45 protein-coding genes (1 of these 45 running past the window's edge) are annotated in these 57,671 nt (G+C 73.6%); 25 read left to right on the top strand and 20 right to left on the bottom strand.

All coding sequences use genetic code 11. The annotated features are described in order from the left end of the window. The 7 genes in view from WBN91_RS15265 to WBN91_RS15235 are tightly spaced (at most 14 nt apart) and all read right to left on the bottom strand, a layout consistent with a single transcriptional unit that may run on beyond the window. On the bottom strand, positions 1 to 787 hold the beginning of the coding sequence (locus WBN91_RS15265) for a non-ribosomal peptide synthetase (protein ID WP_337724399.1). 932 nt of this gene lie to the left of the window's left edge; only the first 787 of its 1,719 coding nucleotides appear in the window; it begins with the start codon at positions 785 to 787; its stop codon lies beyond the left edge, outside the window. Beyond that, positions 784 to 2,484, bottom strand: coding sequence for an acyl-CoA dehydrogenase family protein (locus tag WBN91_RS15260; RefSeq protein ID WP_337724398.1), 1,701 nt, complete (start codon positions 2,482 to 2,484; stop codon positions 784 to 786). The genes WBN91_RS15265 and WBN91_RS15260 overlap by 4 nt, the downstream gene beginning before the upstream one ends. Beyond that, the gene (locus WBN91_RS15255; RefSeq protein WP_337724397.1) at positions 2,435 to 3,169 is read right to left on the bottom strand and encodes a thioesterase II family protein; all 735 of its coding nucleotides are present in this window, start codon (positions 3,167 to 3,169) and stop codon (positions 2,435 to 2,437) included. Before WBN91_RS15255 ends, WBN91_RS15260 begins: the two co-directional genes overlap by 50 nt. Then, a complete protein-coding gene (locus WBN91_RS15250; RefSeq protein WP_337724396.1) occupies positions 3,166 to 5,934 on the bottom strand; it encodes a type I polyketide synthase in 2,769 nt (922 codons plus the stop codon). The genes WBN91_RS15255 and WBN91_RS15250 overlap by 4 nt, the downstream gene beginning before the upstream one ends. After that, positions 5,931 to 7,145 carry an MFS transporter gene (locus WBN91_RS15245; protein ID WP_337724413.1) on the bottom strand — a complete coding sequence of 405 codons (1,215 nt, stop codon included), beginning with the start codon at positions 7,143 to 7,145 and terminating at the stop codon, positions 5,931 to 5,933. The genes WBN91_RS15250 and WBN91_RS15245 overlap by 4 nt, the downstream gene beginning before the upstream one ends. Positions 7,146 to 7,150: 5 nt before the next feature. Next, positions 7,151 to 7,348: an MbtH family protein gene (locus WBN91_RS15240; protein ID WP_337724395.1), complete on the bottom strand. Its 198-nt coding sequence runs from the start codon at positions 7,346 to 7,348 to the stop codon at positions 7,151 to 7,153. A gap of 14 nt (positions 7,349 to 7,362) precedes the next feature. Beyond that, the gene (locus tag WBN91_RS15235; protein WP_337724394.1) at positions 7,363 to 10,449 is read right to left on the bottom strand and encodes a non-ribosomal peptide synthetase; all 3,087 of its coding nucleotides are present in this window, start codon (positions 10,447 to 10,449) and stop codon (positions 7,363 to 7,365) included. Positions 10,450 to 10,685: 236 nt separating this feature from the next. On the opposite strand from WBN91_RS15235, the gene WBN91_RS15230 reads away from it, so the two are divergent. The 5 genes from WBN91_RS15230 (at position 10,686) to WBN91_RS15210 (ending at position 16,730) form a co-directional block, all read left to right on the top strand. Then, positions 10,686 to 11,357, top strand: a complete 672-nt coding sequence (locus WBN91_RS15230) for a hypothetical protein (RefSeq protein ID WP_337724393.1) — start codon at positions 10,686 to 10,688, stop codon at positions 11,355 to 11,357. Then, the gene (locus tag WBN91_RS15225; protein WP_337724392.1) at positions 11,354 to 14,173 is read left to right on the top strand and encodes an AMP-binding protein; all 2,820 of its coding nucleotides are present in this window, start codon (positions 11,354 to 11,356) and stop codon (positions 14,171 to 14,173) included. The genes WBN91_RS15230 and WBN91_RS15225 overlap by 4 nt, the downstream gene beginning before the upstream one ends. 325 nt (positions 14,174 to 14,498) lie before the next feature. Beyond that, the gene (locus WBN91_RS15220; protein ID WP_337724391.1) at positions 14,499 to 14,822 is read left to right on the top strand and encodes a hypothetical protein; all 324 of its coding nucleotides are present in this window, start codon (positions 14,499 to 14,501) and stop codon (positions 14,820 to 14,822) included. 48 nt (positions 14,823 to 14,870) lie between these two features. Next, positions 14,871 to 16,118, top strand: coding sequence for a nucleotide sugar dehydrogenase (locus tag WBN91_RS15215; protein ID WP_337724412.1), 1,248 nt, complete (start codon positions 14,871 to 14,873; stop codon positions 16,116 to 16,118). Positions 16,119 to 16,196: 78 nt separating this feature from the next. After that, complete coding sequence (locus WBN91_RS15210) at positions 16,197 to 16,730, top strand: EF-hand domain-containing protein (protein ID WP_337724390.1); 534 nt, start codon at positions 16,197 to 16,199, stop codon at positions 16,728 to 16,730. A 51-nt stretch (positions 16,731 to 16,781) separates the two neighbouring features. On the opposite strand, the gene WBN91_RS15205 is transcribed toward WBN91_RS15210, so the two are convergent. Next, a complete protein-coding gene (locus tag WBN91_RS15205; RefSeq protein ID WP_337724389.1) occupies positions 16,782 to 17,645 on the bottom strand; it encodes an alpha/beta fold hydrolase in 864 nt (287 codons plus the stop codon). 65 nt (positions 17,646 to 17,710) lie between these two features. Here WBN91_RS15205 and WBN91_RS15200 point away from each other — a divergent pair, with 65 nt between their 5' ends. Further along, positions 17,711 to 20,770 (top strand): BTAD domain-containing putative transcriptional regulator, encoded by a 3,060-nt coding sequence (locus WBN91_RS15200; RefSeq protein WP_337724388.1) that lies wholly within the window; start codon positions 17,711 to 17,713, stop codon positions 20,768 to 20,770. Between the two features lie 116 nt (positions 20,771 to 20,886). Here WBN91_RS15200 and WBN91_RS15195 read toward each other — a convergent pair whose 3' ends face one another. From WBN91_RS15195 to WBN91_RS15170, 6 genes are read right to left on the bottom strand one after another with little or no spacing between them, the layout of a single operon-like run. Further along, positions 20,887 to 21,285, bottom strand: a complete 399-nt coding sequence (locus WBN91_RS15195) for a DUF6917 domain-containing protein (protein ID WP_337724411.1) — start codon at positions 21,283 to 21,285, stop codon at positions 20,887 to 20,889. Beyond that, positions 21,285 to 22,172 (bottom strand): Gfo/Idh/MocA family protein, encoded by an 888-nt coding sequence (locus tag WBN91_RS15190; protein ID WP_337724387.1) that lies wholly within the window; start codon positions 22,170 to 22,172, stop codon positions 21,285 to 21,287. Before WBN91_RS15190 ends, WBN91_RS15195 begins: the two co-directional genes overlap by 1 nt. After that, positions 22,169 to 23,218, bottom strand: coding sequence for an Ldh family oxidoreductase (locus WBN91_RS15185; RefSeq protein WP_337724386.1), 1,050 nt, complete (start codon positions 23,216 to 23,218; stop codon positions 22,169 to 22,171). Before WBN91_RS15185 ends, WBN91_RS15190 begins: the two co-directional genes overlap by 4 nt. Next, complete coding sequence (locus WBN91_RS15180; RefSeq protein WP_337724385.1) at positions 23,215 to 24,447, bottom strand: M20/M25/M40 family metallo-hydrolase; 1,233 nt, start codon at positions 24,445 to 24,447, stop codon at positions 23,215 to 23,217. Before WBN91_RS15180 ends, WBN91_RS15185 begins: the two co-directional genes overlap by 4 nt. Continuing rightward, positions 24,444 to 25,265, bottom strand: coding sequence for a sugar phosphate isomerase/epimerase family protein (locus tag WBN91_RS15175; RefSeq protein ID WP_337724384.1), 822 nt, complete (start codon positions 25,263 to 25,265; stop codon positions 24,444 to 24,446). The genes WBN91_RS15180 and WBN91_RS15175 overlap by 4 nt, the downstream gene beginning before the upstream one ends. Further along, a complete protein-coding gene (locus tag WBN91_RS15170) occupies positions 25,255 to 26,286 on the bottom strand; it encodes a Gfo/Idh/MocA family protein (RefSeq protein ID WP_337724383.1) in 1,032 nt (343 codons plus the stop codon). The genes WBN91_RS15175 and WBN91_RS15170 overlap by 11 nt, the downstream gene beginning before the upstream one ends. A gap of 278 nt (positions 26,287 to 26,564) precedes the next feature. Between WBN91_RS15170 and WBN91_RS15165 the strand changes: the two genes are divergently transcribed. From WBN91_RS15165 to WBN91_RS15130, 8 genes are read left to right on the top strand one after another with little or no spacing between them, the layout of a single operon-like run. Then, a complete protein-coding gene (locus WBN91_RS15165) occupies positions 26,565 to 27,632 on the top strand; it encodes a DegT/DnrJ/EryC1/StrS family aminotransferase (RefSeq protein WP_443217733.1) in 1,068 nt (355 codons plus the stop codon). Beyond that, positions 27,629 to 28,741, top strand: a complete 1,113-nt coding sequence (locus tag WBN91_RS15160) for a DegT/DnrJ/EryC1/StrS family aminotransferase (protein ID WP_337724381.1) — start codon at positions 27,629 to 27,631, stop codon at positions 28,739 to 28,741. Before WBN91_RS15165 ends, WBN91_RS15160 begins: the two co-directional genes overlap by 4 nt. Further along, on the top strand, positions 28,738 to 29,652 hold the full coding sequence (locus tag WBN91_RS15155; RefSeq protein WP_337724380.1) for a UbiA family prenyltransferase: 915 nt from the start codon (positions 28,738 to 28,740) through the stop codon (positions 29,650 to 29,652). The genes WBN91_RS15160 and WBN91_RS15155 overlap by 4 nt, the downstream gene beginning before the upstream one ends. Beyond that, a complete protein-coding gene (locus WBN91_RS15150) occupies positions 29,649 to 30,947 on the top strand; it encodes a protoporphyrinogen/coproporphyrinogen oxidase (RefSeq protein WP_337724379.1) in 1,299 nt (432 codons plus the stop codon). Before WBN91_RS15155 ends, WBN91_RS15150 begins: the two co-directional genes overlap by 4 nt. Beyond that, positions 30,944 to 32,482: a class I adenylate-forming enzyme family protein gene (locus WBN91_RS15145; RefSeq protein WP_337724378.1), complete on the top strand. Its 1,539-nt coding sequence runs from the start codon at positions 30,944 to 30,946 to the stop codon at positions 32,480 to 32,482. Before WBN91_RS15150 ends, WBN91_RS15145 begins: the two co-directional genes overlap by 4 nt. Beyond that, positions 32,473 to 33,258 (top strand): class I SAM-dependent methyltransferase, encoded by a 786-nt coding sequence (locus WBN91_RS15140; RefSeq protein ID WP_337724377.1) that lies wholly within the window; start codon positions 32,473 to 32,475, stop codon positions 33,256 to 33,258. The genes WBN91_RS15145 and WBN91_RS15140 overlap by 10 nt, the downstream gene beginning before the upstream one ends. Then, positions 33,255 to 34,631 carry a CoA transferase gene (locus WBN91_RS15135; protein ID WP_337724376.1) on the top strand — a complete coding sequence of 459 codons (1,377 nt, stop codon included), beginning with the start codon at positions 33,255 to 33,257 and terminating at the stop codon, positions 34,629 to 34,631. The genes WBN91_RS15140 and WBN91_RS15135 overlap by 4 nt, the downstream gene beginning before the upstream one ends. Then, complete coding sequence (locus tag WBN91_RS15130) at positions 34,628 to 36,121, top strand: class I adenylate-forming enzyme family protein (protein WP_337724375.1); 1,494 nt, start codon at positions 34,628 to 34,630, stop codon at positions 36,119 to 36,121. Before WBN91_RS15135 ends, WBN91_RS15130 begins: the two co-directional genes overlap by 4 nt. A 9-nt stretch (positions 36,122 to 36,130) precedes the next feature. On the opposite strand, the gene WBN91_RS15125 is transcribed toward WBN91_RS15130, so the two are convergent. Beyond that, positions 36,131 to 37,651, bottom strand: coding sequence for an outer membrane protein assembly factor BamB family protein (locus WBN91_RS15125; protein ID WP_337724374.1), 1,521 nt, complete (start codon positions 37,649 to 37,651; stop codon positions 36,131 to 36,133). Positions 37,652 to 37,756: 105 nt separating this feature from the next. After that, positions 37,757 to 39,235, bottom strand: coding sequence for an FAD-dependent oxidoreductase (locus WBN91_RS15120; protein WP_337724373.1), 1,479 nt, complete (start codon positions 39,233 to 39,235; stop codon positions 37,757 to 37,759). Positions 39,236 to 39,296: 61 nt separating this feature from the next. Between WBN91_RS15120 and WBN91_RS15115 the strand changes: the two genes are divergently transcribed. From WBN91_RS15115 to WBN91_RS15105, 3 genes are read left to right on the top strand one after another with little or no spacing between them, the layout of a single operon-like run. After that, positions 39,297 to 39,458 carry a hypothetical protein gene (locus WBN91_RS15115; protein WP_337724372.1) on the top strand — a complete coding sequence of 54 codons (162 nt, stop codon included), beginning with the start codon at positions 39,297 to 39,299 and terminating at the stop codon, positions 39,456 to 39,458. Beyond that, positions 39,458 to 39,904, top strand: a complete 447-nt coding sequence (locus WBN91_RS15110) for a DUF6098 family protein (RefSeq protein ID WP_337729387.1) — start codon at positions 39,458 to 39,460, stop codon at positions 39,902 to 39,904. Before WBN91_RS15115 ends, WBN91_RS15110 begins: the two co-directional genes overlap by 1 nt. Further along, positions 39,901 to 41,115 carry an FAD-binding protein gene (locus WBN91_RS15105; RefSeq protein WP_337724370.1) on the top strand — a complete coding sequence of 405 codons (1,215 nt, stop codon included), beginning with the start codon at positions 39,901 to 39,903 and terminating at the stop codon, positions 41,113 to 41,115. The genes WBN91_RS15110 and WBN91_RS15105 overlap by 4 nt, the downstream gene beginning before the upstream one ends. Here the strand turns inward: WBN91_RS15105 and WBN91_RS15100 are convergent. Continuing rightward, positions 41,099 to 41,971 (bottom strand): sigma-70 family RNA polymerase sigma factor, encoded by an 873-nt coding sequence (locus tag WBN91_RS15100; protein ID WP_337724369.1) that lies wholly within the window; start codon positions 41,969 to 41,971, stop codon positions 41,099 to 41,101. The two genes, WBN91_RS15105 and WBN91_RS15100, sit on opposite strands and share 17 nt — an antisense overlap. Positions 41,972 to 42,049: 78 nt before the next feature. Continuing rightward, complete coding sequence (locus tag WBN91_RS15095) at positions 42,050 to 44,422, bottom strand: cyclic nucleotide-binding domain-containing protein (RefSeq protein ID WP_337724368.1); 2,373 nt, start codon at positions 44,420 to 44,422, stop codon at positions 42,050 to 42,052. Between the two features lie 370 nt (positions 44,423 to 44,792). On the opposite strand from WBN91_RS15095, the gene WBN91_RS15090 reads away from it, so the two are divergent. Continuing rightward, on the top strand, positions 44,793 to 47,858 hold the full coding sequence (locus WBN91_RS15090; RefSeq protein ID WP_337724367.1) for a BTAD domain-containing putative transcriptional regulator: 3,066 nt from the start codon (positions 44,793 to 44,795) through the stop codon (positions 47,856 to 47,858). Positions 47,859 to 48,045: 187 nt separating this feature from the next. Here the strand turns inward: WBN91_RS15090 and WBN91_RS15085 are convergent, their stop codons facing one another. Continuing rightward, on the bottom strand, positions 48,046 to 48,852 hold the full coding sequence (locus tag WBN91_RS15085; RefSeq protein WP_337724366.1) for an ABC transporter permease: 807 nt from the start codon (positions 48,850 to 48,852) through the stop codon (positions 48,046 to 48,048). Further along, the gene (locus tag WBN91_RS15080) at positions 48,849 to 49,796 is read right to left on the bottom strand and encodes an ATP-binding cassette domain-containing protein (protein ID WP_337724365.1); all 948 of its coding nucleotides are present in this window, start codon (positions 49,794 to 49,796) and stop codon (positions 48,849 to 48,851) included. The genes WBN91_RS15085 and WBN91_RS15080 overlap by 4 nt, the downstream gene beginning before the upstream one ends. A 161-nt stretch (positions 49,797 to 49,957) precedes the next feature. On the opposite strand from WBN91_RS15080, the gene WBN91_RS15075 reads away from it, so the two are divergent. The 7 genes from WBN91_RS15075 to WBN91_RS15045 all read left to right on the top strand — a co-directional run bounded on the left by WBN91_RS15075 (position 49,958) and on the right by WBN91_RS15045 (position 57,563). Next, positions 49,958 to 50,716 (top strand): VOC family protein, encoded by a 759-nt coding sequence (locus tag WBN91_RS15075; RefSeq protein ID WP_337724364.1) that lies wholly within the window; start codon positions 49,958 to 49,960, stop codon positions 50,714 to 50,716. A 198-nt stretch (positions 50,717 to 50,914) separates the two neighbouring features. Next, entirely contained in the window at positions 50,915 to 51,979 is a 1,065-nt protein-coding gene (locus tag WBN91_RS15070; protein ID WP_337724362.1) for a LuxE/PaaK family acyltransferase, read from the top strand. 1 nt (position 51,980) lies between these two features. Further along, positions 51,981 to 53,360, top strand: a complete 1,380-nt coding sequence (locus tag WBN91_RS15065; RefSeq protein WP_337724361.1) for an acyl-CoA reductase — start codon at positions 51,981 to 51,983, stop codon at positions 53,358 to 53,360. 57 nt (positions 53,361 to 53,417) lie between these two features. Next, positions 53,418 to 55,001 (top strand): methyltransferase, encoded by a 1,584-nt coding sequence (locus tag WBN91_RS15060; RefSeq protein WP_337724360.1) that lies wholly within the window; start codon positions 53,418 to 53,420, stop codon positions 54,999 to 55,001. Positions 55,002 to 55,095: 94 nt separating this feature from the next. Beyond that, complete coding sequence (locus tag WBN91_RS15055; RefSeq protein ID WP_337724359.1) at positions 55,096 to 56,283, top strand: sugar efflux transporter; 1,188 nt, start codon at positions 55,096 to 55,098, stop codon at positions 56,281 to 56,283. Positions 56,284 to 56,286: 3 nt separating this feature from the next. Next, on the top strand, positions 56,287 to 56,826 hold the full coding sequence (locus WBN91_RS15050) for a hypothetical protein (protein WP_337724358.1): 540 nt from the start codon (positions 56,287 to 56,289) through the stop codon (positions 56,824 to 56,826). A 77-nt stretch (positions 56,827 to 56,903) separates the two neighbouring features. Further along, positions 56,904 to 57,563 (top strand): hypothetical protein, encoded by a 660-nt coding sequence (locus WBN91_RS15045; RefSeq protein ID WP_337724357.1) that lies wholly within the window; start codon positions 56,904 to 56,906, stop codon positions 57,561 to 57,563. Positions 57,564 to 57,671 lie beyond the last annotated feature (108 nt).

The raw sequence follows: 57,671 nt of genomic DNA, 5'->3' as shown, positions 1-57,671 counted from the left end.
CCTCCAGTGCCGCCACGCCCTCGTCGACGACCAGGTGGAACAGCCCGGTCGGGAAGAACGCCGTGGTCACGCCGTGCGACCGCACCAGGTCGCCGATCTCGGCCACCGACGCCTTGCCGGCGGGCGCGACGACGAGCCGGCCGCCATTGGCCAGCGCGCCCCAGATGTCGAAGGTGGCGGCGTCGAAGGACGGCGAGGACAGGTGCAGCATGGTCTCGGCGTCCAGCGACACGCACCCCGGCTTGCGCACCAGCCGCACGATCCCCTTGTGCGTGACCGCGACCCCCTTGGGCTTGCCGGTCGAGCCCGAGGTGAACATGACGTAGGCGAGGTCGTCCGGATGCACAGGCACATCCACCGGACCGGCGGCCTCGGGCAGCTCATCCAACAACACGACCGGCCCGGACAACCGCCCCGCCAACGCTCCTACCGTGATCACAAGCGGCACATTGTCGGTCCCCCGTGAGATCATGGAACCGGGGGCCGGAGGCCGCACCACCGCCCCCAACATGAACTCCAGCCGAGCAGCCGGGTACTCCGGGTCCAGCGGGACGTAGTGGCCACCGGCCTTCAACACCGCCAGCGCAGCCAGCACGAACTCCGCCGACCGGTGCAGGAACACACCGACCGGGTCGCCCGGCCGCACACCGGACGCGATGAGCCGGGCCGCCAGCCCGTTGGCCAGGGCGTCCAACTCGCCGTAGGTCAGCGACCGCTCGGCGGACACGACGGCGACGCGAGAGGGGTGGGCGGTCGCCGCTGCGGCGACCAGGGTGTGCACGTTCATTTCTGGTCCTCGACGGAAGGGAGGTCGGTGATGACGTCGGTGGTCAGGAAGTCGAACCCGGTGCCGTGCAACAACTCGTCCGCCACACCCGCGAAGTCCGGGTCGGAGGAGTCGAGCTGAGTCCACAGCCCGGCCAGGCGCACGCGGGCGGACGCGCACGCGATGTCGGCCAACAAGGCGGTCTCGGGGGAACCGACACGGGCCAGCACCACGGCCATGCCCAGCAGCTCCCGAGCGATGCCGCCCAGCGTGATCACAGTCCGCTGCCGCGCCATCAGCTCGGACCGCTCACAACCCGCGGTCAACCGCGAGCACACCGCCCCGAGCCGCGCGGCCTCGTCGACCAGCACCCGGAAGTGCTCTCGGCACCGCGGCGGCAGCGCAAGATAGTCCACAGTGGACTCAAAGGCGCCCGGAGCCCCGGAGTACCAGGCCTCCAGACCGGCCTCGGCGGACCAGTAGTCCAGCAGGAAGTCCACCCCGCCCGCCACGCGCAGCCCGCGCGCGTCCCGCACGAACCGCTCCACCGGCAGCGGGGGAGCACCGCGTCGGGCCTTGCTGCGCGCGGTCTCGATGCCCTCGCCGCCGAGCAGCCCCACGGTCCGGTCGATCGCCCGCCAGCACGCCAGCGAGGTCAGGTTCTTGGCCGCGGTCAGGTCGGGTCCGGTGTCGGCGCGGTCCTGCCCCAACAACCCCCACGCGACCATGCTCTCCACCAGGAACACGTCCGCCGCGGTCTCGGCGACCCGCCGCTGGATCTCCTCGTAGGAGGCCAGCGGCCGGTCGTCCATGACCCGCCGGGTGAGGAAGTTCCGCTGCCACCCCAGGCACAGCTTGGCGATGGCCAGCGACGGCGAGGCGATGATCAACGTCCGCGCCAGGGTCGCCAGCCGGGCGATCTCGGGCGCGTAACGGGCCTCGTCGACCGACGCGGGCAGCATGTTCTCCGCCGGCACCCGCACGTCGGTGAACCGCAGCACGCCGATCGGCGCGCCCTTGAGCCCCAGGAACTCCTGCGTGGTCACGACCTCGCAGCCGGGGGAGTCGGTCTCGACGAAGAAGTACCGGATCTGCCGGACCCCGTCGACCTCGACCGTGCAGGCCACGTCGAGCAGCTTGGCGAGCGGACCGTTGCCGATGAACACCTTCTCGCCGTTGACCACGTACTCGTCCCCGACTGGCACGGCGGTGGTGTGCCGGCGGTGGTTGGCCGCGCCGTTGGCCTCGGTGTCGGCGCTGCCGGACACGATCCCCGCCCGCACGTGCCGCTCGATGAGCGAGCGCAGCGGCCCGTCCTCGACGATCGGCAGGTACGAGCCGGAGCCGAACCCGTTGCCGATGGCCAGCGACCACGCCACCGCGGGCGACCAACTGGCCACGGCCTCGACCACCCGCATCGCGTTGAACGGCGACAACGCCAGCCCGCCCAGTTCCGGACCCATCAGCAGCTTGTAGAAACCGCCGTCCTGCAACGCGTCGGTCAGACCGGCCGGCAGGACACCGGTCCGGTCCAGCACCTCGGGGTCGACGTGCGCGCGGACCAGCGCGGTGACGGCGGCGACGGCCTGGTCGCCCACCGCCCGGTCGGCGGCGTCCTGGGTCGGGAAGGGACGCAGGAGGTCCCACCGCACCCGACCCAGGAACAGTTCATCGAAGAAGCCCCGCAAGGTCGGCGGCGAGGCGACGGAGGACGTCATCGTGGTGCTCCCGGAAGTAGAAGTGGCCCCCTGCCAACAGGTGCAGCGCGAACGCGCCGGTGGTGTGCCGGTCCCAGCCGGCCAGGTCGGGTTCGGCGACGGTGTCGTCGGCCCCGCCCAGGGCGGTGATGGCGCAGTCCAGGGGAGTGGTGTGGTGGTGGCGGTAGCCGGCGACGATCGACAGGTCCGCGCGCAGCGGCCCGAGGACCATCTCCTGCCACTCGGGGTCGTCGCGGACCTCGGCGGGCAGCGGCCCGAACTGCTCCTCGACGGCGGCGATCAGCCCGGCCTGGTCGAGCCGGTGGGCGGTGTCGTCGCCGACGTGCCGGTGCGGCGCCTCGTGCGCGGACACCAGCAGCCGCTCCGGCCCCGGCCGCCCGAGGTCGCGCAACGCCACCGCGACCTCGTAGGCGACCAGCGCGCCCAGGCTGTGCCCGAAGAACGCGCACGGTCCGGTGAAGTCGACTTCGGCCACGACCGCGCGCACCAGGTCGTCCATCCGCGTGTGGGACGGCTCGTCCAGACGGGTGCCCCGGCCCGGCAGCTGCACGCCCCACACCTCGACGTCGGGCAGGTCGTCGGCCCACCGCAGGAACTCGCCCGCCGACCCGCCGCTGTGCGGGAAGCAGTACAGGCGCAGCCGCGCGTCGGGGCGCTTGCGGCGGCACAGCAGCCAGGGGTTCACCGCTTGGCCTCGATCAGCTTGGCCAGCCCGGCGACGGTCGGCGCGCGGAACAGGTCCCGCACCCCCAGTTCGACGCCGAGGTCGGCGCGGACCATCCCGAGGACCCGGGTGGCCAGCATCGAGTCGCCGCCCAGCGCGACGAAGTTGTCGTCCGCGTCGACGTGCCGCAGCCCGAGGATCGCGCCGAACGCCGCCGCGAGCACCCGTTCCGTGTCGGTGAGCACCGCCTGGGCGGCTTCGCCCTCGACCTCGGGCTCTTCCTCGGCGTCGAGCCGGAACAACTTGCGCTCGAACGGGTACGTCGGCAGGGCGGTCTTGTACGGCCGCTCGGGGTGCAGCGCCGCCCAGTCCACGTCCACGCCCGCCTGCCACAGGCCGCCCAGCGCGTGCAGCAGCACGGCCGGGCCGGGCACGTCCTCGGCGGGGTGCGGCATGCTCGCCACCACGACCCGCTCCGGCGCGGACTGCTGCCGCGCCAGCCCGGACAGCGTCCGCCCGGGGCCGACCTCGACCAGGGCGAGGTCGGCGGGCAGCGCGGCCAGGGCGTCGGCGAACCGGACGGTCTCCCGGAAGTGCGCGCTCCAGAACGCCGGGTCGGTGGCCTCGTCGGCGGTGACGAACCGGCCGGTCCGGTCCGACATCCAGGGGATGACCGGCGGGTGCAGGGTGACCCCGGCGACCCGCTTCTCGAAGCCCGACAGCACCGGCTCCACCAGCGTGGAGTGCGCGGCGGTGCTGATCCGCAGCAGCCGGCCGTCCACGCCGTCCCGGGCCAGCCGCACCCGCAGCTCGTCCACTTCGGACAGCGGTCCGGCGACCACGCACTGCGCGGGTCCGTTGACCGCCGCCAGCGACAGCCCGTCCAGCAGCGGGACGACGTCGGCCTCGGGCAGCGGCACGGCGAGCATCCCGCCCGCCGGGATCGAGTCCATCAGCCGGCCGCGCTCGACGACCAGGCTCAGCGCGTCCTCCACGGACAGCACGCCCGCGACGGCCGCCGCCGCGTACGCGCCCAGGCTGTGCCCGACCACGGCGGCCGGCCGGATGCCCCACGACACCCACAGCTTGGCCAGCGCGTACTCCACGGCGAACACGGCCGGCTGGCCGACGCTCATCGTGGCCAGGCGCTCGGCGTCGCCCCGGAACACCACGTCCCGCAGGTCGATCCCGGGCAGCACCAGGTCCGCGCACCGGTCGAACTCGGCGCGGAACACCGCCTCCCGTTCGTAGAGCTCCCGCCCCATGCCGACGTGCTGCCCGCCCTGACCGGGGAACAGGAACGCCACTCCGGGCGCGCGGTCCGGCACGGGCTTGCTCGCGAGCCGCTGGAACTGTGCGGCAGCGTCGGCGGTGTCTTCGGCGACCACGAAACCGCGGTGGGAGAACGACTTCCGCCCGGTCTGAAGTGTCCACGCCACCTCGGGCAGTGACTCGCCGGCGCCGGCGGGGTCGCCGAGGTGGGCGGCGAGCCGAGCACCGGCCTGGGCGACCGCGTCGGCACTACGAGCGGACACCGGCAGGAGCTGGTGCCCGGTCTCGGCAACGCGCACCCGCGCGGGAGCTTCCTCCAGCACCACGTGGGCGTTGGTGCCGCCGATGCCCAGCGAGTTCACCCCGGCCCGCCGGGGTTCGTCGCCGCGCGGCCACGCCACGGCCTCCGCGCTCACCCGGAACGGCGTCGAGTCCAGCTCCAGCATCGGGTTGGGGGAGCGGAAGTGCACGGTGCCGGGGACCAGTTCGTGGTCCAGCGCCAGCACGGCCTTGATGAACCCGATCACCCCGGCCGCCGCGTCGGTGTGTCCGATGTTGGTCTTCACCGACCCGAGTAGGCAGAACCCGGTCTCGTCCACCGCGAACGCCTTGGCCAGCGCCCGCACCTCGATGGGGTCGCCCACGGGCGTGCCGGTGCCGTGCGCCTCGACGTACCCGATCGACGCCGGGTCGACGTCGGCCAGCTCCAGCGCGGCGCGCACGGCGGCGGCCTGCCCGTCCACGCTGGGCGCGGTGAAGCCGACCTTGCCCGCGCCGTCGTTGTTCACCGCCGACGCCAGGATGACGGCGTGGACGCGGTCGCGGTCGGCGAGGGCGTCATCGAGACGTTTCAACGCGACCACGCCCGCGCCGTCCGAGGCCACGGTGCCCTGGGCCGACGCGTCGAACGCCCGGCAGTGCCCGTCCGGCGCGATGATCCCGGACTCGGGCTCCTCGACGGGGAACGGCACGTGCAGCGTGATGCCCCCGGCCAGCGCCAGGTCGCACTCGCCGGCCAGCAACGCCTGCGCGGCGGTGTGGATGGCCACCAGCGAGGTCGAGCACGCGGTCTGGACGGTCACCGCCGGCCCGGTCAGGCCGAACTTGTAGGACACCCGGCTGGTCAGGAAGTCCACGCCGCCGGCCATCCGGAACTGGAGCTCGGAGGTGTTGGGGAACCGGTGCCGGTGCTGCCGCAGCACCTCGGAGTACCCGGTGTCGCCGCTGCCCCCGTACACGCCGATGGCGCCGTCGAAGCGGGTCGGGTCGCACCCGGCGTGCTCCAGCGCCTCCCAGGCGACCTCCAGGAACACGCGGTGCTGCGGGTCCAGCAGCAGGGCTTCGCTGGGCGCGTAGCCGAAGAAACCGGCGTCGAACCGGTCACCGCCGGCGGGTGTGCGTTCGGTCGACTCGGCGCCGGCGGCCAGGTTGGCCCAGAACCCGGCGAGGTCGGGCGCACCGGGGAACCGGCCCGCCAGGCCGACGACGGCCAAGTAGGGGCTTTCCTCGTTCATGCGGGCACCTCCTGGAGGTCGTGGTTCTTCAGGGACCGCACCGGCGAGAGCAGGGGCGGCAGGACGGACAGCGCGCACACGCCGGCGGCGAGCCACAGCACGGTGCGGATGCCCAGGGGCGCGACCAGCAGGCCGCCGATCACGGCGCCGAGCGGGAGCGTGCCCCACTCGATGAACCGCAGGGTCGCGTTCATCCGGCCCAACAGCCGCTCCGGCGTGGCCAGCTGGCGCATGGTCACGGAGACGACGTTGTAGACCACGACCCCGAGGTAGACGACGAACAACCCGAGCCCGAACGTCCACGCGTCCCCGGCGAGCGGCAGCAGCGCGGCCCCGACGGTGAACAGGACGATCGACCCGATCAGCAGCGGCCCGGCGGGCAGCCGCGCGCTGAGCTTGCCGCTGAGCACGGCCCCGATCAGCCCGCCGGCGTTGCCCACGGCCAGCACGACGCCGATCGCGGTGGCCCCCAGGTGCAGGTCGTCGGCCGCGAACACCACCTGCAACGCCAGGACGGCGGCGAAGGCGAAGTTGGCGGCGGCGTCGGCCAGCGCCAGGGGCCGCAGCACGGGGTGCCGGAGCACGAACCGGACGCCCTCGCCGATCTCCTTGCCCAGGCCCTGCCGCTCGGCCACCGGGGTCGCGGTGTCGCGGCCCTTGACGAACAGCAGCAGGACGAACGACCCGACGTAGCTCAGGGCGTCCACCAGGATCGCCACCGGCGCGGTGACCAGCGCGACCAGCGCGCCACCGGCGCTCGGCCCGGCGAGCTGGGCGAAGGACCGGGAGCCCTCCAGCTTGGCGTTGCCGTCGGCGAGTTGGTCGTCGGAGAGCAGCACGGGCAGGTAGGACATCTGGGCCACGTCGAAGAACAGCGTCCCCAGGCCGACCACGAACGCCACGACGAACAGCAGCGGCAGGGTCAGCGCGTCCAGCAGGTAGGCCACCGGCACCGCGCCGAGCGCGATGGCGCGGGCGGCGTCGGAGATCAGCAGCACCGGACGCTTCTTCATGCGCTCGACCCAGGCCCCGGCGGGCAGGCCGAACAGCAGGATGGGCGCGTACTCGGCGGCGGCCAGCAGGCTGACCTGCGCGGCGGACGCGTCGAGCAGCAGCAGCGCGGCCAGCGGCAGGGCCAGCAGCGTGATCTGCGTGCCCAGCAGGCTCAGGGTCTGCGCGTAGAACAGGTTGCGGAACCCGAGCAGTCGCATCACGGTCACCGGAACTCCCGCAGGCTCTTGGGGCGCATGTCGGTCCACACGGTCCGGATGTGGTCCAGGCACGCGGTCTTGGTGCCCGTCACGCCGGCGGAGACCCAGCCCGGCGGGAGCGCCCGGTCGGCGGGCCACAGCGAGTACTGCTCTTCGTCGTTGAGCACGACCGTGTAGTGGCGGTCGTCGTTGTCCTCGAACATGTTCCGGGTTTCCTTCAGCGTCGGCGCGGCCGGCGCGGGCGGGGCCGGGTACGCAGGGAGGTGGGTTCCTCGCCGCCGGACAGGTGCCGGGCCAGCGAGGCGATCGTCGGGTACTCGTAGAGGGTCACCATCGGCAGCGCGCGGCCGAGCAGGTCGCGCAGGCGGCGGTGGACCCGGGCGAGCGTGAGCGAACTGCCGCCCAGCTCGAAGAAGTTGTCGTGCACGCCGACCCGGTCCAGCTCCAGCGCGTCCTGCCACACGGCGGCCAGGTCGCGCTCCAGGTCGGTGCTCGCTTGCACCGACGTCGGCGCGGTGAACGTGGGCGCGGGCAGGGCCTTCTCGTCGACCTTGCCGTTGGCGTTCAACGGGATCGACCGCACCGCGACGAACGCGCCGGGCACCAGGTGCACGGGCAGCCGGGTGGAGAGGTGGTCGCGCAGGTCGTCCGGAACTTTTGGCACCACGTAGGCGACCAGCCGCTCGTCACGGGCGACCACGACGGCGTCGGTGATGTCGGGGTGCGCCGACAGCGCCGCCTCGACGTGACCGGGCTCGATCCGGTAGCCGCGCACCTTGAGCTGCTTGTCCAGGCGCCCCAGCACTTCCAGCTGCCCGTCCGCGCGCCACCGGGCGCGGTCGCCGCTGCGGTGCAGGCGCGCGCCGGGCACGAACGGGTGCGGCACGAACCGGTCGGCGGTGAGGTCCGGGCGACCCAGGTAGCCGCGCGCCAGGCAGTCGCCGCCCAGGTAGAGCTGGCCGGGGACACCGACCGGCACGGGTTCCAGGTCGCCGTCGAGCACGTAGGCGGTGACGCCGGGCAGGGGCCGGCCGATGGTGACCGTGCGGTCGTCCAGCGGGGTGGCGGTGGCGTTGACCGTGGTCTCGGTGAGGCCGTAGCAGTTGACCAGCGGCACACCCACCTCGTCCTGCCAGCGCCGGAGCGTGTCCGGGTCCACCGGTTCCGCGCCGATGGAGACCATGCGCAGCGTCGGCGCCGGGTTCCGGCCGTCGGCCCAGGCGCGGTGCGCCCACTGCCGCCAGTTGCTGGAGGTGAGGATCGTGAAGGTGATCCGGTGCTCCCGCATGAGGTCGGTGAGGTTCTCGGGACCGGGCGCGGGGTCGGGCGCGAGGACGACGCACCCGCCGGCGGTCCACGTCGGGTACAGCTCCTCGGCGGTGATGTCGAAACCCGCGTTGGCGAACTGGAGGACGCGCTCGTCGGCGGTGTGGCCGTAGTAGTCGACCATCGACAACGCCATGTTCGCGAGCGCCCGGTGGTTGACCGCGACTCCCTTGGGCTCCCCGGTCGACCCGGACGTGAACAGCACGTACGCCAAGCTGTCCGGGTGTGTCGTACCGGCGTGGGAGAATGACCCCCGGGGGCGCTCCGCCGCGATTGTCGTACCCCCGTGGGACAATGGAGACGGGGGCCGGAGGCCGCCGGGCGGCACCACCGCGACCTCGGCCGGCAGGCGGTGGGCCAGGTCCGGCGCCGAGACCACTGTGGACACCCCGGCCGCCTCGATCACCCGCTCCAGGTAACCCGGCGGATGCGTCGGGCTCAGCGGCAGGTAGGCCGCGCCGGACTTCAAGACCGCCAGCAGCGAAGTGATCAGGTCGATCCCGCGCGGCATCAGCACACCCACGACCTCGTCCGGCCGCACGTCCAGGGAAGCGGCCAAGGCGTCGGAGCGAGCATCCAGCTCGGCGTAGGTGAGAACGTCACCTTCACCCTCCAGCGCCGGCCGAAGCGGAAACGCGAGGGCCGAGCGGCGGAACAGCTCGTGCACTGGCAGGTCCGCAGACCGGGCGGGCGCGGTCTCGTGCCACTCGCCCAGGACCACCGCCGATTCGGCGTCCGAGAGCAGCGGGAGTCGCCGGACCGGGGTGTCGGGTGCGGCGACCCCCGCCGTGAGCAGTCGCGTGAACTGCTCGCCGAGCCGGTGCGCGGTGGGTGCGTCGAACAGCTCGGTGCTGTAGGTGAGCACGCCGATCAATCCTTCGGGCGTGCCCTGCACGGTCAGGTCCAGGTCGAACTTCGCCGTCGTGGGCAGCGGCGTGCGCAAGGACGCGGTCAGGCCGCGGAACCGGGGCTGGGCCAGGGGAGCGGGGTCGGCGCTGAAGATCGTCTGCACCAGCGGGGTGTGGCTGGGCGAGCGGTCCGCGCGGACCAGGTCCACCAACCGGTCGAACGGCACGCCCTGGTGGGTCACCGCGTCCAGCACGGACGCCCGCACCCGCCCCAGCAGCTCGCCGAAGGTGGGGTCGCCGGACAGGTCCACCCGCACCGGGACGGTGTCCACGAACATCCCGATCAGCCGGTCCGCCTCGGGCAGCGCCCGGTCCGCGACGGGCGTGCCGAGCAGCACCTCCGGCGCACCGGTCAACCGGCCCAGCAGAGCCGCGTACGCGGTCATGAGCAGCATGAACGGGCTGGCGCGGTGCCGGGCGGCGGCGGCCACGACGTCCGGGACGGCGAACACGTGGGTCGCGCCGGCGGTGCCGCGCACGGCGGGTCGGGGCCGGTCGGACGGGAGGGTCAGCACGTCCGGCGCACCGGCCAGGTACTCGCGCCACCAGTCCAGGTCCTGCTCGCGCTCCCACGTCCCCGAGGGCACCGGCGCGGGCTCGATCGCCGCGTACAGGTTGGCCAGCTCGTCGAACAGCACGTGCAGCGACTGCCCGTCGGACACGATGTGGTGCGTCGCCACTCCCAGCAGGTGCTCGTCGGGACCGATCCGCACGACGGTCGCCCGGAACAGCGGCCCCCGGGCCAGGTCGAACGGGCGCTCGGCCCACTCGTCCACGTACCGGCAGGCCTCGGCGAAGCTCCCCGAGACCACGGGCAGCGGCACCTCGGCCGCCGGGAGCACCTGCGCGACGGGCTCGCCGTCGACGACGGGGAAGACCGTGCGCAGGGCTTCGTGCCGGGCGACGACCCGGGTGAAGGCGTGCCGCAGGGCGGGCAGGTCCAGCGGCCCGGTCAGGTGGACCGAGCAGAAGACGTTGTAGAGGGGGCTGCCGGGGTGGAGTTCGTCCACCAGCCACAGCCCGCGTTGGGCGGCCGACAGCGGCGTCGTGGTCCGGGGTTGCGCGCTCACTCGAGGGGTCCTTCCGCGATGACTGCGGCCAAGACTGCGGCGCTGCGGCCGATCGGGTAATCCGGGCGGACCCGGAGCACCTCGCTTGCCCTGCGGCGGCGGTCGTGTTAACGCGCGAGGGGATCAGTGGGTAGTTCTGCCCATACCGGTATTCGCGCGGCGGCGCGATGGTTGACCGGCTGAAATCGCCGGTGGTTGTCCATCGGCCTATCAGGTGACTTCTTTGGGGGAGACCTGTGAGTGGAGTAACCGTGCAGGGGCCGGTCGAACGGGGCCGCAGCCCGCGGTGGGTGGAGGTGCCCGGCGGTGGCACGCGGACGTTCGGCACCTGTGCGTGCGGGGAGTGCGCGTGGGACCTGCCGATCGACGGCGAGCCCGACTTCCGGGGCGCCGTCGCCGCGGAGGGCGGCGTCTGGTGGATCACCAACCTGTCCGACGCCGAACCGTTGTTCGTCGCCGACGTCGACCACCCCGGCGAGGCGACCGCCGTGCGGCCGGGGGAGCGGGTGCCGTTCGGGTTCGACATGGCGATCGTGACGCCCGCCCGCCGCCCCGGCCGCGTCTCGGTGACGGTGTTCGCCGCCGTGACCGACGTCGAGCCGCCGGCGGCGCGGCGGTGCCCGGCGATCCGGCCGGAGGCGCCGCAGCTGGACCCGGACGCCCGCTACTCGGCCGTGCTGGCGGCGCTGTGCGAGCGGCGCGGGCCGGTCGCGCCCACGTCGGCCGACATCGCGGCCCGGCTGCGGATGAGCCCGCGGGCCGTGGACGCCCACATCGACTACCTGGTGCGCAAGCTGGAGATCCCGGAACCGGCGATCCGCCGGACCGGCTGGAAGCGCATGGCCCTGATCGAGCACGTCCGCACGCACGGCCTGTCCGGCGCGGGGCAGTTGGCGAGGACGGCGTGATCCACGAGGTCTTCCGAACCCGAGCCAACGAACGGCCCGATGCGATCGCCCTGGTGCACAGCGGCGGCAAGGTCACCTACGCCGAGCTGGACCGCATGTCCGACGAGATAGCCCTGGAACTGAGCGCGGCCGGTGTCGGCAAGGGCAACGTGGTGCCGGTCGTGCTGCCGGTGTCGCCCCGGCTGGTGGCGACGCTGCTGGCGGTGCTGAAGTGCGGCGCGGCCTACGCGGCGCTCGACCCGGCGTGGCCGGCGGAGCGGTTCCGGCGCATCGAGGAGCTGTTGCCCGAGCAGGTGTGGGTTCCTCACCGGGGGAAGAACCCGCCGCCGCTGGTGGACGAGACCGCGGCGATGGTGTTCTTCACCTCCGGCAGCACCGGCGAGCCCAAGGCGGTGGTGTCGCCGCACGAGGCCACCATCCGGCTGTTCCAGGACTGCACGTTCGCGACCTTCGACCACACCACGGTGATGCCGCAGGTCTCCGCCGTGCCGTGGGACGCGTTCGCGTTGGAGCTGTGGGGCGTGCTGCTCACCGGTGGGACATGCGTGCTGGTCGAGGATCGGCCGCTGCTGCCCGGTTCGCTGCGGGACCTGGTGTCCCGGCACGGCGTGAACACGCTGTTCCTGACCACCTCCCTGTTCCAGCTGGTGGTGGAGGAGGACGTGGACGCCTTCGCCGGGCTGCGGACCGTGATCACCGGCGGGGAGAAGCTGTCGGCGTGGCACGCGGGGCGGTTCCGGGCGGCGCGGCCGGAGGTGCGGCTGGTCAACGGGTACGGGCCGGTGGAGAGCGCGGTGTTCGTGCTGACCCATGACGTGACCGACCTCGACGGCGAGGTCCCGCTCGGCCGTCCGGTCACCCGGACCTCGGTGCACGTGGTGGCCGAGGACGGCCGGGAGTGCGCGCCCGGCGAGGCGGGTGAGCTGGTCGTCGCCGGGGACGGGCTGGCGCTGGAGTACCTGGGCGATCCCGCCCTGACGGCGGAGAAGTTCACGTGGCTGGCGCTGGGCGGGTCGCGCGTGCGGGTGTACCGGACGGGGGACCGGGGGAGTGTGGACGCCGAGGGTGTCTTCCACTTCCACGGTCGGCAGGACCGGCAGGTGAAGGTGCGGGGGCACCGGATCGAGCCCGCCGGGGTCGAGCACGTCGCCGCTGGGGTGGCCGGGGTGCGGCGGTGCGTCGTCGTGCCGGTGCCCGACGAGACGGGCGCGTGCCGGGCGTTGGCGTTGTTCTACGCCGGGGACGCGGCGGAGGACGTCGTGTCGGCACGGCTGCGGGCCGACCTGCCCGCCTACTCCGTGCCGGACCACGTGGTGCGGGTACCGGTCTTCCCGTTGTCCGCCAACGGAAAGGCGGACACGCGAGCGCTGTTGGCCTTGCTGCCGCAAGCCCGGTCGGTCGAGGTGACGGGCGAGTCCGTGGAGGACGTGGTCGCGCGGGAGTTCGCCGCGTTGGTCGGGTCAGCCCAGCGGGACCGGTCGTTCTTCGAGCTGGGCGGCACGTCCCTGGCGGCCGTGCGGTTGTGCACCCGGCTGGGCGCGCGGTTCGGGCGGTCGGTTCCGGTGTCGAGGTTGCGGTCCACGCCGACCGTGACCGGGCTCGCGAAGTGGCTGGCTGAGCCGGTCTCCGGCAGCGTCGAGCGCGGTCCGGTGTTGACGCCGATGCAGCATTCCTTCCTTGTGCGCCACCAAGTCGCCGGTGGAGAGGACTCCTACAACCACTGCCCTCTGGTGTGGACGGTCACCGGGGACTTGGACGTGGCGGCACTCGCGGAGGCGGTGCGGGACGTCCACCGCCGGCACGGATACCTGCACGCCCGCTACACCGACGACGACGAGCCGTTGGCGGTCCCGAGTGAGGAACCGGTCGAGCTGGAACGCCTGACCGGCGACCGCGCGACCCTCGACGCCCGCCTGTCCGCGCCGCTGGACCTGGAGGCCGGGGTGCCGTGGCGGGCCGTGCTGGTGCGGACCGGTGCGGCGTGGCTGTTCGGGGTGGCGGTGCACCACATCGCGTTCGACGGGTGGTCGCGGCACCGGCTCGCGGAGGACCTGTCGGTGGCCTACCGGGCTCGGGTGCGGGGTGCCGCGCCGGACTTCGGGGCAACCGTGCCCGGACCGGCGGAGACGTCCGCCGCGGTGGATGGCCTGTCGCGGGCGGCGGACCTGGAGGGGCAGCGGGCGTTCTGGACCGCTGAGCTGGCCGGGATGCCGGATCTGGTGTTGCGACCGGGCGACGGCGGACCGGATCACGTGGTGGAGCATCCTGTCGCGGTCGGTGCTGTCGACCGCATCGCGCGGGAGAGGGGGACCAGTCGGCTGGCCGTGCTGGTGGACGCGGTCGCCCAGGCGGTCGCCGCGCACACCGGGCAGGCGGAGTTCGGGATCGGCGTGCCGGTCACGCAGCGGTCCACCGAGGCGTTGGAGCGGCCGGTGGGGTGCCTGATCGACACGGTGTGCGTGCGGGTGGGGCCGGGCCGGTCGTCGGCGGAGGCCGTCGCGGGGGCGCTGGCCCACGCGGACCTGCCGTTCGCCGAGGTGGCGCGGCTGCACGGTCCCGTGCGGACTGGTCGGCACCCCCGCTACCAGGTGATCGCGGCCGTGCAGGACTCGCCGGAGCCGGTGCTGGAACTGCCGGGCTGTCGCGTGGAGTGGCACGACGAGCCGACGCCGCCGCTGGCGGAGTTGCAGGTCGAGCTGGTGGCCCCGGCCGGCGGCGCCGCGCGGCTGCGGGTGAGCCGCGACCCGGACCGGGTGGACGCCGGGGTGGTGTCCGCCGTGTCGGCGATCGTGCTGGGAGCGCTTACCGGTCGGTGATCACTTTATTCCCTATTGCTTCAGTGTGGACTGGAATAAATCCTGCTTCGCGGCTTTGGTCACAGGGCGCGTTCGGCCTTTCCGCAACAACGCGGACTGCCGGGCTGTGAGCTTCCCTCGACCTAATGAACCGCTGCACGTGCGACCACGTAGGCCGACCGACACGCGCACGCGCCGTTGCCGACCGGATGAATATGCGCACTCGGCCGCAACCTGCGCGGGTGGTGTTGCGCTCCGTCACCCGTCCTTGCTGTCCGTCACTGTTAGCTTGCGGAGTGCGAGGAAAGTCCGATTAGGACACGGACCAGTGATGGAGGTTTCGCCGATGAAACGCTTCACGACCGCACTGCTCGGCACGGTGGCCGCCACGGCGCTCACCGTTCCGCTCAGCCCCGCCGCCCACGCCGCCGTGGGCGAGGTCGTCGTCTACACCGCCGAGATCGTCGAGCTGGCGGTCTTCGAGAACCCGCGCGGCTGCTACGCCATCCCCGAGGGCGCGCACGTGCTGATCAACCGCACCAACAAGGAGGTCCAGGTCTTCGGCGTGCCCGACTGCGGCGGGCCGTTCCCGACCCCGCCGATCTGGGTGGTCCAGGAGAACTACGGCGGCCACGTCCCGCCCGCCGCGGCCAGCTTCAAGGTGCCGTGAGCCGAGCGGCTGGTGACAACGCATCCCGACGTCGTGGAAAGGGCGCACGTGTCCGTGGACCTGGTTGTCGTGGGTGTCGGGTACGTCGGGCTCCCGCTGGCCGCCGCCGCCGGCGCCGCCGGCCTGTCGGTGGTCGGCTACGACACCTCGCGGGCCGTCGTCGATTCCCTCCAAGCCGGTCGGTCGCACATCCCCGACGTGTCGCGGGCCGAGCTGTCCGTCCTGCGCGCCAACGGGTTCACCGCGACCACCGACCCGTCGGTGATCTCCCGCGCGGACACCGTGGTGATCTGCGTCCCCACCGGTCTCACGCCCGACGGCGAACCGGACCTGTCCGCGGTCCGGGCCGCCGCGGCCACCGTGTCCGACCACCTGCGGCCCGGCACGCTGGTGGTGCTGGAGTCCACCAGCTTCCCCGGCACCACCGACGAGGTCGTGCGGCCGGTCCTGGAGCGGCGCGGCCTGGTGGCCGGTGAGGACTTCCCGCTGGCCTACTCGCCCGAGCGCATCGACCCGGGCAACCGGCGCCACGGCGTCCGCACCACGCCGAAGGTGGTCAGCGGGCACACCCCGTTGTGCGCCAAGCACTGCGCCGCGTTCTACGGCCGGTTCGTCGACACCGTCGTGGTGGCCAAGGGGACGCGCGAGGCCGAGATGGCCAAGCTGCTGGAGAACACCTACCGGTACGTCAACATCGCCCTGGTCAACGAGATCGCGGTGTTCTGCGACCGGCTCGGGCTGGACGTGTGGGACGTGCTGCGCTGCGCGGCCACCAAACCGTTCGGCTTCGCCCCGTTCACGCCCGGACCCGGCGTCGGCGGCCACTGCATCCCCGTCGACCCCCGCTACCTGCTGGACAAGGCCCGCCGCGAGGGGGCGCGGCTGGGTGTGGTCGAGGCGGCCCGGCAGGTGGACACCGCGATGCCCGGCTACCTGGCCGGGCGCGTGGCCCGGCTGCTCGGGGAGGCGGGCAAGCCCGTCGCGGGGGCGCGGGTGCTGCTGCTCGGCGTGTCCTACAAGGCCGATGTGCCCGACACCCGTGAGTCGGCGGCGCTCCGGGTCGCGGACGAGCTGACCGCGTTGGGCGCCCGGATCTCCTACCACGACCCGGTCGCGGGTCCCGTGCCTCGGCTCGGGCCGCCGGTGACCGACCTGGACTCCGCTCTGCGCGAGTGCGACGCGACCGTCCTGCTGGTCCCGCACCGCGGCTACGACCTGGGCCGGCTGGCCCGGAGCGCACGGCTCCTGCTCGATGTGACGGGACGCGTTCCCGGAGGGGAGGTCGAGCGCTTGTAGTGCCCAGCCGCGCCCGGGGGTGACGTCCCCGGGCGCGGCACCGACAAGCAACTCGCGTAGTGAATGGAGTGTGCAGGGATGACCACTGCTGTCAAGAACCAGCGCCTGGAGAAGCGGTTCGAGAAGTGGGACGTGGACGGTGACGGCCTCATCGAGCGGTCCGACCTCGAGGCGGAGGCGCAGCGGATCCTGAAGGCCTTCGGGGAGAGCCCGTCCTCGCCGCAGGGGCGCGCGGTGATCGACTCGTTCGTCGGCACGTACGAGTACCTGGCCGACAAGGCCGGTGTCGGTGCGGCCGGCGGCCTGGACCGGGAGAAGTTCCTCCGGGTGATCGAGACGGAGGTGTTCCAGGGCGGTGACGCCGGGTTCGCGCGCGTGGTGCGGCCGATGATCCAGGCCATCCTCAACGTGTGCGACACCGACGGGGACAACGAGATCAACCCGTCGGAGTTCGCTCGCTGGATGGGTGCGGTCGGGGTCGACGCGGCGACGGCGAAGTCGGCGTTCTCGCAGGTCGACGTGAACGGCAACGGCTCGCTGACGGTGGACGAGCTGGTCGGCGCGGTGAAGGCCTACCACTTCGGCACGCTGGACGCCGAACTGCTGGGCTGAGCGCGGTGGAAGCGGGGTCCCGGGCGCGACCGGGACCCCGCTTCGGCGTGCCTACCGGGCGAGCAGGTCGCGGATGGTCTTCACGACCAGCGCGGGGTCTTCCTCGGCCATGAAGTGCCCGCAGCGGACGGTGTCGTGGTCGAGGTCTTCGGCTTGCCGCGCCCAGATGGCGCGGGCGTCGAAGCCGAGGAGCGCGCCCCAGTCCTGCTGGCGGACGGCGACCGGCATGCGCAGCGGGGTGTCCCGGTCGGCGGTGTCGTCCTCGACGTCCACCGTGGCCGAGGCGCGGTAGTCGGCGACGATCGACGGCACGGCCGCGCGGGACCGGCGCAGGTACTCGGCGCGGACGTCGGGCGGGATGGCGGTGGGGTCCTGGGTCCAGACGTCGAGGAAGTGGCCGAAGAAGTCGTCCGGCGCGGCGGCGATGAGCCGTTCGGGCAGGCCCGGGGGCTGGGCCATGAGGAACAGGTGGAAGCCGATGGCGGCGGTCGTGCCGTGCAGGACGTCCCACATGTCCAAGGTCGGCAGGACGTCCAGGGCGGCGAGGTGGGTCACCCGTTCGGGGTGGTCGAGGCCGGTGCGGACGGCGACCAGCGCGCCCCGGTCGTGGCCGACGACGGCGAACCGGTCGTGCCCGAAGGCGGCGGCGACCTTGACGACGTCGGCGGCCATCGTGCGCTTGGCGTAGGTGCGGCCGGTGTCGGCGGGTTTGTCGCTGTCGCCGTAGCCGCGCAGGTCGGGGGCCAGGACGGTGTGGTCGGCGGCCAGGTCGGCGGCGACGTGCCGCCACATCAGGTGGGTCTGCGGGAAGCCGTGCAGGAGCACCACGGGGGTGCCCTGGCCGCCTACCGCGACGTTGAGCTCGACGCCGTCGCCGACCGGGACGCGGTGCTGTTCGAATCCGTTGATCTGCATGTCACCACGGTGGCGGGGGCCGCTGAGCGCCCGGTCAGCGGTGACTGAGCACTAGGGTGGCGCGGGTGGGGTCGGTGCGGTTCGGGGTGCTCGGCCCGCTGGTGGCCACCGGTCCGGCGGGGCCGGTCGCGCTGCCCGGTCCGCGTCACCGCGCCGTGTTGGCCCGGCTGCTGGTCGCTCGGGGCCGGGTGGTGCCGGTGGAGCGCCTGGTGGACGACCTGTGGGAGGTGCCGCCGGACGGTGCGGTGGGCGCGGTCCAGACGTTCGTGTCGGCGCTGCGGCGGGCGTTGGAGCCGGATCGGCCGCCCCGCGCGCCTGCGACGGTCCTGGTGACTTCGCCGCCGGGGTACGCGTTGCGCGCCGAGGATGTTGACGCTTGGCGGTTCGAGGACTTGGTCGGGTCGGCGGGGACCTCCGCTGAGCTGGGGGAGGCGCTGGCGTTGTGGCGTGGACCCGCCTACGCGGAGTTCGCCGAGCACGGGTGGGCGCGGGCGGAGGCCGGTCGGCTGGAGGAGTTGCGGCTGCTCGCGGTGGAGCGGCGGGCGGCGGCGCTGGTGGCGGAGGGTCGGGCGGCGGAGGCCGTGCCGGACCTGGAGGTGCTGGTCGAGGGGCATCCGTGGCGGGAGGAGTCGTGGCGGCTGCTGGCGCTGGCGCAGTACCACGCCGGTCGACAGGGTGACGCGTTGCGCGTGTTGCGGCGGGCGCGGGAGTTGTTGGCGGCCGAGCTGGGCGTGGACCCCGGTCCGGCGCTGCGGGCTTTGGAGTCCGACATCCTCCAGCACAACGTTCCCGCCGCCGGACCGGCGCGCGTGGGGCCGAGCCGTGCCGCCGGGCGGGCCGTGGTGCCGAGCCGTGCCGCCGACGTGGGCCGGGTCGCCGGGCGGGTCGTGGTGCCGGCTGGGGGTGGTGTGTCGGCGGGGCAGGGTGTGGAGCTGGTCGGGCGGGAGGCCGAGGTGGCCGTGCTGGAGGCCGCCGCCGGGGCCGTCGTGGACCGGCCCCGGTTGGTGCTGGTGTCCGGGGAGGCGGGCATCGGCAAGACCGCGCTGGTGGAGGCGTTCGCGGCGCGGCTCGCGCGGTCCGGGTGGACCACCGCCCAGGCGGCCAACCCCGACACCCTCGACACGCCCGCCGCGTGGCCGTGGACCCGTCTCCTGGACGCCCTCGGTGGCCCCGGACCCAGCGGGTTCGCCGACCGGTTCCACTGGCACCAGGCCGTCCTGGAGCACCTCGCCGGCATCACGCCCCTGCTGCTCGTGCTGGACGACCTGCACTGGGCCGACCCGGAAACCCTCGACCTTCTGACCGCCGTCCTCGACCACCCGATGCCCGTGCTGGTCGTCGCCACCTACCGCGACACCGATCCCGGCCCCGCGCTGACCGCGTTCCTCGGCCGTGCCGCCCGCCGCGAGCCGGCCCGGCTGCACCTGCGCGGCCTGTCCCCGGACGCGGTCGCCGACCTGGTCCGCCGCACCACCGGCCGCGCTGACGAGGCCGACACGGTCCACCGGCGCAGCGGCGGCAACCCGTTCTTCGTCCGCGAACTGGCCCGCCTGCTGGCCACCGACCCCGCGCCGGACACCGTGCCCGCCGGCGTCCGCGACGTCGTGCGCCACCGCTTGGCCCAGGTGCCCGACCCGGTCGGGGCGGTGCTGCGGCACGCGGCGGTGATCGGCACCGAGGTCGACCTCGACGTCTTGGACGCCCTGTTGGGTGACGTGCTCGACGCCGTGGACACCGCCGCCGAGCGCGGTTTCCTGGTCGAGCACGCCCCGGGCCGGTACCGGTTCGCGCACGTGCTCGTCCGGGACACCCTCTACCAGGACCTGTCCGCAACCCGCCGGTCCCGCCTGCACGCCCAGGTAGCCGACGCCATCGAGGCCCTGCGCCCAGACGACGCCCCCACCCTGGCCCACCACCTGCTGGCCGCCGGCGACACCACCGCCCGAGCCGGTCGCGCCGCCCGAGCGGCGGCAGCCGCCGCGGAGGCCCGGTTCGCCCCGCACGAGGCCGCCCGCCTCTACCGGGCCGCGCTGGACCGCGGCCCGGAGTCCCGCCTGGACGTGCTGATGGGCTTGGTGCGCACCCTGGCCGTGACCGGCGACCTGCCCGGCTCGCGGGCGTACCGGGCCGCCGCACTGGACCTCGCCGCCCCGCAGGCCACCGCCAGGGTGATCACCGCCGCCGACACCCCGACCATCTGGACCACGCCCGACGACCCGGACCTGGCCCGCCGCGTCGCCGACGCCGCCGAACACGCCCTGGCCGGCGCTGCGGACGACGCCGAGCGCAGTCGCCTGCTGGCCACGATCGCGTTGGAACTGCGCAACACCGGGGGAGCGCGCGCCCGTGAGGCGGCGTGTGAGGCGGAGCGGTTGGCGCGGCGGACCGGTGACCCGGCGGTCCTCGCGTTCGCCCTCAACGCCCGGTTCATCCAGTGCTTCGAGCGTGCCGGCTTGGCCCCGCAGCGGGCGGCGATCGGGTCCGAACTGGTCGCGCTGGCCGCCGAGCACGGCTTGGTGCCGTTCGAGGTGCTGGGCCACCTAATCCTGGTGCAGGCGCACAGCGCACTGGCCGACTTCACCACCGCCGACGACCACGCTGCCCGAGCCGACCGCCTGGCGCAGGACCACCGTCTACCGCTGGTGGGTGTGTTCACCGACGGCTACCGGGCGTTGCGGGCGACCGTCGCGGGGGAGCCCGACCCGTACCCGGCCCTGGCCGCGCGCCTGTCCGGCACCGGCATGACCGGCGTGGACGTGCTACCGCTGGCCGGCCTCTGCTTCGCGGTCCAAAGTGGACGGCCGGTCGCGATCGACGTCCCCGACGACCCACCTCGCGACCTGCTCTACGAGGCCCGCGCGTGCCTGCGGGCGGTGCGGGCGATCCAGGACGGCGACCGGCCCACGATGAGCCGCCTCTACACCGACCTCCTGCCCGCGGAACACGAACTGGCCGGGGCGGGCAGCGGAATCCTCACCCTGCGCCCAGTGGCCCACTACCTCGGCGACCTGGCCACCACGTTGTTCCCGAACCGGGCCGCCCAGCACTACCGCCACGCCCTCGACCTGGCCCGCAAGGCGGGAGCGCCACACTGGATCGCCGCCGCCGAAGCCGCCCTGCGCTGACCGCCCCGCCCGCCGTGCCGCCGTGCGGTGTGGCCTCCGGCCCCCGGTTCGATCATCGCACGAGGTACCGACAGGCTCAGGCGTGGCGGTGGCGGAGCGGTGTGGGGGTCGGCGCCTCAGGCCGGTTGGAAGATCACCGCGAGTTCCGGGTTCATGCCGACCTCCGGGCCGGTGCGCGGTTCGGGTGTGGTGATCAGGATGTTGTAGTGGTTGGGGTGGTGGCAGGCGTCGAAGCCCAGGACCGTGCCGACCAGTCGCCCGTCGACCCGGACCTCGTCGCCCCGGTCGATCACCCCGGCGTTGCCGATCTCCACGAAACCCAGGAAACCCACCCGGTCGATGCGCGCGCCCGGTGTGGTGTCGGTGTGGTCCGTGGTCACCAGTTCGTGCACCTCGCCCTGCCGAACGCACCTGCTCGCGAACGGTTCCAGGCTCATGCCGCGGTCGTCGCGGCGGTGCACCAGGACCTTCACCACCCGGCTGCCCACCGCCCGCTTCGGGCCGTCCTCCAGCATCACGCGCCTTCCCTCCGGTACACCTCGTCCACCAGCGCCAGCACCTCCAGGCCCGGGTCCCGGTACGCCGGGCCCAACGCGATCGCCCGTGCGAAGTCGCGCAGCACGCCCTCGTACTCGTGCCATAGCGAACCCTTGAACTCCGGGTGGCCGGCGAGCATGTCGGCCCGCCGCACCGTCCCGTCGGCCAACCGCACCTCGACGTCCTTGACCTCGCCCGGGTACGACCAGTCCAGTTCCACCGTCGCCGACCCGGTCCCGGAAATCCCGGTCAGCTGCAACAACGCCTGCCGGTCCACGCCCTCGGCGTCCCGCACGACCTTCGCCGCCTCCAAGCGCAGCGGTCCGAGGAACACCTGCGCCAGGTCCAGGGCGTTGGGGCCGTTGTCGGCGACGCACCCGCCGCCGCTGCGCGCCATGTCCAGGTACCAGCGGTCGCGGCCGACGTGGTCCTCGATGCGTTCCAGGTACCGCACCACCACCGACTCCACCGGAGCGGCGCCGGCGAGCGACGCCTGCAACGCCACCACGTGCCGGTTGTAGCGGCGGTGGAAGGCGGTGAACAGCACCCCGCCGCGCCGGGCCAGGTCCTGCCCGTCGGCCAGTCGGGTGGCCAGCGGTTTCTCCACGCACAGGGGCAGGCCGGCGTCCAGCACGTCCCGGCCGATGGTCGCGTGGGTGTCGTTGGGCGCGGTGACGACCACCGCGTCCAGGTCGCCGTCGGCCAGCATCGCCCGGTGGTGCAGGTAGTCGCGCACGCCGTGCCCGGCCAGCACGTCGCGGTCCACGTCGCACACCGCGACCAGTTCGAACTCCGGCAGCCGCGCGATCGCCGCCAGGTAGAACCGGGAGATCACCCCCAGTCCGACGACGCCGACCCGGATCACCCGGCCGCTCGCAGGGCCGGCGCGACCGCGCGCAACTGCTCGTACAGCTCCTCCGGCAGCGGCACGCCGTGCGCCCGCCGCCACCGCGCCCGCTCTCCCTCCCACCAACCCGGGTACACCACCGGCTCACGCGGGTCGACCGGCGCGGACCCCAGCACGGCCTCGAACAACCGGCCCGCGTCCCCGCCGAACCCCGACCGCAGCCGGTCCGGCGCGATCACCAACGCCAACACCCCGATGTCGTCGTCCGCACCACCACCCACTGGCCCCAGGGAGGCACCAGGGACCAGCGCCGACAGCACCTCCACCAGCAGCCCGAGCCCGAAACCCTTGTACGCGCCCGTCTCCGGCCGCCCGCCCAGCCACAACAGCCGAGCCTCGCCCCGGTCGAACGCCGCCGGATCGGTCACCGCCGCACCGGACTCGTCGGCCAGCCACCCCTCGGGCACCTCCCGCCCCTCCCGCGCCGCCGCCCGCACCCGACCGGTCGGCACCACGGTCGTGCTCATGTCCAGCACGAACGGGTGCCGGTCGCCCGCCGGGCACGCCAACGCCAGGGGATTGGTGCCCAGCACCGGTTCCCGACCACCGGGCGGGGGAGCGATGCGCTGCCCGCCGCAGTTGGACGTCACCAGCCCGACCATCCCGTGCTCGACGGCCCGCGCCGCGTGGAACCCCGCGCACCCGATGTGCGTGGCGCCGCGCAGCGACACCAGGCCGATGCCGTGCCGCGCCGCCCGTGCCGCCGCCAGGTCCACCGCCTGCGCCGCCGACCACAGGCCCGGCGCCCGGCGGGCGTCGGCGTGGACGCACGGACCCAGGTCCGCCGTCACGACCATGTCCGCGGCCGGGTCGCACCGGCCCGAGTCCAGCAGCGGCAGGTACAGCCGGGGCAGGTTCACCACCCCGTGCGAGCTCACCCCGGTCAGGTCGCCGTGGCACAGCGCCCGCGCGGCGACCCGCGCCCGGTCCGGTGGCACCCCGCGGTCGGTGAACACCCCGGTCACGGTCGCGAGCAGGGTCGGGTAGGGCACGACGACGGTCATGTTCCTCCGTTCCGGGCGAACCGCACGACGATGTCCCGCACCACCGCGGAGAACCGGTCCAGCTCCTCCACGTCGGCGTGCTCGCCGCGCGCGTGCGCGTTGTTGGCGTGCAGGGAACCCGGGCCCAGCACCACGGTCCGGGTGTCGGGGACGTCGGCCAGCCAGATGGCGTCGCAGGTGAACGCCGGCTCGTGCGCGGGCCAGCGGGGCACGACCCCGTCCAGCAGCGGCACGTCCCGGGCGGGCAGCGCGGGCAGGCCGTGCTTGCGCCACACCAGCCGGGTGATCGCCGCCGCGTCCACGGCAGTGCGGTGGAACGGCGGCACGGTCCGGAACCGGCGGCCGAACTCCGCCAACCCCTCCACCAGGGACCGCTCCAGCGCCGAGGTCATCACCCGCGCGGACTCCGCGCTGCCGTAGGACAGGTTCAGCAGCAACTCGCCGCTGCCGTAGACCCGGTTGTGCATGCGGCCGGTGTGCAGGCCCGCCAGGCACAACTGCCCGTCGGGCACCCGCACCAGCGACGCCGCCAGGTGCTGGGCCAGGAACCCCAGCAGCACGCTCGCGTTGTGCCCGGCGTGGGGCTGGTCGTCCACCGCGTCCTCGCCGCTGACCCGCACGCTCGCGGTCATCGCGGCGGTGCAGCGCGGCAGGTAGCGCAGGCCGGTCGGCTCGCAGAACACGTTGAGCCGGCCGTGGTGGCCCGCCTCCACCAGCGGGCGGGTGCCGAACACGCCCATCGCGCCGCCCTCCTCACCGGACACGGCCTGCACCAGCACGCCGACGTCCCGTCCCACCGCCGGGTCGGCCACCGCCGCCCGCAGCCCCGCGAGCAGGGCGACCGCCGGTCCCTTCGCGTCGATCGCGCCACGCCCCCGGAACCGGGTCCCGTCGAACGACACCGGCTCGAACGGGGCCACGGTGTCCAGGTGCACGTTGAACATGACGGACGGCTCGGCCGGGCCGTACCGCAGCACCAGGCTCGGCTGGCTCTCCAGGAACCCCGGGTCCTCGGCCACGGCCTCGCGCACTACCGCCGGCACGTCCGGGCGGTCCACCGCGGACGGCGACGCCGGTCCGAAGTGGACGGTGGTGAAACCGATGTCCGCGAAGGCCTGCTGGTAGAGCCGCATCGCGTCCCACAGGCGCACCTCGGCCGTGGTCTCCAGGGGACCGGCCGTGGGCAAGCGCAGCAGTTCGAGCAGCAGGTCCCGGTCCGGCGCGATCACCGCAGCACGCCCTCCAGCGCCCGGCCCGCCGCCACGAACGACGCCGCGTCGGGCGCGCCGTCCACGCCGGGCCGCAGCGACACGTGCGGCTCCAGCGACCACGCGCCCCGGTAGCCGTGGGCGCGCAGCAGGGCGACGCAGTCGGCGACCCGCGCGGCGCCCTGCCCCGGCGGCACGAACCGGTCGCCGACCGCGTCCTTGACGTGCACGTGGACCACGTGCGGCGCCACCCGTTCCAGCAGCGCGTACGCGTCGTAGCCGTGCGGCACGCCGTTCCCGGTGTCGAACAGCACCCGCAGACCCGGCACCTCGGCCACCAGCTCCAGCACCCGGTCCGCGCGCGAGGCAGCCCACCCCGCGCAGTTCTCGTGCACCAGCACCACACCCGCCGACGCGGCCAGCTCCGCCAGCGTCGCGATCCGCGCGACCACCAGGTCCCGCCACCGCCGCTCGGCCAGGCCGTCGTTGGGGTAGGACATGATCCGCACGAACGGGGTGCCCAGCGCGCCGCAGCGGGCCAGCAGGGTGTCCAGCTCGGCCAGGTCGTCCTCGAAGGGCGCGGTGATCGGCCGGGTGAACCCGCCGATCCGCGAGGCCAGGCACACCGCCCGCACCCCGCTGTCGGACAGCGCCTTGGCCACCTCGCCGAACTCCCGGTCGCTCAGCTCGGCGACCGGCCGGTGGTCGATGGTCCGCAGCTCGATCGCCGACCAGCCCAGCTCGGCCAGCGCCGCGAGCTGACCGGGCAGGTCGGGCGCGGCCTCGTCGGTGATGCCCGCCAAGACGTTCTCATCGGCGGGCACGTGCTCAGCGGGCATGGGCCGGGACCTGGTTCTCCGCGCGCGCGGACGGCACGACCGGCTCGGCGCAGATGTTCTTGGCCACCGACAGCAGCTGCACCACGTCGGTGGCGAACGCGAAGCTGCGCGCGTGCTGGTCGCCCGACCCGTGGAACAGCTGGTAGGCCCGGATCACCCACTCGGTCAGCGAGTCGTCGCGCAGCACCTCGTGCCGCCGCAGCCCGTTGACGGTCACGGTCAGCTGCGAGTGGTCGTCGTCGGCGCTGACCGCGAAGTGCCCCACCGCCGTCCCGCGCTCGAACTCCACGGTGATCCGCCGCTCCCGCACCGGCGAGGTCAGGTCCGAGACGATCTCCGTGCGCACGCCGCTGTTGTGCCGCAACCCGACCCGCGCCCCGCCCATCCGGGCCACCACCACGTCGCCGACCACCAGGTCGAACCCGGCAGCGTGGGTCACCCGCGCGTTGCCGGCCAGCCGCAGCGCCAGCGCCACCCCGTGCGGCAGCTCCACGTCGAACGCCGTCTCGTGACTGGGCCTGCTCAGCGACCGCCGGAACCGCGGCTTGTTCTGCACGATCGAGATCGACCGCGGCTCGCCCAGCGGGCCGCGGCGCACCAGTTCCAGCAGCCGCACGGTCAACGAGCTGGTCAGCCACGGCTCCACCACGGCGATCCGCAGCCCGTGCCGGCGGCGCAGCCGCGTGATGCGGGCCAGGTCGTCGGGGTCGGCGGCCAGCGGCTTCTCCACGATCAGGTTGCGGAACCCCAGGTCCGCCAGCTGCCCGATGACCTCGGTGCGCACGGTGGGCGGCGTGCACACGTGGGCGACCGCGTTCGCGGGGTCCAGCAGCCGCGCCGCCTCGCCCACGCTCCCCGCGGTGACCAGGCCCGGCCGGTCGCCCAGGACCCGGCGCGGGTCGCACGCCACCACCGGCTCGTCCGCGAACAGCCGGGGTGCGCTCGCCCGCGCCCTGGCCAGCACCGGCAGGTGCAGTTCGGCCCCCGCCCGGCCGAGTCCCACGACGAGTGTCCGCACCATTGCACCCCTGGTGTTCCCGATAGCCACGCAAGACGTACGGAATAAACCGTGATTCCGAATTGATCCATAACGACGTTGTACGAATCCGGTCGTGCTGTCAACCGGGGTTCGCCGAGTTGACCAGGAAGAGTGAACTCGCGCGTGGGCGGAGGCTCGTGCGCACGCCTGCCATACGCTCCGAACCGTGCTTCGCGACAGCGGGGGTGAGAGCGCTGACCGTCCCTTTCTTCACCCAATCCGACACGTTTTCCCAGTTGTGGCCCATTACCCGGCGACACATTGTCGACGTGGTCCGGAACGGGAAGTATTCGCACGGCGGCAAGGTCGCCGAGCTGGAGCGCGCGCTGGCCGACTACACCGGCGCGCGGCACGTGGTCGGGGTGGGCAGCGGCACCGACGCCCTGGTCCTGCTGCTGCGGGCGTGCGGCCTGCGGCCCGGCGACGAGGTGGTGGTGCCCGCGTTCTCCTTCATCGCCACCGCGTCCTCGGTCGTGCTCGCCGGGGGACGGCCGGTGTTCGCCGACGTCGAGCCGGACGGTTACGGCCTGTCCGCCGCCTCGGTCGCCGCGGTCGCCGGCCCGCGCACCCGGTTCGTCATGCCCGTCCACCTGTTCCACCACCCCGCCGACATGGCCGCGATCAGCGCGCTGGGGCTGACCGTCGTGGAGGACAGCGCCGAGGCGATCGGCATGCGCCACGGCGGCACGCACGCGGGTCTGCTGGGCGCCGGGGGAGTGCTGTCCTTCTTCCCCACCAAGACGTTGGGGGCGATCGGCGACGCCGGCGCGGTGCTCACCGACGACCCGGCGATCGCCGAGACCGTCGGCGCGCTGCGCCACCACGGCCGCTTCGGCCACACCCTGGACAACTTCCCGGCGATCAACACCACCACCGGCGTGGTGGGCCAGAACTCCAAGATGGACGACCTCCAGGCCGCGGTGCTGCTGGCCAAGCTGGGCCGGCTGGAGGCCGACGTCCGCCGCCGCGCCGAGCTGGCCGCCCGCTACACCGAGCGGCTGACCGGCGTGCCCGGGGTGCGCAAGCTGCCCGCCGCCCGGCCGGGGGTGCGTGGCGTGTTCTACGTCTACGTCGTCGAGGTCGACCGGCGTGACGAGCTGGCCGCGCACCTGGCCGCGCGCGGGGTGGAGACCGAGGTCTACTACCCGACGCCATTGCACCTGCAACCGTGTTTCGCCGATCTCGGACACGCCCCCGGCGATTTCCCGCACGCGGAGGCCGCCTGCCGGCACGCGCTCGCTTTGCCGCTCTACCCGGATTTGCCGATCACGGCCGTGGACCGCGTTTGTGCGGAAATCACCGATTTCCTCACCGGGAGGACCGCGTGAGCATCCCGTTCTTCCCGCCCGACCTGTTCGACGCCGACGAACTGCTCGACCTGGTGCACGAGGTCGGCACCGCCCCGGAACAGCGGTTCATCCTGGGCGCGCGCACCGCCGAGTTCGAATCCGCGCTGCGCGAATCCCTCGGCGTCGCCGACGCGGTCGCCTGCGGCAGCGGGACCTCCGCCCTGACCCTGCTGCTGCACGCGATGGACGTCGGCCCCGGCGACGAGGTGGTCGTCCCCGCCTACGGCTGCGCGCCCCTGGCCGCCACGCCGTTGCTGCGCGGCGCCACCCCGGTGTTCGCCGACGTGGACCCGTGGACGATGGTCGTGGACCCGGTCGAGGTGGAGAAGCTGGTCACCGAGCGCACCAAGGTGATCATGCCCGCGCACATGTTCTCCGTGATGGCCGACATGCCCGCGCTGCGCCGGATCGCCACCGACGCCGGCGTGCGGCTGCTGGAGGACTCGGCCGTGGCCCAGGGCGGGGTGCTCGCCGGGCGGCCCGCGGGCACCTGGGGCGACGCGGGCGTGTTCTCCTTCGTGCAGGTCAAGACGTTCGGCATGCCCGGCGAGGGCGGGATGGTCGTCACGAACGACCCCGCGCTGGGCCGGACCGTGCGGATGCTGCGCAACCACGGCCAGGACGGCCGCACCCGGTTCCTGCACCACCGGATCGGCCACAACAGCCGGTTCGACGAGCTGATGGCCGCCTTCCAGCTGCGCCGCCTCGCGGGCCTGCCGGAGCGCCTGGAACGCCGGGCCGCCATCGGCGACTACTACACCGAGCGGTTCACCGGCCTGCCCGGCGTCCTGCCGCCCCCGCCGGGCCGCGACGGCCGCTGCTTCTACGTCTACTCCCTGCTCGTCGAGCGCCGCGACGCGCTGCGCGACCACCTGGCCGCCGGCGGCATCGGCTCCCACGTCTACTACCGGGCGCCGCTGCCCCGGCAGTCCGCGTTCGCCCCGCACGCGCCCGACCGCGAGTGGCCCAACGCCGAGCACGCCTGCCGGCGGCAGCTCGCCATCCCCGTGTACCCGCACCTGACCGACGCCCAGGTCGAGCACATCGCCGACGAGGTGCGCCGGTTCGCACTGGAGGACACCAGGTGACCACCCTCGCCACACCCACCACCCGCGCCTACGTCCAGCTGGCGAAGCTGGACATCGTCGACTACTACCTCGGTGTCCTGGTCGTGTGGGCGCTGCTGCCCGCCGCCCTGCGCTGGGACGGCCCGGTCCTGGGCACGATCGCCGTGTTCCTGCTCGGCGAGGTGTTCGTCATCGCCGCGATGGTCGCGCTGGACGACCTCACCGGCTACCGCGACGGGAGCGACGTCCACAACTACGCCCCCGACGACCCCAAGCGGCGGCTGGCGCGCAAACCCCTGGTCGCCGGCACCCTCACCGAACCGCAGGTGGCGCGGTTCGCGTGGATCACCGCACTGGTCGGCGCGGCGCTGTGGGCGACCGCTGTCGCCATCGCGCCCAATCGTCCACAGTGGACCGTGGTGCTGATCGTGGTCACGTTCTTCTTCGCCGTGCAGTACTCGTGGGGCATCAAGCTGAGCTACCACGGTTTCCAGGAGTTCTTCCTGGCCGGCCTGGGCTGGGCGCTCGTGCTCGCGCCCTACGGCCTGGCCGCCGGCACCTTCGACGGCAACGTCCTGGTGTCCGCGCTGCTGTTCGGCCTGGGGCCGCTGCTGTTCGGCGTCTACTCCAACACCAACGACGTCGAGGGCGACCGGCGCGTGGGAAGGCCCACCGTGGCCGCCCTGACCACCCCGTGCGGCAACCGGCGGTTCGTCGTCGCGGTGTCGGCCGTCGAGGCTGCGCTGATCCTCGCCGCGCCGTTCCTGGGTGCGCCCTGGTGGTTCCCGCTGGCCCTGCTGCCGACCATGCTGCTGCGCGTCCACCAGGTCCGCATCGGGTTCGCCGACGGCGACATCCTGCGCGCCCGGCGGCTCGGAATCCGCATCCACCGCGTCACGGTGGTCGCCCTGATCGTGGTGAACCTGCTGTGAGGCCCGACGCCGACGTGGTCGTGGTGGGCGCGGGCATCGCCGGGCTCGCCGCCGCCCACGAACTGCGCCGAGCCGGCCGGGACGTGCGGGTGCTGGAGGCCGCCGACCACGTCGGCGGGCGCATGAGGACCCTGCGCCGGGACGGGTTCCTCCTCGACACCGGAGCCGAACAACTGGCCACCCGCGGCTACACCGCCACCTGGGCACTGCTGGCCCGCCTGGGCCTGGGCCGCGCCGACGCGCCCCGCATCGGCCACCACCTCGCCGTGTGGCGCGACGGCCGCGCCCACCCCGGCCTGGCCCACCCGCTGGGCCTGCTGACCGGCGCGGGCCTGTCCCTGGCCGCCCGCCGCGAACTCGTCCGGGTGCTCGGCGGGTCGTACGACCTGGACCACCCCGAGCGCGGCCCGCACGAGACCGTCACCGCCTTCGCCGCCGCCCGCCACCCCGACCTGCTGCACTACCTGTGCGAGCCGGTGGTCGCGGGGTTCTTCGGCTGGCACGCCGACCGCTCCGCCGTCGCGCCCCTGCTGGCCCTGCTCACCTCGGTGGGCACCACCGCCTCCTGGCGCACCTACCGCGACGGCATGGACACCTTCGCCCGCGCCCTCGCCGCCGACCTCCACGTCACCTGCGGCGTCCGCGTGGACGGGGTCGTGGCCGAGCCGGACGGCGCCCGGGTGCTGTGCGGCGGCGACGAGATCCGGGCCAGGGCGGTGGTGCTGGCCGTGCCCGCGCCCGTCGCGCGCGGCCTGCACGCCAACCCGCCCGACCACGAACGCCCCTACCTGGACGCCTGCACGTTCACGCCGATCGTGAAGGTCCACCTGATGCTGGACACCCGGCCCCGGTCCCGGCCCTACGTCGTGGTCGTGCCGTCGGTGGAGAGCCCGGAGCTGTCCACGGTCATCCTCGACCACGTCAAACACCCCGGCCGTGCCCCCGCCGGCCACGGCCTGATCACCCTCATGGCGAACCCGGCGATCGCGCCCGACCTGCTCGACGCCCCCGACCACGAGGTCGTCGCCACCCTCACCGCCGCCGCCGAGCGGTTCCTGCCCGGTCTGGGGGAGGCCACCCGCGACGCCGTGGTCACCCGGTTCCGGCACGGCCTGCCCGAGGCCACCCCGCGGGCGCTGGCCCTGCGCGCCGGGTTCGTCCAGCACCTGGGCGGAGTCGTGGACTACGCCGGCGACTGGGTGGGGCTGGTGCCGTGCAGCGAGGTCGCCGTGCGCTCCGGCCGCCGCGCCGCCGCCCGCGTGCTGACCGCCGTCCCGAGGAGGCAACACGTATGAGGCCGCACGACATGGGCACCCTGTTCGACCAGGTCGCCGCCCGCCGCCCGCACACCTCCGTCGTGCTGGACCGGCCCTTCGACATCGCGCCCCACCTGGGCACCGCGTTCACCGTGGGACAGCTGGCCGCCCTGGTGCAGGAGGCCGCGGGCTGGCTGTTCGCCGCCGGCGCCCGACCCGGCGACCGGGTCGCGGTGGTCAAGCGCAACCACTACGACTACGACCTGCTGGCCTGCGCGGCCATCCGCATCGGCGCGCTGCCCGCCCTGATCGCCGGCCACCTGCCCGACGACACGCTGGAGATCCTGCTCAAGCGCCTGGAACCGGCGGTCCTGGTCACCGACCGCGCGGTGCCGCCGCACACCGCCCGGCGCGTGCTGTCGCTGGGGGAGGGGCCGTTCACGATCGACCACGTGCGCGGCGCGCCCGCACCACCGCCGTGGCGGCGCGGCGACGACGACCCACTGGTCGTCAACCACACCTCCGGCACGACCGGCGTGCCCAAGCTCGTCGTCCACACCACCACCACGCTGGTCAAGCACCTCGCCCGGTTCGAGTCGCTGCGCCTCCCGGTCGTCTCCACGCGCCGGGACGACGTGGTCGCCAACGCCTCCTCCTACGCCCACGGCCGCACGTTCTGCTGGACCGGCACCGTGTTCTGCGCCCAGCCGCGCAAGATCGTGCTGCTCAGCGACCCCGCCAACGCCCGCGAGGTGCTCGGCGCCCACCAGCCGACCGTGCTGGAAGCACTGCCCTCCGCTTACGTGCGCTGGCAGCCCCTGGCCCGCACCCGGGACAACCCGTTCCGCCGCGTCCGGCTGTTCATCAGCACCTACGACGCCATGCACCCGCCGACCATGCGCACGCTGCTCACCGCGTCCCGGCACAAGCGCCCGCTGTGGATGCAGGGGTGGGGCCAGACCGAGACCGGTCCGCTGACCTTCCGCTTCCTCACCCGCGCCGCCGCCCGCCGCGAACCCACCGCCCGCGACCTCGGCCGCCCGGTGCCGCTCAAGACCCGCCTGCGGGTGGTGGACCCGCTGACCTTCACGCCCGTGCCGCGCGGGACGCCCGGCCTCGTGCTGGTCCGCACCGCCGCCCGCTGCGTCGGCTACGTCGGCGAGCAGGACCGGTGGCAGGCCAAGCTCGCCGGCCGCTGGTGGAACACCGGCGACCTGGCCGTGCGCACCCGCTCCGGGAAGGTGCTGCTCCTGGACCGCGAGGTCGACACCGTGCCGGGCCTGAGCTGCCTGGAGGTCGAGGACGTCGTGGAGGACCGGCTGCCCGAGGTCGTCGAGTGCGTCGTGCTGGGCGCCACCGGACGGCCGCCGCTGCCCGTCGTGGTCACCTCGGACGGCCTGCTCGACCCGGCCCGCTGGTGGTCCGCCGTGGCCGACCTGCCGCCGCTGTCCTCCCCGCGCGTCCTGCGCTGGGACGACGTGCCGCGCACCGCCACCGGCAAGGTCCGGCGGCTGGAACTGCTCACCCGGCTCGTCGGGCCGGCCGAGACCCACGGAACGGGACGGTGGACGTGACCGCGACCGGGTACGTGTTCGACAACCACCGCCTGCACGCCGGCGAGCAGCACCGGTGCCTGGCCGCCGCCTACGACCCGATCACCTTCGCCCGCCTCGCCCAGACCGGCGTTCGCAAGGGCTGGCGGTGCCTGGAGGTCGGCGCGGGCGGCGGCAGCGTCGCGCACTGGCTGGCCCTGCGCTCGGGGTCCGTGCTGGCCACCGACCTCGCGCCCGAGCACATCGCGCCCGCGCCCGGCCTCACCGCCACCCGCCACGACGTGGTCGCGGACCCGCTGCCCGAAGGCGAGTTCGACCTGGTCCACGCCCGGCTCGTGCTGCGGCACCTGCCCGAGCGCGACGACGTCCTGGCCAAGCTCACGGGGGCGCTGCGCCCCGGCGGGTGGCTCCAGGTCGACGAGTTCGACAACACCTACGCGCCCGTCCTGCTCGCCCCCGACGCCGACGCGGCCCGCCTGTACGAGAAGTTCCTCGCGGCCAAGGACGAGGTGTTCGCCGACGCGGGCGTGGACGGGGCTTACGGCCGGCGGGTCGCCGCGGCGATGACGGCCGTCGGACTGGTCGACGTCGACCCCGTGCCGGTGGTCCAGCCGTGGCGGCCCGACTCGCCCGCCGTGCGGCTGCTGGTCCACCTCACCCACCAGCTGCGCGACCGGCTCGTCACCGCCGGCCTGACCGACGCCGAACTCCGGCGGGTCCGCGACCTGCTGTCCCACCCCGGTTTCCGGGCCTGCTCCAGCGTCTTCTACTCGGTGCAGGGACGGCGACCGGCATGACCACCGCCGTCGAGACCGTCACCTGGGCCGGGCCGGTGGACCTGCCCCTGCGCGGCGAACTGGACGTGCAGGCCGCGTGCGGGCTGATGCACGTCCACGGCCGCCGCTTCGGCCGCCCCACCCGCCTGGGCCTGGACTACGCCTCCATCACCGCCGCCGAACTGGCCGACCTCGGCGCGGTCGCGGTCGCCCTGGCCCGGACGCGCGGCCTGGCACTGCGGGCGGCCACGACGTCGGCGGCGCAGGCCGCACTGCTCGCGGTCTCGCAGTACCTCGCCGCCGCCGAGCCCGCGCGGCACGAGCCCGGCGGGCCGCCGTTCGTGTCGGGCGACGGGGTCGCGTTCGAGCTGGAAGCGTTGGACGCCGAGGTGTGGCAGCGTTTCTGGCGGGCTTTGAACGTGCCCCCGCCCGCGATCGCGGCGGGCTGGCGACCGTTCCTGCACCGCTTCGCCACGGCCACCTGCCCACTGCCGCCCGACTTGACCGCCGCCACCGCCCGCACACCCATCGACGTGCTGGAAAACCTCGCCCGCAGCACGTGCACCACGTTGGTCCGGGTGTCCGACCGGGTGATCGACGACCTGCCCGCCTACCGGCTCACCGACCTGGGCCAAGCCCCACCGGTGTCGGCTGATGTGGATGGCGGGTTGCCGCTGTCGGGGCTGTTGGTGGTGGAGTCGTGCCGGCGGGTGCAGGGGCCGATGGCCGGTCACCTGCTGCGACTGCTGGGTGCGACCGTCGTGCGCGTCGAACCACCCGGCGGCGACCCGGCGCGCGGCGTGCCCCCGCTCGCCGGCGACACCTCCGCCCGGTTCCTGGCCCTCAACCACCGCAAAGCGGCCGTCGAGATCGACCTGACCACCGTCGCCGGCCGCCTCGACCTGCTCGACCTGCTCGCCGACGCGGACGTGTTCCTGCACAACTGGGCGCCCGGCAAGGCCGAGGCCTGGGCGCTGCGCCCGGCCGACGTGGCCCGCGTCCGGCCCGGGATCGTCCACGCCCACGCCTCCGGCTGGGGCGACGCGCTCGGCCCGAACCCGCCGCTGGGCACCGACTTCGTCGTCCAGGCCCACGCGGGCGTCCCGCCGTCGCTGATGACCGTGGTCGACGTGTTCGGCGGCGTGGTCGCCGCGCACGGGATCGTCGCCGGGCTGCTGCGCCGCGCCCGCACCGGACGCGGCCAGGCCGTGGCGTCCTCGCTGCTGTCCGCCGCGTCCCGGCTCAACGCCCGCGCCCGCGGCCGGTGCGCCGCGCCGCTGACCGTGCCGGTGTGCACCGACCTGTCCGCGCTGGCCCGCGACCCGGCGTTCGCCGCCGCCCTGCACCGGGTCCCGTGCCCGGTCCCCCGAACACCGTGGGAGTTCCTGCGATGACCTGGCGTTCCACCACCGGCCTCGAACTGACCGACCTCGTCGCACCCGAGTTGCGCCGCGCGTGGGTCGCCGACGGCCACTGCCCCGACCGCGACCTGCACACCCTGTTCCGCGCCCGGGTCCGCCGCCACCCGCACCGCACCGCCGTCGTCGACGAGCGGGGCAGCCTGGACTACGCCACCCTCGACGCCGAGGTCCGCGGCCTCGCCGGGGCGCTGCCCGGGTTCGGCCCGCACGACGTGATCGGCATCCGCGTGCCCAACGGCCGCGACGCGGTCATCGCGGAGCTCGCCGTGGCCGCCATCGGCGCGGTGGCGCTGCCGTTCGCCGGCGGCCTCGCCGACACCATGAGCCTGCTGGGCCGCGCCCGCGCCACCGCGCTGATCACCGACGCGCCCGTGCCACCCGGCCTGTCCCACCTGCGCAGCGTCGTGCCGCCCACCGCGCGCGGACCCGAACGACCACCCGAGCCCGTCGACCCCGAAGCACCGGCGCGGATCCTGGTGTCGTCGGGATCCGAGGCCGAGCCGAAGATGGTGGCCTACTCGCACAACGCGTTCGCCGGCGGGCGCGGCAACTACCTGCGCGCGGTCCACGGCGACACGGCCGTGTGGCGGGACCTCGTGCTGGTGCCCCTGTCCTCGGCCTACGGGTCGTTCGGGGCGACCATCACGCTGTGCCGCTTCGGCGGAACCCTGCTGCTGCAACGCCGCTTCGACGCCGCCGCCGCGCTCCGGGCCATCGCCGCCCACCGGCCGACCCACGTCTTCGGCGTGCCCGCCATGCTGCGCCGCCTGGCCGATCACGCGTCCACTGTGGACACTTCCTCGCTGAAAGCCGTGGTGTCCAGCGGGGACGTGCTGCCCCTGCCCACCCTCCAGGCGTGCCGCGCCGCCTTCGGGGTCGACGTGATCGACGTCTACGGCTCCTCCGACGGCGTCAACTGCCACACCACCACCCCCGAGCACGGCGTGGGCCGCCCCGACCCCGCCGTCACCGACATCAAGGTGGTCGACGGCGAGATCTGCGCCCTGGGCCCCATGACCCCGCTGTGCCACGTCGCCGCCCCGTCCCCGCGCCTGCCCGGCGGCTGGGTCCGCACCGGCGACCAAGGCCACTTCGACGAGACCGGCACCCTGCACGTGGAGCGCCGCCTGCGCCGGGTCGTCATCCGCGGCGGCTACACCATCAGCCCCGCCGAGGTCGAGCAGGCACTGGTGGCCCACCCGGCGCTGTCGGAGGTCGCGTGCGTGCCCGTGCCCGACCCCGAACTGGGCCAACGCCTGTGCGCCTGCGTGCGTCCCCGCCACGGCCACCGACCGCCCGACCTGCGCCAGCTGACCGCGTTCCTGGCTCGCGACCGGGGCGTGACGGCCCAGAAGCTGCCGGAGTACCTGCTGGTGCTGCCGGAGTTCCCGGTCGCCCACACCGGCAAGGTCTGCCTGCGCACCCTCACCCGACTGGCCGCCGAACGCCACGGAGGACGGTGACCCCCGACCTCAGCCGCCGGTCAACCCAACCACTGGAGCCGGGGTTCCGCCGAACGCGCTCCGGGCCACCACGATCGCCCCTGGCGCGGGCACCAGGTGCACCTCCGCCCGAGCACCCGACCCGTCCAACGGCACCGGAGTCCTCGACGGCGGCGACCCGTCCAACCCCTGCGCCACCACGGTCACCTCACGGCCGTTGTCGTCGCACGCCCTGAGGTAGGTCGTGGCGGTGGTGGCCTCACCCGACGCCCGACCGCAGGCCTTCGCGTCGAGCGGAACGACGGCCCCGCCGGGGCCGAGCGCCGCGACCGTCCCCTCGGACTCGTTCTCCAGCACGATCCGCGGCCCCAGATCGGTCCGCACCCACCACTCCGGACCTGGCCGTGCGACCACGGCCCCGGTCTCGGCGTCGAACACCCCGGCGGTCACCGCGCCCGGCGCGACATCCGCCGTCACCACCCGCACCCACACCACGGACCCGTCCGGCGCGCCCAGCAGGTAGACGTCCCGCCGCTCACCGCCGACCCCGGCCATCGGCACCCGGTGCTCCCACCGCCGCGCACCGGTCACCTCGTCCAGCGCCACCACCGACACCCGGTCGGGGCACTCCTCGGCCACGAACACCGTCGACCGCCCCCGAACGGCCTTCGCGTACAGCTCGTCGCACCCACTCGACGGCTGCCACCGCCAGCGCTGCTCACCGGTCACCAGGTCGTACCCGACCACCACATCGCCATCGCGCACCGCCACCGTCCGCGCGCCCGGCACGATGTCGTCGATCTCGGCCAACACACCCCGCACCAACCGCGAGAACCGCACCTGCCCGGTGTCGGCGTCGAGCACGACCATCAAGTGCCGCCGCGTGTCCCGCCCGGTCCGGAACGTCGCCAGCACCGACTTGCCGTCCACCGACGCCACGAACGCGCCCACGTGCGCCCCGACCCGCCGGTACCGCCAGTCCTCACGCCCGTCCGCGCCGCTCAACGCCACCAGCGAGCCGTCCCCGAGCGCCACCACGACCCCGTGCCTCGCCGCGACCACCCCGACGACGTCGGCCCCGGGCCGCCACGCCCACTGCGCACCTCCCGGCCGTTCCACGACCGCCGCCGGCGCGAAGTCCCGAGCGTCCCGGACCGAGGACCGCACCACCCCGGCCTCGGCCGCCGCCGGAGCCACCCCGGCCAGCCCCGCGGCGAGCACCGCCGCGACGACCCCGACCACGGTTACCCGCCCCGACCCCGACCAGGCGGCGCCCACCACCACGCACAACGCCCCCGCCGCCAACACCGGCACCCGCGGCCCGACCAGGCCGGTGCCCAGGTCGACGACCAGCAACCACGCGCACGCCGCGGCCACCGCCACAGCACCGCACACCGCCACCCACCGCGCCGCCCGCACGCAGGCCAGCAGGCCCACCGCGACCACCCCGACCGCCAACCCGATCACCGTCGGGTCGACCACGTCGGACCGGGCCGCACCACCGGACAGGAACGGCGCCACAGCGGCGCTCACCGCACCGGCCAGTGTCATGTACCGCAGCATCCGCCTCGGACCTCCCGGCGCCTGAGACGGAAGATCCACCCGAACCGTTCCCGCCGAGACCGAGGGCCTTTTGTTCGGCTACGTCCCGCCGGCTCAGTCGGTTACGTCCCGCCGCTCCAACGGCTTGGTCGCCGGCCCCTCCAGCACCTCGCCGTCCACCCCGAACCGCGACCCGTGGCACGGGCAGTCCCACGTGCGCTCGGCGTCGTTGAACCGCACCCGGCACCCCAGGTGCGTGCACCGCAGCGACACCCCGTGCACCACCCCGGCCTCGTCCCGGAACACCCCGGCGTCCCCGACCACCCGCGCCGACCCCACCGGCACGTCCCGCGCCGACCGGGTGTCGGAGGTCCGCAACCGGTCCCCGACGAAGCTCGTCGCCGCCCGCGCGTTGATGCCCACCAGCGACGGCAGCGACCCGAAAGACAGCCGGTGCGGCGAGAACCGCTCCGCCCACGGGTTGTCCTTCTCCAGCACGAGGTCCGACAGGATCATCGCCGCGAACGTCCCCGTCGACAGTCCCCACTTCATGAACCCGGTCGCCACATAAAGCCGCGAAGACCCCGGCGTGTACGACCCGATCATCGGCAACTTGTCATACGCGGAAGGGTCCTGCGCCGACCACCGGTGGGTCACCGACTCGACGTCCCAATGCCGCCGCGCGAACGCCTCCAGCTCCCCATAGGGATCACCGGGCGCATCACCGGTGGTGTGTGAACGTCCGCACAGGATCAGCAAATCCCCATAAGCCGACAACGACCACGAAGGGCTCCCGGCGCTGATCGCCAACCCGGTCGGCGGCGCACCGGACTTCAGCCGCACGGCCACGCAATAGGCCCGGGTCGGCTCCAACCGCGAGAAGTACAGGCCCCGGTCCAGGAACGGGTAGTGCGTCGCGACCACCACCTTGTCCGCCGTCAGCGTCCCCGTCGCGGTGACCACTCGACACGGTGAACCTTCACTCACCCGAGTGACCCGGCTGTGCGCGTACACCGCGCTCCCGTCACCGGGGATGCGCCGCGCCAGGCCCGTCACGTACTTCACCGGGTGCAGCGCGAGCTGGTCGTCCAACCGCACCGCCCCGAACACCTCGAACGGCACCCCCATGCCCTCGCCCCGGTCGCGGTCCACCGGCAGCCCGGCCCGGGACGCGGTCAGCGCCTCGTGGTCCACCGCGGGCAGCTCGTCCGGGCTCAGGGCGAACGTGTAGGCCGGCGCGCGCCGCAGGTCGCAGTCCACCGCCCGGCGCGCCACCTCCGCCACACCGGCGGCACTGGCGGCGGCGTAGTCGGCGGCGGCGGACAGGCCGTGCTTGTCGGCGATGGTCGAGTACACGGTGGACTGCAACGCGGTCACCTTGGCCGTGTTGTTGCCGCTCACCCCGCCACCCACGTGACCGGCCTCGACCACGGCCACCGAGACGCCCGCCTCCTTCAGCCGCAGCGCGGTCGTCACGCCGGTGATCCCGCCGCCGATCACCACCACGTCGAAGTGCCCGTCACCCGCTGGGGGGAACCCGTCCAGGTCCTGGGCCCACAGCGAATGCCGGGCCGTCACGGTGTCATGCGCCATGAGCCAACGCGTACCCCCGCCCGTCAGGTTCGAACCGCCGGCCACGGGATATCCCACCGCCATGACCACACCCGACCCCTCCCGGACCGCGCCGGAGCCCGAGGAACCGGACTTCGCCGAGGAGCACACCCGGCCGACGGTCGCCGACGAGCAGGCCAACCAGCCCAACACCGAGCCCGACGAGTCGGTGCCCCGCGACGCCGGCGGCATGGAGCCCGAGTGATGCGCACGCTGGCCACCCTCGACGAGGTGGTCACCCTGCTCGACGAGCACGGCGACCACCTGTTCGTGCGCTGGTCGAAGGGTCCGGACGCGGACGAGGGCCGCAGCAGCCGCGACGGGCTGACCGGGGTGCGCCTGCCCGGCCTGTCGGCCAACCCGCTGGCCGTCGAACCGTGGTGGGGCGACCGGTCGCCCCGGCTGTGGGTGGCGCGCCGCCTGCACGACTACCGCCACCTCGCCCACCGGCGGGGTCCGGGCGTGCGGCCGTGGGTGCTCATCGGCAAGGAGGCCGGGCGCGGCCCGGACAACGAGCCGCTGGTCGAGTGCCGGGAGCCGCTGGCGTGGATCGGCGACGCCGCCCTGGCCGAGTGCGAGGACCTGGTCGCCGCGCACGCCCGGGAGTGGGGTCCGCTGGACCGGGAGGGCCGGGCAGAATCCGGCGGGTGACCACGAACTGGGCGAGCAGCTTCACCTTCACCGCCGACCGCGTCGAAGCCCCGACCTCCGTCGACGACCTCCGCCGACTGGTGTCCGCCGCCACCAGGGCGCACGTCCTGGGCGCCGGCCACTCGTTCAGCCGCGTCGCCGACACCACCGGCGCGCTGATCCGCCTGGACGCGCTGCCGGAGGTCTTCGACCTGACCGGCGACACCGTCCGGGTCGGCGGCGGCGCCCGGCTCGCGGGCCTGGCCGACCGGCTCCACGCCAAGGGGTTCGCGCTGCCCGCCATGCCGTCGTTGCCGCACGTCACGGTCGCCGGCGCGGTCGCGACCGGCACCCACGGCTCCGGCGACGGCGTCGGCACGCTGGCCGACCTGGTCCGATCGGTGGACCTGGTGACCGCCGACGGCGACCTGGTGACCCACCGGCGCGGCGACGCCGACTTCGACGGCGTGGTGGTGTCCCTGGGCGCGCTGGGCGTCGTCGTGGCGCTGGAACTGGCCGTGGTGCCGACCTTCGACGTCGAGCAGCGGGTGGTCGCCGACGTGCCGCTGGACGCGCTGGTCGAGCGGTTCGACGACGTGTTCTCCGCCGCCTACAGCGTCAGCGCGTTCACCACCTGGGACGGCACCGCCCGCGTGTGGGTGAAGCGGCGCACCTCCGACGCGCCCGCCGACCTGTCCTGGACCGGCGGCCACGACGCGACCGTCCCGCTGCACCCCGTCCCCGGCCAGCCCGCCCACCACTGCACCGCCCAGCTGGGCGAACCCGGCCCGTGGCACGAGCGGCTCCCTCACTTCCGCGCCGACTTCACCCCCAGCGTGGGCCGCGAACTCCAGTCCGAGTACTTCGTCGCCCGCGCGCACGCCGGCGAGGCGCTCACCGCCGTGCACGACCTCGGCCTGGGCGACCTGTTGCTGACCTCCGAGATCCGGACCATCGCCGCCGACCGCCAGTGGCTGAGCCCCACCCACGACCGCGACAGCGTCGCCCTGCACTTCACCTGGCGGCAGGACGACGCCGCCGTGCGCGCCGAACTGGCCCGGATCGAGGCCGCCCTCGCGCCGTGGCGGCCCAGGGCGCACTGGGGCAAGCTGTCCACCCACCCCGGCGACTACCCCGAGCTGCCCCGGTTCGCCCGCCTGCGCGAGCGCCTCGACCCGGCCGGCACCTTCCGCAACGCCACCCTGGACGCCTGGCTCAGCCCAACTCCGTGATCTCCAGCTCGCGGACGCGGTCCGGGTCGGCCAGCACCTGGATGGCCACGATCCGACCGTCGGACACCGTCATGAGCAGCAGCGACTGCGCAACGCCGTCCTTGGTCGACAGCACGCCCAGGTGGCCGTCCACCAGCACGTGCCGGCCCTCGCGGGACGGGTCGGCGAACAGCAGCGCCTGGCTCGCGACCGCCTCCGCGCCGTGCAGCACGGCCGCCCGGTCCGGCTTGAGTGCGCCGAAGTCGACCCGCAGCACCACGTCCGGGTCCAGCACGGCCAGCAGCGCGTCGAAGTCGCCACCGCGGGCGGCGGCCATGAACGCCTCCACCACCTCGCGCCGGCGGCTCAGGTCCGCCGGCGCGGGCGAGGCCCCGCGCACCCGCCGCCGCCCCCGGCTGGCCAGCTGGCGGGCGGCGGCCGGGGTGCGCCCCACGATCGGCGCGATCTCCTCGAACGCCACCCCGAACAGGTCGTGCAGCACGAACGCCAGCCGCTCGGCCGGCGTCAGCGTCTCCAGCACCACCAGCAGCGCCATGCCCACCGAGTCGGCGACCACGGCCTCGTGCTCCGGGTCCTGCTCGGTGCTCGCGACCGACTCGGCCTCGTGCTCGTCCAGCGGGTCCTCCCGGCGGGAGGTGCGCGAGCGCAGCATGTCCAGGCACACCCGCCCGACCACCGTGGTCAGCCAGCCGCGGAGGTTGTCGATCCCGGCCGGGTCCGAGCGCTGCAACCGCAGCCACGCCTCCTGGACGGCGTCCTCCGCCTCGCTCATCGAGCCGAGCATGCGGTGGGCCACCGAACGCAGGCGCAGCCGGTCCGCGTCGAAGCGCTCCGCCAGGGATGTGGTGTCGTCCACGGTCGCCCTTCCTGTCGATCACTGGTGCGTCACCACCATGACGGACGCCGCCGCCCGGGTGTGACCGCCGTGATCACATCAGGACATCCGGGCGAACCTGCGCAGGTGGTCCAGGTCGGGCACGAGCACGTCCCGGCGGTAGTGGCTGATCACCACCCCGGCCTTGCGCAGGTCGCTGAACGCCTTCTCCGCCGTGCGGGGTTTCATGCCCGCGATGGAGGCCAGTTCGACCTTGGTCAGCGGGATGCCCAGCGTCCAGCCGCCGCGTTCCTCTCGGCCGTAGGAGCCGACCAGCTCGGCCAGCACGCGGGCGACCCGTTCGGCGGCGGAGTGGGACAGGAAGTCCCGGCGGCGCTTGTTGGCCCACCGCAGTTGGTCGTCGATGACGCCGATCAGCTCCACGAACATGTCGTTGTGGCGGTTCATGAACGACGTCAGCTCGGCGCTGGTGATCAGCTTGGCGACCACGTCGCCGCAGGTCACGACGGTGGCGGAGCGGGGGCGGTGGTCCAGGGCGGCCATCTCGCCGACCAGGTCGCCCGCGACCCGGACCGCGAGCACGGCGGTGTCCCCGGCCTCGTCGGTGACCTGCACCTTGACCATGCCGTCCAGCAGCAGGAAGGCGTGGGTGTCCCGGGCGTCCTGCTCGATCAGCTCCCGCTCACCCGCGTAGCGCACCACCGTGCCGACGGTCAGCAGCTCCTGCCGGGTGTGGTCGCGCAACCGGCCCAGCAGGCTGTTCGCGGGCCACTGCGGGTCGGTGTTGACCGGGCCGTAGGGCGCGGACACCCGGTTCGGCGCCGGGCTGCGGGTCAGCGGGATCGCCGGGCGGGTGCGGCTGAGCAGCCGGGCGGCCTCGTCGACGGGCACGTGGACGTCCTCCAGGCTCGCGCCCAGGTCCAGGGTGTGGGTCTCGCACGCGCGCAGCTGGTGGGCGATCAGCCGGGACGCGGGGTGGTCCGCGCCGTGCACCGAGGAGACCCGGGCGGCGGCGATGCGGATGGTGTCCAGCGCGCGGCGGGCCTGCGTGTGGGCGCCCTCGACGCGGGCGACCTCCAGTTCGGCGGCGGCCAGGTTGGACTGGGCGACCAGGGTGTGCGGGTCGTCCGGGCCCAGTCGGGCGAACGCGGTGTCCGCGGCGGCGCGCAGGGCCGGCAGGGCGAGCTGGGTCTGGCCGGCGGCGCGGCGGATGCGGGCCAGCTCGAACTCCGCGGAGGCCAGGTTGGAGCGGGCGACCAGGGCCTTGGGGTGGTGCGGGCCGAGTGCGGTGATCGCCCGGTCGGTGGCCTCGCGCAGGTCGTCCACGGCGGTCGCGGCCTCCTCGGCGCTGCCCCGGTCGCGGGCGTCCTGGAAGCGGGAGGACCGCAGGTTGACCAGCGCCCCGATGGTCCGGACGTCGTCCGCGCCGAACGCGGCGGTGGCGCGCTTGAACTCCGCCTCCAGCAGCGGCAGCGCGCCGGCGGGGGTGGACAGCAGGTCCGGGGTGCCCGAGGAGGGGACGACGCCGATCGCCGCGAGCCCGGCCGTGCCGTGGCCGGCGGGGTGCCGGGCGGCGGCGCGGGCCTGGGCGTTCGCAGTGCCCGTGAAGGGCTGGGAGCTGGCGACGCCGGCGTAGGGCTGAGAGCCGGCGGTACCCGTGTTGGGCCGGGGGCCGGGGGTGCCCGCGTAGGGCGGGGAGCCAGCGGTGCCGGCGTAGGGCTGGGTGCCGGCGGTGCCCGTGTTGGGTCGAGGGCTGGCGGTGCCGGCGTAGGGCTGGCTACCTGCGTAGGGCTGGGTGCCGGCTGTGGTCCGGGTTTCGGGGGTGTGCCCGTGGAGTTCGGAGCGGGCGGCGCGGCCGTTGGGTTCGGAGCCGGGGGCGCGGCCGGGGAATCCGGAGCCGGGCGTGCGGGAGTAGGGCTGGGCGGTGCCACCGGCGGCCGGGTCGTGGCGGCGGGTGGTCGGCTCCGGCCCGGTCCGGGGCGGGACGATCGGGCGCGCGGCGGACGGCGGGGCGGCGGTGCGCGGGGTGGTGGGGGAGTCGGGGCGGCGGGGGATCGGTGCGGTGGTGATCGGGGCTCCGTTGGCGGCGGTGGTGATCGGTCCGGTGGTGATCTGGGCGGTGGTGATCTGGGTGGTGGTGTGGGCGGCGGGGTGGGGGATCGGGACGTCGGGTCCGGCGGTGTCGGTCCGGCCGCGGGCGACGGCGACCAGGTCGCGCTGGTCGCGCACCTTCGACGCCGCGTCGCTGCCGGGCTCGACCAGGTCGAGCATCGCGTCCAGGAGTTCCTCGCCCGCCTCGGTCGAACCGATCCGGGTCAAGGCGGTCACGCAGCGCAGCAGGCGGTCGAGGTGCCGCCGGGCGGTGGTGGCGTCGAGGGCGTCGGCCAGTTCGACCGCCAGGTGCTGGGCCTGGTGGCGGTCGGGCGTCGGGCGCGACAGGACGGATTCGAGTTCGACCACTCGGCTGTTCATCCGGCACTCCAGGTGGCTGGTGGTTTGCATCCGGCGGGGCATGGGGTCGACTCGTACTGCCGGCGTGGAATCGTTCCCCACAGCGCGGATATCGCGATGTGCGGGGCCGCGTTAGCCCGACCGGTGACATCGTTATGGTAGGAATGGCCGGAACGTCAACCCCCGCCGCAAAAGTGCGGAGACCTCGCGTTCTTCCGCTCGGGTGGCCGCCCATTCGCCGTTACCGCGAAAATGTCACGGAATGCGCTGGGAGCGCTCCCAGAATTGCTCCCGGTTTCTCGTGGCGCGCGTGCGCGACCAATTGCGGTGACGACTCAGCGTGCAGGGCGGCCGGCGCCGAGCCGGCCGGCCGACGTGGCACAGTTGCGCCATGCGGGTGGGGGTGTTGGGACCGCTGGCGGTCACGGCCGGCGGCGCGGCCGTCGAGATCGGCGGCACGCGCGTGCGGGCGCTGCTGGTGCGGCTGGCCCTGGGCGCGGGCCGGGTGGTCACCGTCGAGGAGCTGGCCGCCGCCCTGTGGCCCGACGACCGGCCCGCCGACCAGGTGGGCGCGGTCCGCTCGCTGGTGTCCCGGCTGCGCCGCGCCCTGCCCGACCCGGACGCGCTGCGCTCCGCGCACGGCGGCTACCGCTTGGACGTCGAGCCCGACGCCGTGGACGCCCACCGCTTCGACCGCCTTGCCCGCGACGCCCGCCGCGCCCTGACCGCGGGCGACCACGACACCGCCCGCGCGGTGGGCCGCGAAGCGCTGGAGCTGTGGCGCGGCCCGGCACTGGCCGACGTGGCCGGCGCCCCGTTCGCCGTCGGCTACGTCGCCGGGCTGGACGAAGCGCGGCTGGCCGCCGTCGAGGACGTCGCCGAGGCCGACCTGGCCTGCGGGCACGCCCGCCACCTGGTGGCCGAGCTGACCGACCTGGCCGCCCGCCACCCGCTGCGCGAACGCCTCCAGGCCCTGCTGCTGCGCGCCCTGTTCCACGCCGGCCGCCCCGCCGAGGCGCTGGCCGCCTACGAGGAGGTCCGCCGCAGGCTCGCCGACGACCTGGGCGCGGACCCCGGCCCGGAACTGCGCGCGGCCCACCGCGAGGTCCTGCGCGCCGAACCGCCCAGACCGGCCCGCGCGGGCAACCTGCGCGCCCCGCTGACCAGCTTCCTGGGCCGCGCCGACGACCTGGCCCGGGTCGCCGACCTGCTGGGCCGCCACCGGCTGGTCACCCTGGTCGGCCCCGGCGGCGCGGGCAAGACCCGCCTGGCCACCACCGCGGCGGCCGGCCTGCCCGAGGGCGCGTGGCTGGTCGAACTCGCGCCCGTCACCGACCCGGCGGACGTGCCCACCGCCGTCCTGGCCGCCCTGGGCCTGCGCGAGCAGCGCACCGTCGAGCGGGCCGCGCCGCGCCTGGACACGATGGGCCGCCTGGTCGAGACCCTGTCCCGCGCCGCCACCGTCCTGGTGCTGGACAACTGCGAGCACGTCGTGGACGCCGCCGCCCGCCTGGCCGAGGAGCTGCTGGGCCGCTGCCCGGCGCTGCGCGTGCTGGCCACCAGCCGCGAGCCGCTGGGCGTGTTCGGCGAGGCGATCGTGCCCGTGCCGCCGCTGGACGCCGACACCGCCGTGCGCCTGCTCGCCGACCGCGCCACCGCCGTGCGGCCCGGGTTCACCGCCGACCCCGACGAGCTGGCCCTGATCTGCCGCCGCCTCGACGGCCTGCCGCTGGCCATCGAACTGGCCGCCGCGCGCCTGCGCACGATGACCCCGGCGCAGCTGGCCGCCCGCCTGGACGACCGGTTCCGCCTGCTCACCGGAGGCAGCCGCACCGCCCTGCCCCGGCACCAGACGCTGCGCGCGGTCGTGGCGTGGAGCTGGGACCTGCTGACCCCGGCTGAGCGGGACTTCGCCGAGCGGCTGGCCGTGTTCCCGGCCGGGGTGGACCTGGAGGCGGCCGAGGCCCTGGTCGGGCCGGACGCGGTGGACCTGCTCGCGGCCCTGGTCGACAAGTCGCTGCTGACCCCGCCCGCCGACGGCCGCCACCGGATGCTGGAGACCCTCCGCGAGTACGGCCTGGAACGCCTGGCCGAGACCGGCCGCGCCGACGACGCCCGCGCCGCGCACGCCCGCTACTTCCGCGACCTCGCAGAGACCGCCGAGCCGCACCTGCGTGCCGCCGACCAGCTGACCTGGATCGCGCGCCTGGAGGCCGAGCGGGACAACGTGCTGGCCGCGCTGCACTTCGCCGCCGACCGCGGGGACGCCGACACCGCCGTGCGGATCGCCGCCGCGATGGGCATGTTCTGGACCATGCGGGGCAACCGCGCGGAGTCCGTGGGCTGGTTCCGGCTGGCGCTGGACGTGCCAGGCGGGTCGCCGCCCGTGGCCCGGCACGTGGTCACGGCGTTCCTGCTGGTCAACGACGCGGTGTCGAACGGCTTCCGCACCTTGGAGGCGCACACGGCCCGGTTGCGCGCGCTGGCCGAGGAAGCCCCACCGGACCACCCGGTCCTGTTCCTGCTGGAGCCCATGCTCGCGGTGCTGTCCGACCGCACGGAGTGGGCGCTGGGCGCGATCGACGCCCGCCTGGACCGGGCCGAGCCGTGGACCAGGGCCGTGCTGTGGCTGATGCGCGGCGCGGTGCGCGAGAACGTCGGCGACATGGTCGGCGCGCGCGACGACACCGAGACCGCCGTCGAGGCCTTCCGCGAGGTCGGCGACCGCTTCGGCCTCGGCCAGGCCCTCGCCCAGGCCGCAGAGGCGCACCTGGTGTTCGGCGACGCCGCGCGGGCCGTGGAGGTGCTGGCGGACTCGATCGCGCTGACCCGCGAACTGGACCCCGACGACGACACCGCCCACGAACGCCTCCTGCTCGCCCACGCCCGCGTCCAACTGGGCGACTTCCCGGCGGCACGGGCGGAGGCGGAGCGGTTGACCCGGGAGACGGGGCGACCGTGGACGGCGCGGGCGACCACCCTGGCCCGGGTGCTGCTGGGCGACCTGGCCCGGTGGGAGGGCGACCTGGTCGAGGCGGCCCGGCAGTACGAGATGGCCGAGGTCGTGGCCGAGGAGGTGCCGCAGATCGCGCCGCAGTTCCAGGCGTTGGTGCTGTGCGCGCGGGGGCACTTGGCGGTCGTGCGGGGCGAGCCGGTCGACGACTTCGTGGCACGGGCGGCGGACGCGGCGCTGTCGGTGTCGGACATGCCCGTGCTGGCCCGGGTGGCCGTCGTCGTAGCCGCCGACCGCGCCCGCCACGGCGACTCCGCCGGCGCGGCCGAACTGCTCGGCGTGGCCGCCCAACTGCGCGGCGCACCGGACGCGGCCAACCCGGAGGTCTCCCACCTGACCGACCGCTTGCAGGCGGACATCGGCCCCGCCGCCCACGACCTGGCCTACGCCACGGGCCGCACCTTGACCCGCGACGAGGCCCTGTCCCGCGTCCACCGCCGCTAAGCCGCTGGCCCCACCCTGCCTCGCGCCGGCCCTGCCCCGCCCGCGCCTTGCCCCCGCCCGCGTGCCGGCTGCCCCCGCGTGGCCCGCCCGCGTGCTGGCCTGTCCCGCGTGCCAGCCGGTGGTGTGGTGGGCGTGGCCTCCGGCCCCCGATTCGATTGTCCCACAGGGGACCGACAGTTCCGGGTGGTCAGGCTCGGCGGCGGTAGGCCCGGACTGCCAGCGGCGCGAACGCCACCACGAAGGCCGCCGACCACGCCAGCGTCCACGCGACCGCCCCGGCCACCGGGCCGCCGACCATCAGGCCGCGCGCCGCGTCCATCACGTGCGTCACCGGGTTGACCTCCACCCACGACCGCAGCCAGGACGGCAGGGTCGAGGTCGGCGCCATCATGTTCGTCCCGAACGTCAGCGGGAACAGGGCCACGAACGCGATCCCCTGCACCGCCCCCGGCTCCCGCACCAGCATCCCGACCAGCACGAACGCCCAGCTCACGCTGAACGCGAACAGGATCACCAGCAGGCACCCCAGCAGCGCGGGCACGAACCCGGTGCCGAACTCGAAGCCCATCAGCGTCCCGAACACCAGCAGCGACACCACCGCCACCACGTACCGGATCAGGTCGCCCAGCACCGACCCGACCAGCGGCGCGGACCGGCCGATCGGCAGGCTGCGGAACCGGTCGAACACGCCCTTGCGGATGTCGGTGTTCAGGTTCACCCCGGTGGCCATGCCGCCGAACATCGTCGTCTGCACCATGACCGCCGGCAGCAGCACCTGGAGGTAGTCCTGCGTGGACCCGGCCACCGCCCCGCCGAGCAGGTAGACGAACACCACCAGGAAGATCACCGGTTGCAACGTCACGTCCAGCAGCTGTTCGGGCGTCCTCATGGTCTTGATCAGGCTGCGTCGCGCCAGCGCCAGGCTGTGCCGGACCAGCGCGAACGGCCGTGCGGCGGTCTCGGCGACGACCGGTCGCTCCAGGACGGTGCTCATGCCGCCTCCTCCTCGGTGTGCTCGCCGGTCAGGGTGAAGAAGACCTCGTCCAGGCTGGGCAGCCGCAGCGACAGCTCGGTCACCCCGATGCCCAGCACGTCCAGCCGCTTCACCACCTCGGTGAACGCCGCGTCCCCGTCGACGGGCACGGTCACCACGCCCCGGCTCGGCGACTCCGGCTGGTGCCCGGACACCGCGGCCAGCACGGCGGCGGCGTCGGCGAGCCGGTCCGCGTCGGACGGGCGGACCAGGATCGTCTGGCCGCCCACCACGTTCTTCAGCTGCGCGGGCGTGCCGTGGGCGATCACCCGGCCGTGGTCGATGACGGAGATCTCGTCGGCCAGCGCGTCGGCCTCCTCCAGGTACTGCGTGGTCAGCAGGACGGTCGCGCCGTCGGCGACCAGGCCGCGCACGACGTTCCAGATGTCGTCGCGCTTGGCCGGATCCAGGCCCGTGGTGGGCTCGTCCAGGTAGATCACGTCGGGGCGGCCGACCAGGCTCGCGGCCAGGTCCAGCCGCCGCCGCATGCCACCGGAGTAGGTCTTGGCGGGCCGGTTCGCCGCGTCGGTCAGGTCGAAGTCGGCCAGCAGTTCGGCGGCGCGGGTCCTGGCCTCGGTGGTGCGCAGGTTGAGCAGCTGCCCGATCAGCACCAGGTTCTGCGTGCCGGTCAGGTCCTCGTCCACCGACGCGTACTGCCCGGTCAGCCCGATCAGCCGGCGCACCCGCGCGGGGTGGGTGACCACGTCGAACCCGCCGACGGCCGCCCGGCCGCCGTCCGGGCGCAGCAGGGTGGCCAGGATGCGCACCGCGGTGGTCTTGCCCGCGCCGTTGGGTCCCAGCACCCCCAGCACCGTGCCGGTCCGGGCGGCGAGGTCGACGCCGGCCAGCGCGGTGGTCTTGCCGTACCGCTTGACCAGGCCTTCCGCCTCGAAGGCGTAACTCATCGGATGTTCCCTCCTCGGTTGTTCGAGGTGCAGGGAACAGGGCCGGCATGTCATCGGGCGGGCAGACGCGTGCCGGCCGCCTGACACGCTCCGGATGCCGGACCCGCCGGACGGCGCTAGCGTGGGGCCGCCCCGGACACCACACCACCGGCAGGTGCACCGTGCTCACCACGAACCCCGCGCCCGGCACCCCCAACTGGCTGGACATCGGCAGCCCGGACCCCGACCGCACGGCCGCCTTCTACACCGGCGTGTTCGGCTGGGAGACCAGGAGCTTCGGCACCGGCGGGTACGCGTTGTTCCTGCACGAGGGCAAGACGGTCGCGGCGGTCGGGACGCTGGACGAGGGCGCGTCCTCGGCGTGGACCATCTACTTCCACAGCCCCGACGTGTCCGCCACCGCGCAGGCGACCCGCGACGCCGGCGGCCACGTGCGGCTGGAACCGGTCGAGGTGCCCGGTGGCGGGCGGCTGGTGCAGCTGACCGACCCGGGCGGCGCGGAGTTCGCCGCGTTCGAGCCGGGCGCGAACGCCGGGCTGGAACTGGTCACCGAGCCCGGGTCGCTGGCGTGGACCGAGCTGCACAGCCCCGAACCGGACACCGCTCGCGCGTTCTACCGGGCCGTGCTGGGGTGGGACGCCACGGACATGCCGATGGCCGGCGGGCACTACACGGTGTTCACACCGGCGGGCGGGGACGAGGGCTCGTCGTTCGGCGGGGTGGCCCCGTTGCAGGAAGGCCATTCGCCGCACTGGCTGCCCTATGTGGAGGTCGTCGACACGGACCGGGCCGTCGAGGACAGCACGTCCCAGGGCGGCACGATCGTGATGCCGGCGACCGATTACGAGGGCGTGGGTCGGATGGCGTGGCTGGCTGACCCGTTCGGTGCACGGTTCGCGGTGATCACCAGTTCCACTTGAGATCTCCGCAAAAACAGGGGTAGTGCGATCGAGCGACGGCGCTTGTTCGACGAGCGCTCACGTTGCTAGCGTGCCCGAGTCGTTGCCCGGCCGGCATGGCACACCAGGTGGGAAGAACACCTGGTCCTGACGGATGTGTCGCACCTTCCACCCGACTTTCCCGTCGGGGGTGCCGTCGACCGAGCATGGAGGCAGTCGATGACCGTTGCCCATGACGACCCGCACGTCCACCGGCTGTTCGAGCGGCTGGCCCTGCTGGCCACCGACCGGGAGGGCGATCCGGCCGCGTTGCACGAGCAGCTGGTCGAGCTGGCGGTGGCCAACTCGCCCGACGTGGCGCGGTACTGGAAGCAGGTCGGCACCGGGGTCGGGATTCCCGCCGAGGCGTACAAGGACGGCGGGCCGCACCTGTTCCCCGACGAGCCCGCCGTGCGCGAGTTCCGCACCAGCGGCACGACCGGCGCCGTGCGCGGGCGCGTCCGTTACACAAGATTGGGGTTGACGCTCAAAGGGATCGCGATCCGCGCCAACGCGCGGCGAGACCTCATCCCCGACCCGGTCAAGCCCGCCGTGGTGGTGTTCGCGCCCACCGAGCAGGCCGCGCCGGACATGGCGATCGCCTTCGACATGGCCCGAATCCGGGAGGAATGCGGCGATCCGGACTACAGCGCGTCGGTCATCGGCGCGGACGGCGTGGACTACGAACTGTTGAGCCGGACGCTCGACCGGGCCGTTGCCGACGACATGCCGGTGGTGATGGTCGGCGCGAGCTTCGCCTACGTCAACGTGTGCGACCGGTTATCGGCTGAAGGCCACAGCTGGGAATTACCGGCCGGGTCGCGGATGTTCGACGGCGGTGGGTTCAAGGGACGCTCCCGGGTGATGCGGGTGGACGACCTGCGCGACGCCGTGCGGCGCGTGTTCGGGATCGAGCGGTTCGGCAACATCTTCGGCATGACCGAGCTGGCCAACCAGCACTACGACAGCTCGGACGTGCCGGTCGGTCCGTTGGGGGAGCGGCCCAAGGCGTGGCGGCACTTCGGCGGGCCTCGGGTGCGCGACCCGCGCACTCGCGAGTTCGTCCAGCAGGGGCAAGGCTTGGTGGAGATCACCGACCTGAGCCTGCTCGACCGGCCGCACGTGCTGCTGACCGGGGACGTCGGCATCGCCCACCCCGACGGCGTGGCCATCGCCGGACGTGTCGCCGGCAGCACCAGCCGGGGTTGCTCCCTGTCGCTGGACGAGCTGACGGGAGGCCGGTGACATGGCGGTGTCGTGGGTGCCCGCGTGGGCGGGCGCGACCGAGTCCTTCACGTTGACCTCCGGGGATCACGAGTGGCCCGGCGTGCGCCCGGTGGACTGGGCGGTGGCAGGGGAAGGGTTGCGGCGGGCGCACGAACGGCTGCGGGAGCTGCCCGTGCGGCGGATCGTCGAAGCGATCGATGTGGTGGCCGAACTGTGGGCGAAGCGGGACTTCCCGTTGCGCCGCAAGGCGGTCGAGGACGCCGTGAAGGTGACCGGCATGTCCGCCGAGACCGTCGACCGGGCGTTGGACGCCGAAGTGGGCAACCTGCGCACCGGGTCGCTGATGGCCGCGTTGGAACGGGAACTGGGCGATCCCGAGGTGCTGGACGGGTTCCGCGGCGGCACCCGGGCGATCGGCCCGCGCGTGACCCTGGCGGTGTTCTCCGGCAACGTCCCCGGCCTGCCGGCGCGGTCGCTGGTGCGGGCGCTGCTGGTGAAGTCCGCGCTGATCGCGAAGGTCCCGGCCAAGGAGCCGAACTTCACCGCGGCCTTCGTGCGGTCGCTGCACGAGGTCGAACCCGTGCTGGCCAACGCCGTCCTGGCCACCTACTGGGACCGGTCGGACGAGACCACCCTGACCGCCGCGCTGGCCGAGGCGGACGCCGTCGTCGCCTACGGCAGCGACGCCGCGTGCGCGGCGATCCGGGCCAAGGTGCTGCCCCACCAGGTCTACGAGGAGCACGGCCACAAGCTGTCCCTCGGGATCGTCAGCGACGCCTACGCCCGGCTGCACGGACCCGCCGAGGTGGCGCGGCGGATCGCCGCCGATTGCAGCGACTTCGACCAACACGCCTGCCTGTCGCCCCAGGTCTACCTGGTGGACCGGCGGTGCGCGCGTGCGGTCGCCGAGCACGTGGCCGACGCGATGCGGCGGGCGGCGGCCGACTGTCCACCCGGGACGGTCGGTGACGAGGACGCGACCGTGTTGCAGCACCGGCGGATCATCGCCGAGTGGCGGGCGGCGAGCACCGCGTCCGGCGAGGTGTGGGCGCCCGACGGTCTGGAGTGGACGGTCGTGCTGGACGACACCCTGCTGCCGCTCAGCGGCTCGGGCAACCGGGTCGCGCGGATCGTCGCCGTGCCGGACCTGGCCACCGCCGTGGACGTGATGCGCCCGTACGCCCAGCACTTGCAGAACGTCGGCCTGGGCGCGGTGGGAGAGGAGTTCCGGCGCACCGCCGAGGACCTCGCCCGCCTGGGCGCGAGCCGCATCGCCGCGCCGGGCGAGATGAGTCGCGCCGGCCTGGAATGGCGGCACGACGGGCAACCGCGCATCGCTGGACTTCTTCGGTGGTGCGACATCGACAAGCACCCGGAACTGGCCGCCACAGCGGGCTGAATCCGTCATAGCCTGAGCCTGCGTACCACTGGGGAGCACTGGGGGAAGGGGACACCCATGCCTGTTTCGGGTCTGCGCGAGCGGGACGTCCGCCGCATCGCCGAAGCCGTCGAGCACGTCCGCCGCACGGGTACCAAGGAGGCGCTGGACGCCGTCCTGCCGGGGCTGGACCTGGTGCGGCACCTGGAGTTCGTGCACGGCGCACTGCTGGTCGTGGCGCCGGACGTGGACGCGGCCGTGGCCGAGCTGGTCCGGCTCGGGGTGCGTCCGCGCGACCCGGTGCCCAGCGTGGTGGTCCGGGAGCGGTTGGCGCGGCGGTTGGGGCGGGAGGACCTCGACGTGTGGATCGTGCACGCCGTGGTCGGCGGCGGGCCGCGCGAGCTGGAGCTGTTCGTGCTGTGCGGCGACTTCCCGGACGTGCCCGGCGACGAGGAGCACCTGGCGTTCCGCGCGTCGACCGACGACGAGGTGGTGTTGCGAGGGCTGTACGAGCAGTTGGCGGACGCCGGTCTCACGCCCGATGGTGGCGGGTACAACAAGCACGAGGACGTGACCGTGCTGTACCTGCGGGGCGCGCGGCGCATGGAGCTGACCGTGCCGGGGCACCGGGAATCGTTGCTGCGCAGGCACCTGGGCCGCCCTGACCAGGCTCGGCGCGACTTGTTGACGCTGATGAGCGGTGCGTGGCGAACGCGGTCGCTGGCGGTGGTGGCGGAACTGGGCGTGCCGGACCTGCTCGCCGCCGGGCCGCGCACGACCGCCGAACTTGCCCTGTCGACGGGCGTGCGGGCGGACAACCTCGGGCGGGTGCTGCGGTACCTGGCGGCGCTGGGGGTGTTCGCGCCGACCCGGGACGGGTGGGCGCTCACCGCGACCGGGACGTTGCTGCGCGGCGACGTCGAGGGCTCGCAGCGGGACCTGGCCAGGCTGTACGGCGGGCTGTTCTACCGGTCGTTCGGGGCGTTGGAGCACACCGTGCGGACCGGCGAGTCGGCGTTCACCGAGGTGTTCGGGGCGGACCCGTTCGACCACTTCGCCGCGCACCCGGCGGACGCGCGGCTGTTCGAGCGCGGGATGGCGGCGGGGGCGAGCTTCCTCAAGCTCGTGCCCGCCGCGCTGGACCTGCCCGCCGAGGGGGTCGTCGTGGACATCGCCGGCGGTGACGGCCACCTGCTCGGGTACGTGCTGGCAGGTGCGCCCGGCTTGCGCGGTGTCCTGTTCGACCGGCCGCACGTCATGGACGCGGCGCGGACCGTGCTGTCCCGGTTCGGCTGCGCGGACCGGGTTTCCCTGGTGCCGGGCGACTTCTTCCGGGACCCGGTGCCCTCCGGCGGCGACGTGTACCTCCTGTCGCGCATCCTGCACGACTGGGACGACGAGCGGTGCACCACCATCCTGTCCGGCATCCGCACCGCCGCCGCGCCCGGCGCGACGCTCGTGGTGGTCGAGCGGCCCGTCCCGGAGACCCACCTGGAGGAACTCCCGCTCGCGTGGGACGTCCACATGATGGTCAACACCGTCCACGGCCGGGAACGCACCCCGACCGAGTACCGGACCCTGTTGGCGTCCAACGGCTTCCGCCTGGACGAGATCCGACCACTCCCTTTGGACATGGCCGTCCTGACCGCCACCGCCGTGTAACCGCTCTCACGAAGCGGGCGTGTGACCGCTCTCACCGTCCCACATCACGGAATTCCGTTTCCTCGCCGTGCGGGTGCGCGGCGAGGATCGGAACATGGCAATGGTGAGCGAGCCCGAGGTGTCGACCCGTACCGGGCCGTTCGTGCCGTTGCTGGCGGTGAGCCTGCTCACCGGTACGGGCTACGCGCTGGCGTTCCCGTTCCTGTCGCTGTTCCTGGTGAAGGAACTCGGCGCGAGCCCGTTCGCGACCGGCGCGTTCCTGCTGTCCGGGGCGGCGTCGTCGCTGATCGTCAGCACCCTCATCGGCAGGCTCTCGGACGCCCGCGCGATCCGCCGCACCATCATGATCACCGCGTCGGTGGCCGGTGGCGTGGGCTACGGCTTGTTCGCGATCCTCCGCAACTACTGGCTGCTGTTGGTCGTCTCGATCGCGCTGCTGTCGGTGGCGTCCGCCCTGATGCCCCAGCTGTTCGCCTACGCCCGCCTGGTCCTGGAACGCGCTGGCTCCACCCGCGGGCCGCTGGCGATCAGCACGTTGCGAACCATGATGTCGGTGTCCTGGGTAGGCGGCCCACCCTTGGCGGCGTTGCTCATCGACATCAGCGGCTTCCCCGGCCTGTTCGGCTCCGCAGCCGTCATCTGCCTCCTGAGCGCAGGCGTCACAGCCTTCTTCCTCCCCGAACCAACCGCACCCGAGGCCAGCACCAGCACCCCCACCGACACCACAGGCCCCCGCCGCGAGATCATCTTCGCCGCCATCGCCTTCACCCTCCTCCAAGGCGCAACATCCGTCGGCGTGACCGCGATGCCCCTCTACATCACCGACGTCCTCCACGGCACCACGTCGGACGCGGGTTTGGTCCTGGGCATCTGCGCGGCTCTGGAGATCCCGCTCATGCTCGGCTTCGGCGCACTGGGCATGCGCATCGACCTGCGCAAGCTCGTCCTGTCGGGTGGTGCGGTGGCCTTGGCGTACTACACGGTCATGCTCACCACGACCGCAACCTGGCAGGTCATGGCCGCCCAACTCCTGCACGCCACGGTCATCTCGGCGGTGATGGGCGTGGGCATCTCGTACTTCCAGGACATCGCCCCAGACCGCCCCGGCTACGCTACAACTCTGTACACCAACACCATGAAGCTCAGCGGCATGCTGGCCGGCCCGCTGTTGGCAGTGTCAGCCTTCTTCGGCTACCGCAGCGCCTACGCGATCGGCCTGACCATGTCCGCCCTGGGCTTGGTGTTCCTACTGGCAGCCCGCCGCCACAACTCCCAGGGATAAACGTTGGACCTGCTGGACCGCCAACAGAAGTTGCAGGCCGAAGCAGAGGACGTCCTGACGTCCCTGGACCTGATGACCCACCTGAGCAGGCTGGGCAAGCCAGTCCGAACAGGCAGCGCGGCGCTGGGCCTGATGGTCAAGCGAGACATCGACATCACGGTCGTAGTCCCCACCCTGAACATGGCCCCCGTGGCCACCCTCGGCGCCCACCTGTCCCTGCACATGCAGGTCCGAGTAGTCCAAATCCGCAACGACACGGGCCACTGGAACACCGACCCGAACTACCCGGACGGCCTCTACCTGGGCGTGAAGTACGACCAGGACTGGAACCTGGACCTCTGGTTCGTGGACGACCCAACCCGCCAACCCGACCTGCACCACGCCGCCACCTTCCCACCCAGGCTCACGGAGGAGACGAGGGCGGCGATCCTGCACATCAAGCACGACTTCCCGGAGTACCGAAGCCTGGAGCTGTACGAGGCAGTGCTGGACGGCGGCGTGCGCACAGTGGGGGAGTACATCCGGTGGCGTGAAAGCCACTGAGTACTCCGCCCTTTTAGGGAGAACGGACGCCGGTTCGTTGGTACGACTGTCCCCCTGAACAAGGGGGGACAAGATCAATGGCACCTAGAAGGATCGGCGGCGCAGGCGGTGGCAGCGACCCTGCGAACAAGGGCAGCAACGCGGGGGCGGTAGTCCTCGCGGGGGTGGTCGCGCTAGGGGCGGCCGGCGGCAGCGCCGGCATCAGCACGATCAGCGAACTAACCGGCACCACAACCAGCCAATCCATCTCCGCCCGCACAACCAACGGCCAACAAGCCGCCAAACGCGGCGACACGAACTCCGCCTGGCGACAATTCAAGATGCGAGAACGCCAACGCACTCTCAAACAACAAGCGGAATGTGTAACCTCCTCGTACGGTCAGGTCCAAGACTACTTCCTACAACACCGCTGCACCTCAATGGACAAGATCCTACTGGCGGTAGAGGACGACTCCGGCAACACGGCCGTCATCTCAGTAGTGTGGACAAGCTTCAGCAGATCAAAAGACGCCAGCGGCTTCAAAACCCTCATGGACAAACACGGCACCGGTGACATCACTCCTCTAGCAGGCGCACTGCTAAACCTGTCCGACATCCACTTCAACGGCCACAACTACGGCTCAACCCGATCCGGCAACACCATCACCACAGCCGAAGCCGAAACCGCAACCGGCCATCTGGAACCCGAGATCCTCGACGCCTTGGCAGAGGTGGCCGCCCACATGCCCAAACCCTAGAACGGCAAGCTCTTCGGCGGAGCCGGCAAGTGGCAGTCCACCGAGGAGGACACAGCGCAACTTGGGCTTCTTGCTTGTGTCATCCCCGTATGGCCTGCCCGAAGGGCT

This window comes from Saccharothrix sp. CCNWYY140 (assembly GCF_037401995.1).
Taxonomy (GTDB): Bacteria; Actinomycetota; Actinomycetes; order Mycobacteriales; family Pseudonocardiaceae; genus Actinosynnema.
The sequence above is the reverse complement of the archived record's forward strand: the minus strand, read 5'-3'. Positions and strand labels throughout refer to the sequence as shown.

Coding starts and splice junctions, on each gene's coding strand:
- WBN91_RS15055 (WP_337724359.1), top strand. CDS start 55,096: ATGGCAATGGTGAGCGAGCCCGAGGTGTCGACCCGTACCGGGCCGTTC.
- WBN91_RS15085 (WP_337724366.1), bottom strand. CDS start 48,852: ATGAGCACCGTCCTGGAGCGACCGGTCGTCGCCGAGACCGCCGCACGG.
- WBN91_RS15250 (WP_337724396.1), bottom strand. CDS start 5,934: ATGAACGAGGAAAGCCCCTACTTGGCCGTCGTCGGCCTGGCGGGCCGG.
- WBN91_RS15095 (WP_337724368.1), bottom strand. CDS start 44,422: ATGAACAGCCGAGTGGTCGAACTCGAATCCGTCCTGTCGCGCCCGACG.
- WBN91_RS15245 (WP_337724413.1), bottom strand. CDS start 7,145: ATGCGACTGCTCGGGTTCCGCAACCTGTTCTACGCGCAGACCCTGAGC.
- WBN91_RS15115 (WP_337724372.1), top strand. CDS start 39,297: ATGACCACACCCGACCCCTCCCGGACCGCGCCGGAGCCCGAGGAACCG.
- WBN91_RS15210 (WP_337724390.1), top strand. CDS start 16,197: ATGACCACTGCTGTCAAGAACCAGCGCCTGGAGAAGCGGTTCGAGAAG.
- WBN91_RS15175 (WP_337724384.1), bottom strand. CDS start 25,265: ATGCCCGCTGAGCACGTGCCCGCCGATGAGAACGTCTTGGCGGGCATC.
- WBN91_RS15205 (WP_337724389.1), bottom strand. CDS start 17,645: ATGCAGATCAACGGATTCGAACAGCACCGCGTCCCGGTCGGCGACGGC.
- WBN91_RS15260 (WP_337724398.1), bottom strand. CDS start 2,484: ATGACGTCCTCCGTCGCCTCGCCGCCGACCTTGCGGGGCTTCTTCGAT.
- WBN91_RS15170 (WP_337724383.1), bottom strand. CDS start 26,286: ATGGTGCGGACACTCGTCGTGGGACTCGGCCGGGCGGGGGCCGAACTG.
- WBN91_RS15130 (WP_337724375.1), top strand. CDS start 34,628: ATGACCTGGCGTTCCACCACCGGCCTCGAACTGACCGACCTCGTCGCA.
- WBN91_RS15065 (WP_337724361.1), top strand. CDS start 51,981: ATGGCGGTGTCGTGGGTGCCCGCGTGGGCGGGCGCGACCGAGTCCTTC.
- WBN91_RS15125 (WP_337724374.1), bottom strand. CDS start 37,651: ATGACACTGGCCGGTGCGGTGAGCGCCGCTGTGGCGCCGTTCCTGTCC.
- WBN91_RS15185 (WP_337724386.1), bottom strand. CDS start 23,218: ATGACCGTCGTCGTGCCCTACCCGACCCTGCTCGCGACCGTGACCGGG.
- WBN91_RS15045 (WP_337724357.1), top strand. CDS start 56,904: ATGGCACCTAGAAGGATCGGCGGCGCAGGCGGTGGCAGCGACCCTGCG.
- WBN91_RS15090 (WP_337724367.1), top strand. CDS start 44,793: ATGCGGGTGGGGGTGTTGGGACCGCTGGCGGTCACGGCCGGCGGCGCG.
- WBN91_RS15145 (WP_337724378.1), top strand. CDS start 30,944: ATGAGGCCGCACGACATGGGCACCCTGTTCGACCAGGTCGCCGCCCGC.
- WBN91_RS15220 (WP_337724391.1), top strand. CDS start 14,499: ATGAAACGCTTCACGACCGCACTGCTCGGCACGGTGGCCGCCACGGCG.
- WBN91_RS15135 (WP_337724376.1), top strand. CDS start 33,255: ATGACCACCGCCGTCGAGACCGTCACCTGGGCCGGGCCGGTGGACCTG.
- WBN91_RS15120 (WP_337724373.1), bottom strand. CDS start 39,235: ATGGCGCATGACACCGTGACGGCCCGGCATTCGCTGTGGGCCCAGGAC.
- WBN91_RS15240 (WP_337724395.1), bottom strand. CDS start 7,348: ATGTTCGAGGACAACGACGACCGCCACTACACGGTCGTGCTCAACGAC.
- WBN91_RS15080 (WP_337724365.1), bottom strand. CDS start 49,796: ATGAGTTACGCCTTCGAGGCGGAAGGCCTGGTCAAGCGGTACGGCAAG.
- WBN91_RS15195 (WP_337724411.1), bottom strand. CDS start 21,285: ATGCTGGAGGACGGCCCGAAGCGGGCGGTGGGCAGCCGGGTGGTGAAG.
- WBN91_RS15110 (WP_337729387.1), top strand. CDS start 39,458: ATGCGCACGCTGGCCACCCTCGACGAGGTGGTCACCCTGCTCGACGAG.
- WBN91_RS15060 (WP_337724360.1), top strand. CDS start 53,418: ATGCCTGTTTCGGGTCTGCGCGAGCGGGACGTCCGCCGCATCGCCGAA.
- WBN91_RS15070 (WP_337724362.1), top strand. CDS start 50,915: ATGACCGTTGCCCATGACGACCCGCACGTCCACCGGCTGTTCGAGCGG.